This is a genomic window from Bradyrhizobium sp. T-12, from assembly GCF_058314695.1.
On sequence record NZ_CM177756.1, the window covers coordinates 5684878 to 5740795 of the forward strand.

The 55918-nt window shown below is 65.0% G+C and carries 56 protein-coding genes, 1 other RNA gene and 1 pseudogene (2 of these 58 running past the window's edge); 22 read left to right on the forward strand and 36 right to left on the reverse strand.

From position 1 onward, the window contains the following. The 3 genes from AC0WRY_RS27130 to AC0WRY_RS27140 form a co-directional block, all read right to left on the reverse strand. Positions 1-443: the 5' portion of a DUF305 domain-containing protein gene (locus AC0WRY_RS27130; RefSeq protein WP_194403832.1), read on the reverse strand. Its footprint begins 94 nt before the window's first position; 443 of the gene's 537 nt are visible here — the first part of the coding sequence; the start codon lies at positions 441-443; its stop codon lies beyond the left edge, outside the window. A gap of 102 nt (positions 444-545) precedes the next feature. After that, complete coding sequence (locus AC0WRY_RS27135) at positions 546-1331, reverse strand: ABC transporter permease (RefSeq protein WP_194403833.1); 786 nt, start codon at positions 1329-1331, stop codon at positions 546-548. Next, positions 1331-2149 carry an ABC transporter ATP-binding protein gene (locus tag AC0WRY_RS27140; RefSeq protein WP_194403834.1) on the reverse strand — a complete coding sequence of 273 codons (819 nt, stop codon included), beginning with the start codon at positions 2147-2149 and terminating at the stop codon, positions 1331-1333. The genes AC0WRY_RS27135 and AC0WRY_RS27140 overlap by 1 nt, the downstream gene beginning before the upstream one ends. A gap of 123 nt (positions 2150-2272) precedes the next feature. Between AC0WRY_RS27140 and AC0WRY_RS27145 the strand changes: the two genes are divergently transcribed. Together AC0WRY_RS27145 and AC0WRY_RS27150 are read left to right on the forward strand one after the other, a co-directional pair. Further along, positions 2273-3055, forward strand: a complete 783-nt coding sequence (locus AC0WRY_RS27145) for an ATP-binding cassette domain-containing protein (protein WP_194403835.1) — start codon at positions 2273-2275, stop codon at positions 3053-3055. Next, positions 3052-4611 carry a glycine betaine ABC transporter substrate-binding protein gene (locus AC0WRY_RS27150; RefSeq protein WP_194403836.1) on the forward strand — a complete coding sequence of 520 codons (1560 nt, stop codon included), beginning with the start codon at positions 3052-3054 and terminating at the stop codon, positions 4609-4611. The genes AC0WRY_RS27145 and AC0WRY_RS27150 overlap by 4 nt, the downstream gene beginning before the upstream one ends. A gap of 119 nt (positions 4612-4730) precedes the next feature. Here the strand turns inward: AC0WRY_RS27150 and AC0WRY_RS27155 are convergent, their stop codons facing one another. Beyond that, positions 4731-6443, reverse strand: a complete 1713-nt coding sequence (locus tag AC0WRY_RS27155; RefSeq protein ID WP_211416359.1) for a sulfatase-like hydrolase/transferase — start codon at positions 6441-6443, stop codon at positions 4731-4733. A 237-nt stretch (positions 6444-6680) separates the two neighbouring features. Continuing rightward, on the reverse strand, positions 6681-7334 hold the full coding sequence (locus tag AC0WRY_RS27160) for a TetR/AcrR family transcriptional regulator (protein ID WP_246776338.1): 654 nt from the start codon (positions 7332-7334) through the stop codon (positions 6681-6683). 107 nt (positions 7335-7441) lie between these two features. Between AC0WRY_RS27160 and AC0WRY_RS27165 the strand changes: the two genes are divergently transcribed. Then, positions 7442-8062 (forward strand): hypothetical protein, encoded by a 621-nt coding sequence (locus AC0WRY_RS27165; RefSeq protein ID WP_194403838.1) that lies wholly within the window; start codon positions 7442-7444, stop codon positions 8060-8062. A 10-nt stretch (positions 8063-8072) separates the two neighbouring features. On the opposite strand, the gene AC0WRY_RS27170 is transcribed toward AC0WRY_RS27165, so the two are convergent. From AC0WRY_RS27170 to miaA, 10 genes are all read right to left on the reverse strand, one after another. Further along, positions 8073-8921 (reverse strand): SDR family oxidoreductase, encoded by an 849-nt coding sequence (locus AC0WRY_RS27170; protein WP_194403839.1) that lies wholly within the window; start codon positions 8919-8921, stop codon positions 8073-8075. Between the two features lie 79 nt (positions 8922-9000). Next, positions 9001-10092 (reverse strand): DUF2336 domain-containing protein, encoded by a 1092-nt coding sequence (locus AC0WRY_RS27175; protein ID WP_194403840.1) that lies wholly within the window; start codon positions 10090-10092, stop codon positions 9001-9003. Between the two features lie 40 nt (positions 10093-10132). Beyond that, a complete protein-coding gene (locus AC0WRY_RS27180; protein WP_246776339.1) occupies positions 10133-13477 on the reverse strand; it encodes a bifunctional diguanylate cyclase/phosphodiesterase in 3345 nt (1114 codons plus the stop codon). 310 nt (positions 13478-13787) lie between these two features. Next, the gene (gene ilvC, locus AC0WRY_RS27185; protein WP_194403842.1) at positions 13788-14807 is read right to left on the reverse strand and encodes a ketol-acid reductoisomerase; all 1020 of its coding nucleotides are present in this window, start codon (positions 14805-14807) and stop codon (positions 13788-13790) included. A gap of 134 nt (positions 14808-14941) precedes the next feature. Beyond that, positions 14942-15544 carry a LysE family translocator gene (locus AC0WRY_RS27190; RefSeq protein ID WP_194403843.1) on the reverse strand — a complete coding sequence of 201 codons (603 nt, stop codon included), beginning with the start codon at positions 15542-15544 and terminating at the stop codon, positions 14942-14944. Positions 15545-15551: 7 nt separating this feature from the next. Beyond that, the gene (locus AC0WRY_RS27195) at positions 15552-16442 is read right to left on the reverse strand and encodes an EamA family transporter (RefSeq protein WP_194403844.1); all 891 of its coding nucleotides are present in this window, start codon (positions 16440-16442) and stop codon (positions 15552-15554) included. 47 nt (positions 16443-16489) lie between these two features. Continuing rightward, positions 16490-17185, reverse strand: a complete 696-nt coding sequence (locus tag AC0WRY_RS27200; protein WP_194403845.1) for a class I SAM-dependent methyltransferase — start codon at positions 17183-17185, stop codon at positions 16490-16492. Between the two features lie 3 nt (positions 17186-17188). Then, entirely contained in the window at positions 17189-17731 is a 543-nt protein-coding gene (ilvN, locus tag AC0WRY_RS27205) for an acetolactate synthase small subunit (RefSeq protein WP_028145447.1), read from the reverse strand. A 24-nt stretch (positions 17732-17755) separates the two neighbouring features. Further along, positions 17756-19531, reverse strand: coding sequence for an acetolactate synthase 3 large subunit (locus AC0WRY_RS27210; RefSeq protein WP_194403846.1), 1776 nt, complete (start codon positions 19529-19531; stop codon positions 17756-17758). A gap of 328 nt (positions 19532-19859) precedes the next feature. Next, positions 19860-20816, reverse strand: coding sequence for a tRNA (adenosine(37)-N6)-dimethylallyltransferase MiaA (gene miaA / locus AC0WRY_RS27215; RefSeq protein ID WP_194403847.1), 957 nt, complete (start codon positions 20814-20816; stop codon positions 19860-19862). Positions 20817-20827: 11 nt separating this feature from the next. On the opposite strand from miaA, the gene serB reads away from it, so the two are divergent. Beyond that, the gene (serB, locus tag AC0WRY_RS27220) at positions 20828-21733 is read left to right on the forward strand and encodes a phosphoserine phosphatase SerB (RefSeq protein ID WP_491121718.1); all 906 of its coding nucleotides are present in this window, start codon (positions 20828-20830) and stop codon (positions 21731-21733) included. 141 nt (positions 21734-21874) lie between these two features. Here serB and AC0WRY_RS27225 read toward each other — a convergent pair whose 3' ends face one another. The 12 genes and pseudogenes from AC0WRY_RS27225 to AC0WRY_RS27280 form a co-directional block, all read right to left on the reverse strand. Further along, positions 21875-23368, reverse strand: a complete 1494-nt coding sequence (locus AC0WRY_RS27225) for a Do family serine endopeptidase (protein WP_194403849.1) — start codon at positions 23366-23368, stop codon at positions 21875-21877. Between the two features lie 142 nt (positions 23369-23510). After that, a complete protein-coding gene (locus AC0WRY_RS27230; protein ID WP_194403850.1) occupies positions 23511-23717 on the reverse strand; it encodes a DUF2065 domain-containing protein in 207 nt (68 codons plus the stop codon). A gap of 72 nt (positions 23718-23789) precedes the next feature. Then, positions 23790-24686: a protease modulator HflC gene (gene hflC, locus AC0WRY_RS27235; RefSeq protein ID WP_194403851.1), complete on the reverse strand. Its 897-nt coding sequence runs from the start codon at positions 24684-24686 to the stop codon at positions 23790-23792. Beyond that, positions 24683-25819: an FtsH protease activity modulator HflK gene (hflK, locus tag AC0WRY_RS27240; protein ID WP_194403852.1), complete on the reverse strand. Its 1137-nt coding sequence runs from the start codon at positions 25817-25819 to the stop codon at positions 24683-24685. The genes hflC and hflK overlap by 4 nt, the downstream gene beginning before the upstream one ends. Before the next feature lie 153 nt (positions 25820-25972). Continuing rightward, positions 25973-26485: a dihydrofolate reductase gene (locus AC0WRY_RS27245; RefSeq protein WP_194403853.1), complete on the reverse strand. Its 513-nt coding sequence runs from the start codon at positions 26483-26485 to the stop codon at positions 25973-25975. After that, complete coding sequence (locus AC0WRY_RS27250) at positions 26485-26970, reverse strand: GNAT family N-acetyltransferase (protein WP_194403854.1); 486 nt, start codon at positions 26968-26970, stop codon at positions 26485-26487. Before AC0WRY_RS27250 ends, AC0WRY_RS27245 begins: the two co-directional genes overlap by 1 nt. Before the next feature lie 5 nt (positions 26971-26975). Next, positions 26976-27770: a thymidylate synthase gene (locus AC0WRY_RS27255; protein ID WP_194403855.1), complete on the reverse strand. Its 795-nt coding sequence runs from the start codon at positions 27768-27770 to the stop codon at positions 26976-26978. Between the two features lie 171 nt (positions 27771-27941). Beyond that, entirely contained in the window at positions 27942-28925 is a 984-nt protein-coding gene (locus AC0WRY_RS27260; protein ID WP_194403856.1) for a tripartite tricarboxylate transporter substrate binding protein BugD, read from the reverse strand. Between the two features lie 117 nt (positions 28926-29042). Beyond that, the gene (locus AC0WRY_RS27265; RefSeq protein ID WP_246776340.1) at positions 29043-30557 is read right to left on the reverse strand and encodes a tripartite tricarboxylate transporter permease; all 1515 of its coding nucleotides are present in this window, start codon (positions 30555-30557) and stop codon (positions 29043-29045) included. A 7-nt stretch (positions 30558-30564) separates the two neighbouring features. Then, positions 30565-31326 carry a tripartite tricarboxylate transporter TctB family protein gene (locus AC0WRY_RS27270; protein WP_194403858.1) on the reverse strand — a complete coding sequence of 254 codons (762 nt, stop codon included), beginning with the start codon at positions 31324-31326 and terminating at the stop codon, positions 30565-30567. 95 nt (positions 31327-31421) lie between these two features. Next, positions 31422-31952 (reverse strand): annotated as a pseudogene (locus AC0WRY_RS27275) (chromate transporter). After that, the gene (locus AC0WRY_RS27280) at positions 31949-32554 is read right to left on the reverse strand and encodes a chromate transporter (protein ID WP_194403860.1); all 606 of its coding nucleotides are present in this window, start codon (positions 32552-32554) and stop codon (positions 31949-31951) included. Before AC0WRY_RS27280 ends, AC0WRY_RS27275 begins: the two are co-directional and overlap by 4 nt. An 84-nt stretch (positions 32555-32638) precedes the next feature. Between AC0WRY_RS27280 and ssrA the strand changes: the two genes are divergently transcribed. The 8 genes from ssrA (at position 32639) to AC0WRY_RS27320 (ending at position 38942) form a co-directional block, all read left to right on the forward strand. Further along, positions 32639-33004, forward strand: a transfer-messenger RNA (tmRNA) gene (gene ssrA, locus AC0WRY_RS27285). Positions 33005-33129: 125 nt separating this feature from the next. Further along, positions 33130-33648, forward strand: a complete 519-nt coding sequence (locus tag AC0WRY_RS27290; protein WP_194403861.1) for an SspB family protein — start codon at positions 33130-33132, stop codon at positions 33646-33648. Positions 33649-33735: 87 nt separating this feature from the next. Further along, positions 33736-35169, forward strand: coding sequence for a class II fumarate hydratase (fumC, locus tag AC0WRY_RS27295; RefSeq protein ID WP_194403862.1), 1434 nt, complete (start codon positions 33736-33738; stop codon positions 35167-35169). Positions 35170-35449: 280 nt separating this feature from the next. After that, the gene (locus AC0WRY_RS27300) at positions 35450-35638 is read left to right on the forward strand and encodes a DUF4169 family protein (RefSeq protein ID WP_194403863.1); all 189 of its coding nucleotides are present in this window, start codon (positions 35450-35452) and stop codon (positions 35636-35638) included. Further along, on the forward strand, positions 35635-35886 hold the full coding sequence (locus AC0WRY_RS27305; RefSeq protein ID WP_025038043.1) for a ribbon-helix-helix domain-containing protein: 252 nt from the start codon (positions 35635-35637) through the stop codon (positions 35884-35886). Before AC0WRY_RS27300 ends, AC0WRY_RS27305 begins: the two co-directional genes overlap by 4 nt. A gap of 119 nt (positions 35887-36005) precedes the next feature. Beyond that, positions 36006-36284, forward strand: a complete 279-nt coding sequence (locus AC0WRY_RS27310) for a FeoA family protein (RefSeq protein ID WP_194403864.1) — start codon at positions 36006-36008, stop codon at positions 36282-36284. Between the two features lie 73 nt (positions 36285-36357). After that, on the forward strand, positions 36358-38229 hold the full coding sequence (gene feoB, locus AC0WRY_RS27315; protein ID WP_194403865.1) for a ferrous iron transporter B: 1872 nt from the start codon (positions 36358-36360) through the stop codon (positions 38227-38229). Positions 38230-38444: 215 nt separating this feature from the next. Then, positions 38445-38942: a GNAT family N-acetyltransferase gene (locus tag AC0WRY_RS27320; protein ID WP_194403866.1), complete on the forward strand. Its 498-nt coding sequence runs from the start codon at positions 38445-38447 to the stop codon at positions 38940-38942. Positions 38943-38957: 15 nt separating this feature from the next. Here AC0WRY_RS27320 and AC0WRY_RS27325 read toward each other — a convergent pair whose 3' ends face one another. Beyond that, positions 38958-39443 (reverse strand): YkgB family protein, encoded by a 486-nt coding sequence (locus AC0WRY_RS27325; RefSeq protein ID WP_194408424.1) that lies wholly within the window; start codon positions 39441-39443, stop codon positions 38958-38960. A 463-nt stretch (positions 39444-39906) separates the two neighbouring features. On the opposite strand from AC0WRY_RS27325, the gene AC0WRY_RS27330 reads away from it, so the two are divergent. Then, positions 39907-41421, forward strand: coding sequence for an ATPase domain-containing protein (locus AC0WRY_RS27330; protein WP_194403867.1), 1515 nt, complete (start codon positions 39907-39909; stop codon positions 41419-41421). Beyond that, the gene (locus tag AC0WRY_RS27335) at positions 41418-43124 is read left to right on the forward strand and encodes an ATP-binding protein (protein WP_194403868.1); all 1707 of its coding nucleotides are present in this window, start codon (positions 41418-41420) and stop codon (positions 43122-43124) included. Before AC0WRY_RS27330 ends, AC0WRY_RS27335 begins: the two co-directional genes overlap by 4 nt. 42 nt (positions 43125-43166) lie before the next feature. Here the strand turns inward: AC0WRY_RS27335 and AC0WRY_RS27340 are convergent, their stop codons facing one another. From AC0WRY_RS27340 to AC0WRY_RS27355, 4 genes are all read right to left on the reverse strand, one after another. Next, entirely contained in the window at positions 43167-43409 is a 243-nt protein-coding gene (locus tag AC0WRY_RS27340; protein ID WP_194403869.1) for a hypothetical protein, read from the reverse strand. 31 nt (positions 43410-43440) lie between these two features. Beyond that, positions 43441-44559: a DUF2336 domain-containing protein gene (locus tag AC0WRY_RS27345; protein ID WP_194403870.1), complete on the reverse strand. Its 1119-nt coding sequence runs from the start codon at positions 44557-44559 to the stop codon at positions 43441-43443. Between the two features lie 313 nt (positions 44560-44872). Further along, on the reverse strand, positions 44873-48499 hold the full coding sequence (locus tag AC0WRY_RS27350; protein WP_194403871.1) for an AsmA family protein: 3627 nt from the start codon (positions 48497-48499) through the stop codon (positions 44873-44875). A gap of 144 nt (positions 48500-48643) precedes the next feature. Next, positions 48644-49876, reverse strand: a complete 1233-nt coding sequence (locus AC0WRY_RS27355; protein WP_194403872.1) for a cytochrome P450 — start codon at positions 49874-49876, stop codon at positions 48644-48646. A gap of 132 nt (positions 49877-50008) precedes the next feature. On the opposite strand from AC0WRY_RS27355, the gene AC0WRY_RS27360 reads away from it, so the two are divergent. Continuing rightward, positions 50009-50635, forward strand: coding sequence for a TetR/AcrR family transcriptional regulator (locus tag AC0WRY_RS27360; RefSeq protein WP_194403873.1), 627 nt, complete (start codon positions 50009-50011; stop codon positions 50633-50635). Between the two features lie 125 nt (positions 50636-50760). Here AC0WRY_RS27360 and AC0WRY_RS27365 read toward each other — a convergent pair whose 3' ends face one another. After that, positions 50761-51105 (reverse strand): hypothetical protein, encoded by a 345-nt coding sequence (locus AC0WRY_RS27365; RefSeq protein WP_246776341.1) that lies wholly within the window; start codon positions 51103-51105, stop codon positions 50761-50763. Positions 51106-51458: 353 nt separating this feature from the next. Here AC0WRY_RS27365 and AC0WRY_RS27370 point away from each other — a divergent pair, with 353 nt between their 5' ends. The 3 genes from AC0WRY_RS27370 (at position 51459) to AC0WRY_RS27380 (ending at position 52415) form a co-directional block, all read left to right on the forward strand. Next, positions 51459-51725: a hypothetical protein gene (locus AC0WRY_RS27370; RefSeq protein ID WP_194403874.1), complete on the forward strand. Its 267-nt coding sequence runs from the start codon at positions 51459-51461 to the stop codon at positions 51723-51725. Continuing rightward, positions 51718-52014, forward strand: coding sequence for a hypothetical protein (locus AC0WRY_RS27375; protein ID WP_194403875.1), 297 nt, complete (start codon positions 51718-51720; stop codon positions 52012-52014). The genes AC0WRY_RS27370 and AC0WRY_RS27375 overlap by 8 nt, the downstream gene beginning before the upstream one ends. A gap of 122 nt (positions 52015-52136) precedes the next feature. Further along, entirely contained in the window at positions 52137-52415 is a 279-nt protein-coding gene (locus AC0WRY_RS27380; protein ID WP_259217067.1) for a DUF1488 family protein, read from the forward strand. An 88-nt stretch (positions 52416-52503) separates the two neighbouring features. On the opposite strand, the gene rpsU is transcribed toward AC0WRY_RS27380, so the two are convergent. Continuing rightward, positions 52504-52779: a 30S ribosomal protein S21 gene (rpsU, locus tag AC0WRY_RS27385; protein ID WP_194408425.1), complete on the reverse strand. Its 276-nt coding sequence runs from the start codon at positions 52777-52779 to the stop codon at positions 52504-52506. 439 nt (positions 52780-53218) lie between these two features. Between rpsU and AC0WRY_RS27390 the strand changes: the two genes are divergently transcribed. The 3 genes from AC0WRY_RS27390 (at position 53219) to AC0WRY_RS27400 (ending at position 54039) form a co-directional block, all read left to right on the forward strand. Continuing rightward, a complete protein-coding gene (locus AC0WRY_RS27390; protein ID WP_194408426.1) occupies positions 53219-53428 on the forward strand; it encodes a cold-shock protein in 210 nt (69 codons plus the stop codon). Positions 53429-53525: 97 nt separating this feature from the next. After that, on the forward strand, positions 53526-53768 hold the full coding sequence (locus AC0WRY_RS27395) for a transcriptional regulator (protein WP_194403877.1): 243 nt from the start codon (positions 53526-53528) through the stop codon (positions 53766-53768). 49 nt (positions 53769-53817) lie between these two features. After that, entirely contained in the window at positions 53818-54039 is a 222-nt protein-coding gene (locus AC0WRY_RS27400) for a hypothetical protein (RefSeq protein WP_194403878.1), read from the forward strand. 38 nt (positions 54040-54077) lie between these two features. Here AC0WRY_RS27400 and AC0WRY_RS27405 read toward each other — a convergent pair whose 3' ends face one another. Next, positions 54078-54314, reverse strand: coding sequence for a DUF6894 family protein (locus AC0WRY_RS27405; RefSeq protein ID WP_194403879.1), 237 nt, complete (start codon positions 54312-54314; stop codon positions 54078-54080). A 241-nt stretch (positions 54315-54555) separates the two neighbouring features. Between AC0WRY_RS27405 and AC0WRY_RS27410 the strand changes: the two genes are divergently transcribed. Continuing rightward, positions 54556-54834, forward strand: coding sequence for a hypothetical protein (locus AC0WRY_RS27410; RefSeq protein WP_194403880.1), 279 nt, complete (start codon positions 54556-54558; stop codon positions 54832-54834). Positions 54835-55028: 194 nt separating this feature from the next. Here AC0WRY_RS27410 and AC0WRY_RS27415 read toward each other — a convergent pair whose 3' ends face one another. Continuing rightward, positions 55029-55918 carry the final stretch of an EAL domain-containing protein gene (locus AC0WRY_RS27415; RefSeq protein WP_194403881.1) on the reverse strand. The gene runs 1696 nt beyond the window's last position, so 890 of the gene's 2586 nt are visible here — the last part of the coding sequence; the start codon falls outside the window, past its right edge; the stop codon is at positions 55029-55031.

A 55918-nucleotide genomic window follows, 5' to 3' on the forward strand; every position in this document is an offset into this window, starting at 1 on the left:
GGCGTGGTGTCGGTCGCCGGCTCGCCGATGGCGAGCTTCATGGCAGCGATCTCCTGCATCTGGTCGACGATGATTTCCTGAGCGATGCGCCGAAGCTGCTCGTTCTTACCGTACCGCAGCTCGATCACGGCCATGTCGATGGCGCCCTGATGATGCGGGCTCATCATCGCGACAAAGTCGCGATCGATGTCGCCGGTCGGTTTGACCGCCATGTCGTTCATCATCCTGGCCATGGCGGCATCGTTCTCTTGCAGGAAGGCGCTCTCTTCCGTGCTCGGCGCAGCAGGCGGGTTCGGATGGGTCTCGTGCGCGAAGACGATTGGAGGAAGCGCGAAAGCGACGAGAATGCGCGCGGCAAGGAACGCTGTGCCGAGCCCGAGCCTCGGCCATCGACATCTGCCTGCACGCGCCGCTACCGCGGGGCGAAACTGTGAGGGGGGCATCCTGAACTCCCATGCAGGTGGTTGCATGGGGGTTTGACGCGTGGGCGCGCGTTCTATTCCGGCCGGTCGATCACATAAATGTCAGCCGTCGGGGGCGGCGGCCTAGCCGCGCCCGTCCACGGTCGGCCGCCACACCAGCAGGCGCCGCTCGACCAGCGTCACCCCGAAGTCGATCAGGATGACGAAGGCCGACAGCACGAACATGCCGGCGAACACGCCGGCGACGTCGAACACGCCTTCGGCCTGCTGGATGAGATAGCCAAGGCCCGCCGCCGATCCCAGATATTCGCCGACGACCGCGCCGACCACGGCGAAGCCAACCGAGGTGTGCAGCGAGGAGAACATCCAGGACAGCGCCGAGGGCCAATAGACGTGCTGCATCAACTGCCGCTCGCTCATGCCGAGCATGCGGCCGTTGTCGAGCACGGTGCGGCTGACCTCCTTGACGCCCTGATAGACGTTGAAGAACACGATGAAGAACACCAGCGTCACGCCGAGCGCGACCTTGGACCAGATGCCGAGGCCGAGCCACAGCGCGAAGATCGGCGCCAACACGACGCGCGGCAGCGCGTTGACCATCTTGACGTAGGGGTCGAACACCGCGGCCACCAGCGGCTGGCGCGCGAACCAGAAGCCGATCAATACGCCGCCAGCCGATCCGATCACGAAGGCGAGGATCGATTCCGTCAGCGTGATGGCGAGATGCTTCCAGATCACGCCGGAGGCGAACCACTTTACGATCTGGCTGAAGACGTCGAGCGGGTTGGAGAAGAAGAACGGCGGCAGCAGGACCTTGCCGAACACCGGGACGGTCGACAGCACCTGCCACAGCACGATGCAGACGACCGCGACCAGGACCTGCAGCGCGAACAGCGTCGGGCGCGACATCAGACCGCCTCCGCCGCTTGCGTGGATTGCGCGTAGCCCTTCATCACCTCGTCCTTGAGCACGCTCCAGATCTCGCGATGCAGCTCGTGGAACTCCTTGTCCAGCCGCACCTCGAAGATGTCGCGCGGGCGGGCCAAGCCGACGCGCCAGTCGCCGATGATGCGCGAGGACGGACCAGCCGACATGATCACGACGCGGTCGGCGAGCGCGATGGCTTCTTCCAGATCGTGGGTCACGAACAGCACCGCCTTGCGGTCGGCGTTCCACAGATCGAGCAGCAGATTTCCCATCACCTGGCGGGTCTGTGCATCGAGCGGCCCGAACGGCTCGTCCATCAAGAGGATCTTGGGATCGCGGATCAGCACCTGTGCGAGCGCCACGCGCTTGCGCTGGCCGCCAGAGAGCATGTGCGGATAGCGGCCCGCGAAGGCGCCAAGGCCGACGGAGGTCAGCCATTGCTGCGCACGCGGCAGCGCTTCGGCCCGTGGCGTGCCCTTGATCTCGAGCCCGATCGCGACATTGTCGAGCGCGGTCTTCCAGGGGAACAGCGCATCGGCCTGGAACAGGTAACCGGCATCCCGGTTCAGCCCCGCGAGCGGCTGGTCGAAAATCCTGACGCTGCCGGCGGCCGGCTTCAGCAGCCCGGCCGCGACGTTGAGCAGCGTGGATTTGCCGCAGCCCGTGGGGCCGACAATGGCCACGAACTCGCCCTGCGCCACCGTGAGATGGGCCTTTTCCACCGCCGTATAGACCCGCCCGTCCCCGAGCCGGAACGCGACCTTGGCATCTTCCAGCGCCACCGCCGTGGGCGTCGACATATGCTTCCTCCGGATTTCGCTTGATGCCTTAGCCGCTCGCGCGCGCAAGTTCAATCACGCCGCCAAGCGTGCTAGGCATGCCGTGCCCTCCAAGGGAGGGGAAGGAAGAATGAGCTGCGTCGAATGCCTTCCAAGCCGACCATCAGCTACGCCCACGTGACCAAGCGGTTCGGCCCGCTGAGGGCTGTCGACGACGTCTCGCTCGACGTCGCCGAGGGCGAATTTCTGGCCATCGTCGGCGGCTCGGGCTCCGGCAAGACGACGCTGCTGCGGCTCGCCAACCGGCTGATCGAGGCCGAGGGCGGCACCATCACGGTCGGCGGCGAGGACGTGCAAAACGTCGACCCGGTCGCGCTGCGGCGGCGGATCGGCTACGTCTTCCAGAGCGGCGGGCTGTTTCCGCATTTGAGCGTCGCCGACAATATCGGGATCACGCCAAAGCTGCTGGGCGAGCCGGCTTCGGCGGTCGCCGCGCGGGTCGACGAGCTGCTGGAGCTGGTGCAGCTCGAGCGCGATGCGCATCGCGACCGCCTGCCGGAGGCGCTCTCCGGCGGCCAGCGCCAGCGCGTCGGGGTCGCGCGGGCGCTTGCGGCGAGGCCCCGCATCATGCTGATGGACGAGCCGTTCGGCGCGCTCGATCCCCTCACCCGCGACGCGCTCGGCGACGATTATCGCTCGCTGCATCGCAAGCTCGGCCTGACCACGGTGATGATCACCCACGACATGACGGAGGCGATCCTGCTCGCCGACCGCATCGCGGTGATGCGAGAGGGGAAGCTGCTCGCCCAGGGCACTCCCGCCGAACTGTCGCGGAGCAGCGACGCTTACGTGCTGGAGCTGTTGCGCACGCCGCGCCGCCAGGTCGAGCGGCTGAACGCGCTGCTGCCGCAGGGCGGCGCGGCATGAGCTTGCTTGCCGATCCACGCTGGGGCGAGGCGCTGGGGCATCTGCCCGATTATCTCGGCAACCATGTGCGGGTCAGTCTCGCCGCGCTCGCTCTTGGACTCGCCGTCAGCCTGCCGCTGGCCATCCTGACGCGCAACCGCCCGGCGCCGCGCGCCATCCTGCTCGCAATCGCCAGCATCGTGCAGACCGTGCCGGGCCTGGCGCTGCTCGCGCTGTTCTATCCGCTGCTGCTGCTGGCGGCATCCGTGACGCTGGCCTGGTTCGGCGTGTCCTTTTCGGCGTTCGGCTTCCTACCCGCGATGCTGGCGCTGGCGCTCTATTCGATGCTCCCGGTGCTGCGCAACGGCATCACCGGGCTCAACGGCATCGATCCCGCGCTGATCGAGGCCGCCAAGGGCGTCGGCATGACCGCGCGGCAGTCGCTGATCATGGTCGAGCTGCCGCTGGCCCTGCCGGTGATGATGGCGGGCATCCGCACCGCCGCGGTGTGGGTGATCGGCACGGCGACGCTGTCGACGCCGATCGGGCAGACCAGTCTCGGTAATTACATCTTTGCGGGATTGCAGACCCAGAACTGGGTGCTCGTGCTGTTCGGCTGCTTTGCCTCCGCCCTGCTCGCGCTCGCCGTCGATCAGTTGCTCGGCCTGATCGAGGTCGGCCTGCGCCAGCGAAGCCGCGCTCGCACCGTGCTCGGCGCCTCCGGTATCGCGGCGCTGGTTGCGGCAACGCTGGTGCCGACCATGGGCCGCTCGCCGCAAGGCTACGTCGTCGGTGCAAAAACCTTCGCCGAGCAATATGTGCTGTCGGCGTTGATGCGGGATCGGCTGCAGGCGGCGGGCCTCTCGGCCACGGCGCGCTCGGGCCTCGGCTCCAGCGTGATCTTTGGGGCATTGAAGGCCGGCGACATCGATCTCTGTGTCGATTATTCCGGCACGCTGTGGGCCAACCAGCTGCATCGCACCGACATCAAGCCGCGCGCCGAGCTGATCGCGGAGCTGAAGACGGCGCTGGCAAAGGACAACATCACGCTGCTCGGCGAGCTCGGCTTCGAGAATGCCTATGCGCTGGTGATGCCGAAGAAGCGCGCCGAGGCGCTCGGCGTCCGCACCGTCGCCGATCTCGCGGCCCATGCGCCGACGCTGTCGATCGCCGGCGATTACGAATTCTTCTCGCGCCCCGAATGGGCGGCACTGCAGAAAGCCTATGGCCTTTCGTTCCGCGCCCAGCGCCAGATGCAGCCGGACTTCATGTATGCGGCGGTGGCCAGCGGCGAGGTCGACGTCATCGCCGGCTACACCAGCGACGGCCTGATCGCGAAATACGACCTCGTCGCGCTCGACGACCCCAAGCGCGCGATCCCGCCCTACGATGCGATCCTGCTGCTCGCGCCGAAGCGCGCGGGGGATGAGCGGCTCAAGGCGGCGCTGCAACCGCTGCTCGGCAAGATCGATATCGCCACCATGCGCGAAGCAAACCTGCGCGCCAGCGGCAACGACGCGAACTCGTCGCCGGATGCGGTGGCGAAGTGGTTGTGGGAGAAAGTAGGCCGGCGATAGGGTGGGGGTTTGTAGGGCGGGCAAAGGCGCGTAAGCACCGTGCCCGCGTCTTTGGATAACGCGCGACAGGTAGTGGGCACGCTTCCGCTTTGCCCACCCTACGCACGTAGCTATCGGCGCTACAGCCCCCGGATCATTCCCGCGTCGATCAAGAGGCGGTTCAGCCGCCGCGCTTCGGCGCCGTCCCTGCAGGCGTAGAAGACGCCCTTGCAGCGGAGCATGATCTCCTTCTGCTCGGCAAAGGACGGGTCGAGCGGGATGCCCGCGGCCTCCTGGATGACCAGCGGCAGATAGGGGCCGTCGATCGTGTCCATCACGGCATCACTTTTCACCGGCTCGAAATTGACGGCATCGATCGCGTAATAGGTCGCATAGAGGCGCGGATCGTAGGCGTCGAGCCTCTTGCCGATGGCGCCCTCGTCGAGCCCGGGCTCGAGGATCCCGGGCGCGAACTCCGGCTGATGATCGCCGTATCGCACGATCAGGAAGGGCTCGCCGGGGAATGTCTTCTTCAGCCCCGCGACGAACGCCTTGTACTGCTCGGCGCTCATCGCCTGCCGGCGCAGATATTCGTCAATGGACGCTACGTTGCCCGGCGCGCGCCAGTTCGGCAGCAGGTCGGGACGGAAGCGCGTCTCCCAGGGGAAATGATTGGCGCCGAGATAGATGAAGGTGAACAGCGGCTTGTTCGGCGGCTGCTGGCCCATCAGCTGGAGCGCCTTGCCGTAGAAGAAGCTGTCGGGCTCGACATCCTTGGCGCCGAGATCCTTGGAGTCGAGGAAGCGTTCGACGCCGGTCGTCATCTGGAAACTGCGCGCCGCCATGAAGCCGCCATAGGCAGGATAGAGCGACATCGTGTCGTAGCCGCAGCGGCGCAGCGCCAGCGGCAGGCCGCGCTCGACGCGGTTTGAAGCGATGCGTGTCACGAAATAAGCGAAGCGGCCGAACGAACGCGAGGAGAGTCCCGCGAGCACGTTGTATTCGGTGAACCAGCTCGGCCCGCCATTGCTTTCGGCGAGGAACGTGCGCTGCTTGCCGTCCCAGGATTTGAAGTGGCTGCCATAGCCCTGCGGCACCTTGATGCCGGCGGCGGCGCGGATGTCGAAGCTCGATTCATCATGGATCATGATGATGTTCGGCCGGCGGCCCGCGGGATGGCAGGAATCGACCAGCGGCATGTTGAGCCGCTCATTGCTCGCGGCGGCCGATTCCATGAAGCCGTATTGCACGAAATCGGAGACCGAGCTGACGCCGGAGCGGAAGAACTTCGACAGATAGCCGTCGTCGTAATAGCCGCGCCAGGCCTCGTCAGGATGATAGAGCGAATAACCGACCAGTGCGGCGAGACAGGCCAGCTTGCAGGCGAGCGCGGGCAGGCGGCGGATGCGGAACGGATCGAGCCACCACAGCGCATACATCAGCGGCAGCGTGACGAAGCCGGCCAGGATCACCGACCAGCGCAAATTCGGGAAGATCGTGAACAGGAAGGCGACGGTGTCGCGGTCGATCATCATCAGGTCGATGAAGTTGACCGTCATCTGCACGACGTCGTGCTTCAGCCGCGACAGCAGCACCAGCACGACCACCATGGTCAGCGACAGCGCGCCCGAGAGCGCCGGCCGGCGCAGCAATGCGATCCAGAAGAAGTTGAGGATGCCCCAGGCCAGCGCGAAGGAGAGGCGCGAGCCGAAATCGGTCTCGGTCTGGTACATCAGCGCGAGCGCGGCCAGATGCGGCGCGGCAACGGCGAGCAGCCGCCAGATGCCGAGCGCGGCGACGCTCGCCAGCACGGCGGTGGTGGCAGAAGGACCTGGATTGGGCGCGGACGCCATCGAGGACACGCAAACTCTGGTCCGGTGCGGTGATGCCAAGCCGTCTGGCCGGCCCGAAACGACCAGGGCCTCCGGCGCAGCCGGAAGCCTGCACCATGTCATAAAACTGTAACGGAACGGTCAAGGACAGGCAACGCGTGTCGTGATCCGACCGGCGCTTAATCCTGGTGGGCGACGAGGCGTCAGCGCTGCCCGACCCGCATGGTGAGGAGAGACCGGCGGCGGTTGCCCGCGGCGTCAGGATTTCGCGATGCCGGCGATGAACAGATCCAGCACGCCCTCCGCCATCCGCTCGATCTCACCGGCCTCGACGCCCCAGCGCGGAAAGTGGCCGTCGAGATTCATCCTGGCAAAACCGTAAACCAGGGCGCGGCCGGCGACCTGAATGCGCTTGAGGTCCGCCGAGCGCAGCAGGCCCTGCTCCGCCGCGTCAGCCAGGATCCCCTCGGTCAGCGCGATCAGCTCGGCATTGTCACGCGTCAGTTCCGCGGAGCTGCCATGGACGAAGTAACGTCCAGTGGAGATGATCTCGAAATGGGCGGGATTGCGCATGGCCCAGTGCAGGTAGGCAAGGCCGAAGGCGTGGAAACGGGCGAGCGGCGCGGCCGCCGGGGCCGCGCTCAGGGCCGCGTCGATCTCCGCACGAAAACGCCGCTGCGCCTCCTCGGCCACGGCCGCCATCAGGGCGTCGCGATTCGGAAAGTGCCGGAACGGCGCACCCGGCGACACCGCGGCCCGGCGGGCGGCCTCGCGGACCGAGACCTCCGCTCCTTCGGCCGCAAGCTGCAGCGCAGCATCAATCAGGACGCGGCGGAGGTCGCCATGGTGATACGGCCGGGCCTGGCCTCTGGGGCGGCGGGCAGGCGGCTTGGACGGTTGACGGGCGGGCATGGGCACTTCCTAGCATCACCCGAACGTGAATGTAAGCAGCGATTACACCGTTGACCAATGCGCAGCATCGAAATGTAATCAGTGATTACATAACGGAGGGATGTCACATGTCGCAACGTCAAGATTGGCTCGAAGGCTGGCGGCTGCTGGCCGCCCTCGCCCTCAGCCTGGTGGTCCTCAGCGTGTGGATCGCCTCGATGCGGCAGTTCGAGGTCGAGGGCGTGCGGATGGTGATCCGTTTCACGGCGCGCAGCTCGCTGCTGCTGTTCTGCCTCGCCTTCAGCGCCGCAGCGCTGGCGCGGCTGTGGCCCAATGGCTGGACGCGCTGGCAGCGCCGCAACCGCCGCTATCTCGGCCTGAGCTTTGCCGCTTCCCACGCGATCCATGCGGCCGCTATCATCCTCTTCGCCAACCTGGACCCGGTCGACTTCGCGGCGGCCACCTCGCCCGTCTCCTACATCTTTGGCGGCATCGGCTATGCCGTGATCATTGCCATGAGCGCGACCTCATTCGACCGCACCGCCGCGCTGATCGGGCCGCGCGCCTGGCGGACACTGCATCTTGCCGGCGGTTATTATCTCTGGCTCCAGTTCATGGTCTCGTTCGGCAAGCGCGTGCCGGCGATGCCGCTCTATGCCGCATTCCTCATTCCGCTCCTGATCGTGATGGCGCTGCGCATGATCGCGATGGCCGGCCATCCGCGCGGGAAGACCGTCGCGGCGGGCTGAAGCGCCCATCTTACTGCGGCAGGAATCCGAGCCGCTTGGCGATGATGCGATCGAGCGTCCGCTTCGGCAGCACGCTCGCGATCAGATGCCGCATCGGGTCAGGGGTGATCTGATAGCGCACCTTCGGGCTCGCCGCGGTGAGCGCCTCGAACACGATCTCGGCGATCCGCTCGGCCGGCAGGCCCTTGGCGCCAAGGTCCATCATGAAGGCCATGACCTTGTTCAGCGCCGGCAGATAGGGCGAGTTCTGGTAGACGGAGAGATCGATCTCCTCGGCCTTGCTCCAGATCGGCGTCTTCACCGCGCCAGGGGCGACGATGATGACGTCGATGCCGAACAGCATCAATTCGCGGCGCAGACTTTCGGAAAGGCCTTCGATGGCATGCTTGGAGGTGCAATAAGGCGCCGACAGCGGATTGCCGTTCTTGCCCGCGACCGAGCTGATCATCACGATCCGCCCTTTCGGCCCCTTCAGCGAGGGGTCGGCGCCGAGCAGCGGCCCGAACGCCTGCGTCGCGATGACGGGACCGATCACGTTGATGTCCATCTGGCGGCGAAAATCGTCGGCCGACAATTCGAGCACGGGGCCGGCGACCGCGACACCGGCATTGTTGACCAGGCCAGCCAACGTCTCGCCGCCCAGCGCCTCGCGGACCGTCCGCGCGGCAGCAAGGACGGCGGCTTCGTCGGTGACGTCGAACAACAGAGGTGAGAAATTGGTGCCGAACTCGGCCGTCAGCCGATCGGCATCGACCTGCTTGCGGACGCTGCCGAAGACGCGATAGCCGCGCCCGATCAGGAATTTTGCAGTAGCCCAGCCGATGCCGGTGGACGCGCCGGTGACGACGACAGATCGCATGGTCCCCTCCCTCAGGTTCCCGCGATCATGTAGGAGGAAGGCGCCGGTGCGCAATGCCTGTCCGCGCTTCCGCGCGGACCTAGGAAAGGCCTTGCTTGGCCCGCTCGCGAAGCCGGTAGAACTGGAGCGCGGCCTTCGCGGTGCTCGGCTTCAGCCGCACGAAGCTCGCAAAGCACGCATCCGACCGCTCGCGCGTGACGTCATCGGGGCCGCCCTGAAATCTCAGCATCGCCTTGGTGGTTTCCCAGGATAGCCCAACGGCTCGCGCGAGAATGAGAAGCTGTTCAGGCTCGCCGCCGGCCAGCGCACGCTCGATCACCCCGATGGGCAGATCACACATCAGCGACAGCGCGACCGCGGTTCTGTCGAAGGAGCGTTCCTCGACGAAACCCAGCAAGCGCGCCTCGTCGAGCATTCCCCGCGAATGCATCGCGCGAACATCGGCCAGCGCCTCGGCATGCTCGCCGGACCCCGCCCGCGCCGTCGTCTGAAGCTCATCGGAGGCCTGCAAGACTGCGCCACGGATCTGCGCAGCCCGGCGAGGATCGGCCGTCTCGAGCTTGCGCCTCACCAGCTCGGAGGCCTGTCCGAACAATTTCAGCAGGGTCTCGCGCGGGATATCCGGACGAGACCAGATGCACATCGCGAGCGCGCCGTCGTCCCGCGCCCTCCTGACGAGCGTGGACATTCCCTCGGTCGAGAATCTTGCGCCGCTGTTGCCGGCGGTCCGCGCGGCGACCTCGTCGTTGCCCCGTTCGAGCAGAACGTCGGTCACGGGCTCGCTCAACCGGCTGCGTCCGGCGATGGCCAGCAGGTGATCCTGGCTTTTGGTCCGTGCGTTCTCCGCCAAGACCGCCTCGTCGAGGCGCGGCGAGTGCTCCAGGACCGCCGCGGCGACGTCGATGGCGTCGTCGAACGCGAGCAGGCGGATCGTCCTGCTGGGGGCATCGGGCAGCCTGGCCAGCCTGCTCCCGAAGGCGGCGCGAGCGGAGCTCTCGATCGTCTCGACGAGCTTGCTCATGACCTCGTCGAACAGGTCGATCTGCTCGCCCGTGAACTTGCCCGAGCCGAACACGAAGAGGTCGGTGACGTGTCGCAGGACTTCGGCGCGCTTGGACAGCTCCTTGCTGGCCAGAGCGCCTTCGAGCTGATCGATCAGACTGTCCTGCATGTCCGCCTGCCTTCATCCCGAATGCTTCGAGGCCGCCTGTTCAGGCGACGTGCCGCTTCGCTGGAATCGTCATGTCGAAATCGACGTCGGAACAGGGCACGGGACGCCCGAACAGATAGCCCTGAACGAAATCCACGCCCGTCGCGAGCAGGCTTTCGAACTGCTCCCAGCTCTCGACCCCCTTGGCGACCGTTGCGATGTCGAGACCGTCGGCCAGGGCGATCGCTGAGGCGACCGCGGCCGCACAATCCCTTCGGGTTGTGCATCCGTGCACGATCGACCGATCGATCTTGATCTTGTCGAACGGAAATCCCTGAAGAAAGCTGGCCGCCGAATACCCCATGCCGCAATCGTCAAGCACGATCGAGACCCCGAGATTCTTCAACTGCCGCATCGTGAGGAGCTGTGCCGCCGGATTCCCGCCGAGCACCGCGCCCGAGGGGACCTCGAGCTCGAGCCGCTCGGGCGACAGCCCGGTCTCGACCAGGGCGCACAGCACCACGTCGAAAAAGTCGCCCTTGAGCAACTGAGCGGCGCTGACGTTGACGGCGATCCTGACATGCGACGGCCAGGCGGCGGCATCCAGACACGCCTGCCGCAGAATCCATTCTCCAAGAGGCAACACCAGCCCCGCCGACGCGGCCGTCCCGAGGAACTGTTCGGGCGCCAGCACGCCCTTCGACGGATGATGCCAGCGCACGAAGGCTTCCACTCCGCTCATCGCGCGGGTCCTCGCATCGACCACCGGCTGATAGTGCAACTCGAATTCGTCGCGCGCCATCGCCTCGCGCAGCTCGGCTTCCATCGACTTCTTCGTATCGGCGGATTCGGTCATGTCGCTCTGGAAGATGCGGTAGTCGTTGCGACCGGCCGACTTGGTCGCGTAGAGCGCGACGTCGGCCTTCTTGAGCAGGGCTTCGGCATCCGAGCCATGCTCCGGCGCGAACGCAATTCCGACGCTGGTCCCGACGCTGACCCTGTTACCGCCGAGATCGAAGGGCTGCTCGATCAGGCCGATGATCCGTAGCGCGAGGCCAATCGCACCTTCGCTCTGGTTTTTCTCGTTCTCCTGGATGATTGCGAATTCGTCCCCGCCAAGGCGCGCCAGCACGTCGGTATCCCGAAGCGACGACTGCAATCGCTTTGCCACTTCGACCAGAAGCTGGTCGCCCGCGGCGTGACCGAGCGTATCGTTGACGGCCTTGAACCTGTCGAGGTCGAGCATCAGGACGGTGAATGTCGAGCCGTGCCGCTCGAGCCTCCGCGCCGCCTCGTCGAGCTTCTCGGAGAACACGGCGCGGTTCGCCAGTCCCGTAAGCAGGTCGTGCTGCGCCAGGAATGCGATCCGCTTCTCGTTTTTCGCGCGGTCCGTGATGTCCTCGTGGGTCGTGAGCCAGCCGCCGCCGGGCATCATGTGCCGCGCGATCGCGACCACCCGTCCGTCGGTGAGCTCGCGAATTTCGCTCGGCAGCTTCACGTTCTGCTTGCGATAGACATCCGGTGCGACGTCGGCGAAATGGGTGCCCTGCTCGCGGCGATAGTCGAGGATCTGCGCCAGCGAGGTGCCCGGCCTGATCTGGTCGCTGCCGAGATGATAGATCTCCCCGTAGCGGGCGTTCGAGACCACGATCCTCTGATCGGCGTCGAACAGGCAAAGCCCCTGGGACATGTTGTTGAGGGCGGCATCGAAGCGGAGGTTGATGACCTCCAGTTCGGCGGCCTTCTCGGCCAGCATTTGCTCGCCGCGCCTCTGCTCGGTGACGTCCTCATGCGTCGCGACCCAACCGCCGTCCGGCAGCGGCTTGCGCTGGATCAGGATCTGGCGACTGTTTTTCAGTTGATAGTCCTGCTGGCGCTGGTTCGGCATCCTCTGGAGGTGCTGATTCACCGTCAGGTTCTGGTCGGCTTCGCCGCGATCCGCATAGTGCTGCAATATCCGTTGCAGTGGCGTGCCGGGCCTGACGAGTTCGTCAGGCAGATCATACATCTGCTGATATCGGCCGTTCGATATCACGAGATTCTTGTCCGCATCGAACAGGCACAGACCCTGCGACATGTTGCTGATGGCGACGTCGAAGCGCGTATTGATGAGCTTCAGCTCGGCGGCGTGTTCGGCCAGCAGCGTCTCGTCCCGCCGCTTCTCGGTGATGTCCTGATGCGTCGCGACCCAGCCGCCGTTCTGCATCGGCGTACGCAGGATCGAGATGATGCGACCATCGGCGAGCGTGATGATCCGGGGCGCTCGCTGCTTTGCACCCTCCAGGAATTCATCGAGATCCAGAACGCCTTCTGCCGTGTTGTAGTCGCGGACGATGTTGCGGAGCGGGGTGCCTCGCTGCACCTGCGCTTCCGTGAGCCCATACATCTCGCGGTAGCGGCTGTTGGCGATCAGGAGCTTCTCGTCCGCGTCGAACATGCTGAGCCCATGGGGCATGTTGCTCAACGCGGCGTTGAAACGCGTATTCGTCTCCGCAAGCGCGGAGGTCTGTCGTTGCAGCAGCGATGTGCCAACCAGGATGACGACGACGATCGCGGCGGCCAGCGGGCCGAACAGGTAGAGATGCCGGTACCATGGCTGCAACACGTGGCTGCGGGCGTAGGTCACGACCATGACGAGCGGCAGGCCACTGACTGCCTTGTAACCGGCGACGCGGGCGATGCCGTCGACCGGGCTCGTCAATTCATAGGAGCCAGCGTCCGACTCTGGCAGATACCGGGTAAACAGCGGGCCGCCCGCAACCGACATACCGAGGACGTCCTTCTGCTCCGGCACCCGCGCCAGAATTCGCCCATTGCGGTGGAGCAGAACGACGGAGCCGTCACCGCCGAGATCGAGCGTGCGATAGATTTTCAGAAGGTACGATTGATCCAGCGGTGCGGTCACGATTCCCGCAAAGCTTCCGTCGGGATTGTTGAGCCGGCGCGAGGCCGCGCTGAACCATTTGTTGTTGACGGCAGAACGATAGGGAGGCGCAACAAACAGCCCGCTGGCAACGTTGTCGCGGTGAGCGATGAAGTGCGACATCTCGGAAATGTTGCTGCGGGCCGGCGCGTGATCGTAGGAATGCGCGATGACCTCTCCCGAAGCATCCGTCCAGCCGACCGCGACGAGAATGGAAGAGCGCCTGGCAAGTTGACGCAACGCCGCGTTGGCCGCACCCGGCCCGGCATATTTTCCGGAGAGACTTTCCTTGCGGATCGCCTCGGCCTCCAGCAGCACGCGATCGATGTCTTCAAAGGTCAGAGCGGCGTGCTCGGCCAAAATGGCGGCGAGGTTGGCCGCGTCGGTTTGTGCCGATGCGATGGCTTCCCGATAGCGGGTACCGAAATCAACGAGCAGCAACGCAACGATGAGTGCCGAAAACAGCAGACCCAGGATCGTCACGGACGATCCCGGCGATCGAGCCAATTTTCGCCAAGCTTCGAGCATTGCTCATTTTCGTTGGAGCGGACGGTCCACCGTCGCTCCGCAATGCTAAGATTCCGTTGATCGCCGAATTCCGACCAACCACCGTAGATTCTCGGGCTTTATGCAATAAAGCCGCGAATTGTAGGCACTTGGATACCGACCCGCAGGCTTCTGAAACGAAAGAGGCGCACCGCGTTGGCGGTGCGCCTCTTGGTAGGACCGGCTCGCTGCCGGATCAGTAACGCGTTAGCGGGCGCGCCGGATGCTGCTGCATCCGGACGCAGCCTTAGTTCTTGCTCTTGTCGACCAGAGCGCCCTTCTTGATCCAGGGCATCATGTCGCGCAGCTTCGCGCCGACTTCCTCGATCGGGTGCTGAGCGAGCTTGGCGCGGGTAGCCTTGAACGAGGTCTGATTGACCTTGTTCTCGAGCATCCAGTCGCGGGCAAACTTGCCGCCCTGGATGTCGGCGAGAACGCGCTTCATCTCGGCCTTGGTCTCGGCGGTGACGATGCGCGGACCGGTGACGTACTCGCCGTATTCGGCGGTGTTGGAGATCGAGTAGTTCATGTTGGCGATGCCGCCTTCATAGATCAGGTCGACGATCAGCTTCACTTCGTGCAGGCACTCGAAATAGGCCATCTCCGGCGCGTAGCCGGCTTCGACCAGGGTCTCGTAGCCGCCCTTGATCAGCTCGACCAGGCCGCCGCAGAGCACGACCTGCTCGCCGAACAGGTCGGTCTCGCACTCTTCCTTGAAGGTGGTCTCGATGATGCCGGCGCGGCCACCGCCGACGGCCGACGCGTAGGACAGGCCGAGGTCATGGGCGTTGCCCGAGACGTCCTTGGCGATCGCGATCAGGCAGGGCACGCCGCCGCCGCGCTGATATTCCGAGCGCACGGTGTGGCCGGGACCCTTCGGCGCGATCATGAGCACGTCGAGGTCGGCGCGCGGGTCGAGCAGGTTGAAATGGACGTTGAGGCCGTGCGCGAACACCAGCGCCGCGCCCTTCTTCATGTTGTCGTGCAGGTGATCGCGATAGATGTCGCCCTGGAGCTCGTCCGGGGTCAGCATCATGACGAGGTCGGCCCATTTGGCAGCTTCGGCGACTTCCATCACCTTGAAGCCGGCGGCTTCCGCCTTCTTCACCGAGCCCGAATCCTTGCGCAGCGCGATGGCGACTTCCTTGACGCCGGAATCCTTCAGATTGAGCGCATGGGCATGGCCCTGGCTGCCATAGCCGACGATGGCGACCTTCTTGCCCTTGATCAGGTTCAGGTCGGCGTCGCGATCGTAATAAACACGCATAGGTCGTTTCCTCGTTCAGGGCCGAAAATCGGCCAATGGTCAGTGTCCGAAGGGTGAAATTTGCGGATTTCGGGGGCTGTCTAGAGCATTTCGGCCCCAGAGGGAAACCCGTTTCTGCATGGAAATCCGCGACATCATGCATCCATGAAAACGGGGTAGAGGGAAGCCAGCAGCAGGATCGCCATCAGGATATTGAAGGCGCGGACCAGCCGCTCCGAGGTCAGGACCGGCCGTAATGCGGAGCCGAACAAGGCCCAGACCACGGTCGAGACGGTGCCGACGATCAGGCTGATCAGGGTCTGGATCGCGATATTGAGCGGGAATTGGGCGATCGCCGCATAGGCGGTGATGGTGCCGATCACGATCACCCAGCCCTTGGCATTGATCCATTGGAACATCGCCGCGCCCCAGAAGGTCATCGGGCCTCGGCCATCTCCCTCCCCCGGTCTGGTCGGACCGGACATGGCGATCGCGGCGGCAAGATAGATCAGGTAGGCGGCGCCGGCATATTTCAGGATGGTCTGCAGGATCGGATAGGCCAGGAACACCGAGCCGAGCCCGAGGCCGACCGCGGCGACCATGAAGGCAAAGCCGAGGACGATGCCGACGATGTGCGGGATGGTGCGCCGGAAGCCGTAGGTGAGGCCCGACGACAACAGCATGATGTTGTTCGGCCCCGGCGTGAAATACATCACGACCATGAAGATGAGGAAGGCATAGAACAGCGACTGGGACATGCTCACCTCACGCCGTCTTCGGCGACGGTTCTTCGGGTAACGCGTTGGGCCGCTTCGCCAGCACCATGACCGCGATACCGGCGATCACGGTCAGCATGCCGGCAAGCCGCAGGGGCCCGAACCGCTCGCCGAACACGATGCTCGAGGCCGCCGAGCCGACGAACGGCACCAGCAGTGCGAACGGCACCACCTGCGCGGCGGGATAGTCGCGCAGCAATCGGCCCCACAGCCAATAGGCGATGCTGGTGGAGATCGCGCCGATCACGAGCAGGCAGATGAGGCCGGTGAGCGACATGTGGATCAGCGACTGGAGGGTCGGCGCCGGCCCGTTGACGACCAGCGCAAGCGCGAAGAGCGGCACCGCGGCCGTGAGGCAGAGCCAGGCAAACAGATCGAACATCGGCGCGCCGCGCGCCCCGCGCAGCAGAAGATTGCCGATCGCAAAGCAGACCGGAGCGATCATCAGCACCGCAAAGGCCGCGACGCTGAAATCGTAGCCGACCGTGCCGCAGATCATCAGGAGGCCGATTGCGGCGATGCCGATGCCGAGCGTCTGCACCGGCGTCGGCCGCTCGCCGAATGCGATCGCAGCGAAGCCGATCGTGAAAAGTGCCTGGCTCTGCACCACGACGCTGGTCAGCCCGACCGGCACGCCATGGGCGATGCCGTAGGCTTGGGACAGGAACTGGCCGAGGAACAGCGTGAAGCTGATCGCGATCAGGAGCGACCAAGCGACCTTGGGCTTCGGAATGAACAGGCACGGCGCCGCCGCAATGGCGAAGCGCATCGCCGTCATCAGCTCCGGCGAGAACTCGTCGAGTGCGATCCGGCTCGCCACGAAGGCAAGCCCCCAGATGATCGCCACCAGGAGGGCGATGAGGATATCGGCCGGCTTCATTGTTGTTCTCGGCTCTGCCCTGTCGTGCAGTCCTGTTGTTGTTCGTTTTAGCCTTGCTCGCCGGCTCTTGGTTTGCGCAGCAGATAGGTGCCGTGCATCGGTGCGTGGTAATCGGCCGAGACCAGCGTGAAGCCGACGTCGGTCAGCATCCGCTCCATCACCCAGCCGAAGGTGGAATATTCGTCCCGCATGTGCGTGACGACGCCATCGCGCGAAAAATCGTGGTTCTTGATCTGGAAATCGGCCCATTGCTCGACGTCGCGCTCGACCGCGTCCGGCATCGATGCGTAGACGATGTCGCGCAGATAGAACGTCGCGCCCGGCTTGAGCGCGCGAAAGATCCGCGACATCGCCACCGCCTTCCAGAAATCCGGCAAATGATGCAGCGTGAATTCGCTGACGATCAAATCGTAGGATTCCGGCCGATAGGCGAAGCTGAGCAGGCCTGCGGACTGGGTGCGCACGGGCGCCTTGCGATCGCGCGCGTAGATCTCGGCAAGCGCCAGCATCGCCGGCGAAATGTCGATGGCGTCGACCTCGGCGCCCATCAGCGCCGCTTCGGTCGCCAGCACGCCGTTGCCGCAGCCGATATCGGCGATGCGCCAGCCGCGCTGGACTCCCAGCATTTTCAGCGCGGCGCGCGCCCGCAGATCGGCATCGTCGTGGGCGTCGTAGATCGAGGCCACAGCGGGCTCGATCCCCATCCGGTTCCGCTCGTTATAGTACCAGTCGCGCGCCAGCATGGTTCACATCCCTTCAGGCCCGCGGCCGATCGCGGCAACGCCGGTGCGCGACACCTCGACGAGGCCGAGCGGGCGCATCAGGTCGATATATTGATTGATCTTGTCGGTATTGCCTGTGATCTCGAACACAAAGCTCTCGGTGGTGGCGTCGATCACCCGGGCGCGGAACGCATCCGCCAGCCTCAGTGCCTCGACGCGATGCTCGCCCTGGCCGCGCACCTTGACCATGGCGAGCTCGCGCTCGATCGAACGCCGGGTCTGGGTCATGTCGACGACTTGGTAGACCGGGATCATGCGGTCGAGCTGGTTCTTGATCTGCGCGATCACCATCGGCGTGCCCGTCGTGACGATGGTGATGCGCGATAGATGCTTCTGGGCCTCGGTCTCGGAGACCGTGAGGCTTTCGATGTTGTAGCCACGGCCCGAGAACAGGCCGATGACGCGCGCGAGCACGCCGGGCTCGTTCTGCACGAGCACAGCGAGCGTGTGGGTCTCGTTCGGATCGTGGCGCTCTTCGATGAAGTAGGCGGATGCGGGCTGGTTCATTGTCGTCCCCTCAAATCTCTCTCGTCACACCAGCGCCTTGCCGCCGGCGAACGCCTTCGCGGTCGCCTCGTCATTCGCCTGCTCCGGCAAAAGCATCTCGTTGTGCGCCTTGCCGGAGGGAATCATCGGGAAGCAGTTTTCGAGCGCCGCGACGCGGCAGTCGAACAGCACCGGGCGTTTGACCGAGATCATCTCCTGGATGGCGCCGTCGAGATCGCCGGGCTTGTGCACCTGGATGCCGACGCCGCCATAGGCCTCGGCGAGCTTGACGAAGTCCGGCAGCGCCTCCGAATAGGAATGCGACAGACGGTTGCCGTGCAGCAGCTGCTGCCACTGCCGCACCATGCCCATGTACTGGTTGTTCAGGATGAAGATCTTGATCGGCAGCTCGTACTGCACCGCCGTCGACATCTCCTGCATCGTCATCTGCACCGAGGCATCGCCTGCGATGTCGATGACGAGGCTGTCGGGATGGGCCACCTGCACGCCGACCGCGGCCGGCAGGCCGTAGCCCATGGTGCCGAGACCGCCCGACGTCATCCAGCGATGCGGCTCCTCGAAGCCGTAGAACTGCGCCGCCCACATCTGGTGCTGGCCGACTTCGGTCGTGATGTAGGTGTCCCTGCCGCGCGTCGCCTCGAACAGGCTCTGGATCGCGTGCTGCGGCAGGATGACGTCGTTGCTCTTCTTGTAATAGAGCGAGTTGCGGGCGCGCCATTGCGCGATCTGCTGCCACCACGACTTGATGTCAGGCCTCTTCGCCTCCGCCTTGAACACCTGCAGGATGTCGCCGAGGATGTTGCCGCAATCGCCGATGATCGGCACGTCGACGCGGATGTTCTTGTTGATCGAGGACGGGTCGATGTCGATGTGGATCTTCTTCGAGCCCGGGGAGAACGCATCGACGCGACCGGTGATGCGGTCGTCGAAGCGCGCGCCGACGCACAGCATGACGTCGCAATCATGCATCGTCATGTTGGCCTCGTAGGTGCCGTGCATGCCGAGCATGCCCAGCCAGTTCTTGCCCGACGCGGGGTATGCGCCGAGGCCCATCAGCGTGGAGGTGATCGGGAAGCCGGTGACCTCGACCAGTTCGCGCAACAGCCTGGTCGCTTCGGGGCCGGAATTGATGACGCCGCCGCCGCTGTAGATCACGGGGCGCTTGGCGTTCGCGAGCAGCGAGACGGCCTTGCGGATCTGCGTCGCATCGCCCTTCACGCGCGGCGCGTAGGAGCGGTGCACGTCGGACTTGCGCGGCGGATGATAGGTGCCGGTCGCGAACTGCACGTCCTTGGGCACGTCGACCAGCACCGGGCCGGGACGGCCGGAGGTCGCGACGTAGAAGGCTTCGTGCAGCACTTTTGCGAGATCGTTGACGTCCCGCACCAGCCAATTGTGCTTGGTGCAGGGCCGCGTGATGCCGACCGTGTCGCATTCCTGGAAAGCATCATTGCCGATCAGATGCGTCGGCACCTGGCCGGAGATGCAGACCAGCGGGATCGAGTCCATCAGCGCGTCGGTCAGCGGCGTCACCATGTTGGTGGCGCCGGGACCGCTCGTCACCAGCGCGACGCCCGGCTTGCCGGTCGAGCGCGCATAGCCCTCGGCGGCGTGGCCCGCGCCCTGCTCGTGACGCACCAGGATGTGCTGGACCTCGCTCTGCTGGAAGATCTCGTCATAGATCGGAAGCACCGCGCCGCCGGGATAGCCGAAAATGTCAGTCACGCCGTGATCGATGAGCGCGCGAACGATCATCGCGGCGCCGGTCATCTGGTTCGGATCGTGGCTCTTGTCGCTCATTGGCTTGCTCCGGATGCGCTGTTGTCAGCGGCTTCGTTCGTGTCGGGTTTGGGAAATAAAAAAGGCCCCGAAGAGGGCCCATGCACACCGCCTGTCATGTGGATGGCAGCTAGCCATCCCCGGCGGTGTGCCTGGGTACGACGGCGATAAGGAGTTTGGTAATAATGTTACGCATGGCAGGTGCCCGGCTTCCCAAAGGTTGCGCGAAACATAGCGGCCAAAGCCCGGATGTCAAGGCAATGCGGCCGTTCCCGCGCGATTTTGGCAGTGTAGCGGTGTTCCCCGGGTTCGGCGAGAGGTAAATTGGGGAACCCGAAGGGAAAGTGTGTCAGCCGCCGTCCCGCGCCGCCCTCCCGACGGCCGCAAGCCACTCCCTCGCCTCCTCCGGCTTGACCCATTCGAAGTCAGGCAATTGGTGCCGGAACCAGGTGAATTGCCGCTTGGCGTAGTGGCGGGTGTCGGCGCGCCCGATGGTGGCGGCCTGCTCAAGGCTGAGCTCGCCGCGCAGATGCCGGATCAGGGCCGGCACGCCATGGGCCTTCATCGCCGGCAGCAGCGGATCGAGCTGCCTCGCGGCGAGCCGCTCGACCTCCTCCAGCGCGCCGGCACCCAGCATGGCATCGAAGCGGGCATCGATCCGGGCATAGAGCTCGTCGCGCCCGGGCGCGAGGAAGACGGCGCGAAAGCTGCCCTTGGGCAGCAGCGGCGGCTGGCCCTCCCGGTGCCAGTCGAGCAGCGACCGGCCGGTCGCCTCGATCACTTCGAGTGCGCGCGCGATGCGGGTGCGGTCTCGCAGGTTCAATCGCTCCGCGGCGCGCGGATCGCGGGCAGCGAGTTCCGCATGCAGCGCCTCCGCCCCGTTCCGCTCCAGCCGCGCGCGGACGTCCTCGCGCACCTCGGCAGGAATGGGCGGTACCACCGAGAGTCCCGCCGTCAGCGCCTTGAAATAGAGCCCGGTGCCGCCGATGAAGATCGGCAGGCGGCCTTCGGCGCGCGCCTCGTCGAGCGTCTTGGCCGCATCAGTCACCCAGGCGCCGGCCGAGAAATTCAAGGCGGCATCGACATGGCCGTAGAGACGGTGCGGAGCGCGCGCTTCCTCGTCACGGGTCGGCCGTGCCGTGATGATGCGCAGGTCGCGGTAGACCTGCATGGAATCGGCATTGATGACGATACCGCCGGTGGCGAGCGCGAGCTCCAGAGCCAGCGCCGACTTGCCGCTGGCGGTCGGTCCTGCGATAAGCACGGCCTCGCCAACGGGCCTTCTGCCGACTTGCTCCTCGCTCACGAAAACCTCAAATGTCCCTCGTCGCCACGCTGATCTGCAACCCCGACAATCCCGCGCTCGACTCCACCATCGTCGACGGGGCCCGCGCCGTGCTGCCGCAGGCATCGCCAGCACACTGGCTGTTCGACGGCGTCGCGGTTGATATCCCCTTCGGTGCCGACTGTAACCTCGAAGCCGACCGCCACGCCATCGAGCAGCGGCTGCGCGAGCTGCGCGGCAACCTGCCCATCGACATCGTGGTGCAGCCTGTCGGCTTCAGGCGCAAGAAGCTTTTTCTCGCCGACATGGATTCCACCATGATCGGCCAGGAATGCATCGACGAGCTCGCCGATCTCGTCGGGGTGAAGGCGCATGTCGCCGCCATCACCGAACGCGCCATGCGCGGCGAGATCGAGTTCGAGCCGGCGCTGCGCGAGCGCGTCGCACTGCTGAAGGACCTGCCCGCCAGCGCGGTCGACGAAGTGCTGGAAGAGCGCATCACGCTGACCCCGGGCGGCCGCGCGCTGGTCGCGACCATGCGGGCCAACGGCGCCTATACCTGCCTCGTCTCCGGCGGCTTCACGCTGTTCACGACCGCGGTCGCGGCCAAGATCGGCTTCCAGGAGAACCGCGCCAACGAGCTCGTCGTGCGCGACGGCAAGTTCACCGGCGAGGTGAAGGAGCCGATTCTGGGCCGCGCGGCGAAGCTCGCGACGCTGGTCGACCTGATGGAATCGTTCGATCTCGACGACATCGACTCGGTCGTGGTCGGCGACGGCGCCAACGATCTCGCGATGATCCAGGCGGCCGGGCTCGGCGTTGCCTATCACGCCAAGCCGGCGGTTGCGGCGGCGGCGGCCGCGCGGATCGATCATGGCGATCTCACCGCGCTGCTCTATGCGCAGGGGTACAAGCGCGAGGAGTTCGTGGAGGGGTAGCCACCTCCCCTCCGCCGTCATCACCCGCGAAGGCGGGTGATGCAGTGTTCCAGAGACAGAGCGGGATACGGGGAGACCGCGGCGTACTGGATGCCCCGCCTTCGCGGGGCATGACAGCGAGTGTGGAGCGAAAAGCCTGCCTTACTGCACGCTCAGCGCCACGAAGCGCAGCTCGCCGTCGGCATTGGAGACCAGCAGCAGCACCGATTTCTTGCCGTCCTTCTTGAGCTGATCGACCCGCTTCTGGATGTCGGCACCGCTCGAGACCGCTTCCTGCGCAACCTCGACGATGACGTCTCCGGCCGAGAGGCGCTTCTCCGCGGCGTCGGAATTGGCGTCAACATTGGTGACGACCACGCCCTTGACGCTGTCCTTGATCTTGTAGCGCGTGCGCAGATCCTTGTTCAGCGCGGCGAGATCGAGGCCGAGCGCCTTCTGCGTCACCGGCTTTTCCGGCGCCGGCTCGTCGGTCTTCACCGCGGCCTGCACCTTCTCGGGATCCTGGAGGCGGCCGAGGGTGACTTTCTTGGTCTGCTCCTGGCCCTTGCGGATGATGACGACGTCGACCTCCTTGCCGACCGCCGTGTCGGCGACGACGCGAGAGAGGTCCTTCGGATCCTTGACGTCCTTGCCGTCAAACTTGACGACGACGTCGCCCGGCTCGATGCCGGCCGGCTTGGCCGGGCCCTTGTCGTCGACGCCCGCAACCAGCGCGCCGCGCGCGGGCTTGATGTTGAGGCTCTCGGCGATCTCGTCGGTGACGCTCTGGATGCGCACCCCGAGCCAGCCGCGGCGCAGCTCGCCGAACTGGCGCAGCTGATCGACGACGCCCACGACCGTCTTCGACGGCACGGCGAAGCCGATGCCGATCGAGCCGCCCGAGGGCGAGATGATCAGCGTGTTGACGCCGATGACGTCGCCGTCGAGGTTGAACAGCGGACCGCCGGAATTGCCGCGATTGATCGACGCGTCGGTCTGGATGTAGCTGTCGTAAGGCCCCGAGGAGATGTCGCGGTTCTTGGCGGAGACGATGCCGGCGGTCACCGTGCCTCCCAGGCTGAAGGGATTGCCGATCGCGACCACCCAGTCCCCGAGGCGCAGCTTGTCGCTGTCGCCGAACTTCACCGCGACCAGCGGCTTCGGCGGCTTGATCTTGAGCACGGCGAGGTCGGTCTTCTTGTCGACGCCGACCAGTTCGGCCTTGATCTTGGTGCCGTCGTTGAGGATGACGTGGATCTCGTCGGCATCCGCGATGACGTGGTTGTTGGTGACGACGACACCCGCGGTGTCGATGATGAAGCCGGACCCGAGCGAGTTGGTCTTCTTCGGGGCGCTGCCGTTGTCGCCGCCCTTGCTGCCGCCGGGGCCCCTGCGGTTCTTGAAGAAGTCGTCGAAGAACTCTTCGAAGGGCGAGCCGGGCGGCAATTGCGGCATGGTGTTGCTGCCGCCGCCCTTGGCTTCGACGGTCTGCGAGGTCGAGATGTTGACGACCGCGTCGATCACCTTCTCGGCGACGTCGGCAATGCCATCCGGTCCGCGCGCCTCTGCCGGCGTGCCGAACGCACTGAAAGCACTGACGACGAGCGCGGCCAGCCCTAAACGCAAGCGGGTCGGGGCAATGGTGGCAGCGGGCATTGGTATCTCCAGAGAAAAGGATTCGGGTCCAGACTGCGCTCGAACGGGGGGACGGCGCAAGCACGGAGCTTAACGGCCTCAAGACCCCGATAATACGGCGAAAACCCGCCTTTCGGCTTCACTTTGGCGTTGGTGCGAGGGTCTAGACCGGACGCCGCATCACCCAGATCAGGATCAGGCCGGCGACCGCCGAACCGATCCCGACCACCCGCAGGATATTGTCCGGCGTGGCGATGGCGCTCTTCATGGCCTTGCGCATCCAGTTCGGACTGGCAGCAAACATCAGGCCTTCCAGCACGAACAGGATGCCCAAGCCGATGAGGAAATCGGAGAACGCAATGGACCTCATCGGATTGGAACCTCTCGTGACGCTGTTTTCGTTTGGACGAAGGGCGGCGAGATTCGCCGCCCTCTATCTAGCTTACGGCTTCGCCGGCGTCTCGGTGGCCATCTTGCCGGACGGGTTGCTGAAGTACCGGAAGAAATCCGAATCCGGCCGCAGCAGGAAGCGGGTATCGTTCGACTTCAGGCCGTTCTCATAGGCGGTCATCGACCGGTAGAAGGCGAAGAAGTCGGCGTCCTTGCTGTAGGCTTCCGCAAACAGGCGGTTGCGCTCGGCATCGCCTGCACCGCGGGTCTGCTCGGCCTGCGAGTTGGCCTCCGCGATGATCACGGTCGCCTCACGGTCGGCCTTGGAGCGGATCTCCTGGGCCTTCTGGCCGCCCTGCGCGCGGAACTCGGCCGCTTCGCGCTCGCGCTCGGTCTTCATGCGCTGATAGACCGCCTGGCTGTTCTGCTCCGGCAGGTCGGCACGGCGGATCCGGACGTCGACGACCTCGATGCCGTAGCCGTCGGCCTCGTGATCGAGCTGATCGCGGATGCGCTGCATCAGCTTCTCGCGGTCGTCGCGCACCACGTTGATGAAGGTGACTTCGCCGAGCACGCGGCGCAGCGCCGCGTTGAGGAGCGTGGTGAGCTGGATGTTCGCAGCCTGGATCGAGCCGACGCTCTGATAGAAGCGCAGCGCGTCCTTGATGCGGTAGCGCGCGAAGGCATCGACCACGAGCCGCTTCTGGTCGGACGCGATCGCTTCCTGCGACGGGTTCTCCAGGTCGAGAATCCGCTTGTCGATGTTGATCACCGAATTCCACGGCGCCTTGAAGTGCAGGCCGGGGGCGGTGACGACGTCGACGGGCCGGCCGAACTGCAGCACGATGGTCTGCTCGGTCTGCTGCACCGTGAACAGCGACATGTAGCCGACGACCACGACGAACAGGAGCGCGATCAGCGTGACGAAACCTGTGACCGGAGACCTCATCGGTTGCCTCCGCTCGACTGCGGACCGGTGCTAGGCGGCCGCTTGGTGGTCAATTCGCCCAGCGGCAGATAGGGCACGATGCCCTGGCCTGAAGAGCCGCCGTCATAGACGAGCTTGTCCGCGCCGCCGAGCACGCGCTCCATCGTCTCCAGATAGATTCGTTCACGCGTCACGTCGGGCGCCTTCTTGTATTCGTCGTACACCTTCAGGAAGCGCGCGCTCTGGCCCTTGGCCTCGGCGACCGCCTGCTCCTTGTAGCCTTCGGCGGCCTGCTGAATCTGCGCCGCCCGTCCGCGCGCCTGCGGCACGACCTGGTTGGCGTAGGTCTGCGCTTCGTTCTGCAGCTGCTCGAGATTGGCGCGCGCCGCCTGGACGTCGCGGAAGGCATCGATGACCTGCGCGGGCGGGTCGACCTTCTGCATCTGCACCTGGCTGATCTGGATGCCGGCGCCGTAGCTGTCCAGCGTCTTCTGGATCAGCTCCTGGACGCCCTGCTCGGTAACGTTGCGCGCACCGGTCAGGATCGGCTGGATCTGCGATCGGCCGATCACCTCACGCATCGCGCTTTCGGCGACCGCCTTCACGGTGCCTTCGGGGTTCTGAATGTTGAACAGGAAATTGCCGACACCGTTGGGCTTGATGCGCCACAGCACGGTGAAATCGACGTCGACGATGTTCTCGTCGCCCGTCAGCATCAGGCTCTCTTCCGGCACGTCACGGATGGAGCGGCCGCGCCGTGCGGGATCGTCGATCAGCGTCATGCCGATCGAGATGGTGTTGACACGCAGCGCCTTGGGCAGCAGCACGGTCTCGATCGGATAGGGCAGATGATAGTTCAGGCCCGGGTCCACGGTGCGGACGTGCTTGCCGAAGCGCAGCACGACGCCCTGTTCTTCGGACTGCACGCGGAAGAAGCCCGACAGCAGCCAGAACGCGATGATGAGCAGGATGATCAGCGTGATGCCGATGCCGGAGAAATAGCCGCCCGGCATGATCTGCTGGAGGCGATCCTGGCCGCGGCGCAGAAGGTCTTCCAGATCCGGCGGCCTCGGCCCGACCGGTTGCGGGCCTGAGCCCCATGGTCCCTTTGGACCCGAGCCCCATGGGCCACCGCCCTGATTCTTCCACGGCATTCGACGCTCTCCTCGGCAGGGTGGAATTGCCCCCGCCCGCTTTGTCCGGTCCGGCTTTATAGGGGACAGGCAGGTCCCTTACAACGCAGCCCTGACCGTCTTCCGAGCTATGCTCGGGCACGAAAAAGTCAATGTAAACATTGACGAAAGCGGTTAATGGCCGCGCCGCCGACGATATGTCACATAGGAGTAGTCGGCGCTGTCGTCGGGTCCGGCAGGATGGCGGACGCGTCCAACCTCGTCCCATTCCGCCTTGTCGATGTCGAAATGCGTGTCGCCTTCGGGTCGAGCATGCACTTCGGTGATCTCGAGGCGATCGGCGCGGTCGAGCCATTGCCGGAAGATCTCGGCGCCGCCGATCACGGCGATCTCGGTGACCGAACGCCGCAGGGCATCGCCAAGCGCAACCGCGCCGGCATCCGTGGCGGATGTCGTGACGACGGCCCCATTGGCGCGATAAGCCGTATCGCGCGTGATCACGATATTGGTCCGGCCCGGCAGGGGACGGCGGGGCAGCGATTCGAAAGTCTTGCGGCCCATGATCACGGGCTTGCCGATGGTCAGCGCCTTGAAGCGCGCCATGTCGGACTTCAATCGCCACGGCATCGCATTGCCCGCGCCGATGACGCCATTCTCCGCGATCGCGACGACGAAGACGATCTCCATCAGGCAGAGCTCCCGGCAAGCCGTGTCAGCGCCGGCCCAGTGACGCGGCACAGCGTCCAGTCGTCCATCATGACGGCGCCGAGCGATTTGTAGAACGCGATCGACGGCGCATTCCAGTCGAGCACCGCCCATTGCAGGCGCGACCAGCCGTTGTCGACACATTCCTTCGCGAGATAGACCAGCAGCGCCTTGCCGAGGCCTTTGCCCCGATGCGACGGCCGCACGTAGAGATCCTCGAGATAGATGCCGTGGCGGCCGCTGAAGGTGGAGAAGTTCGAAAACCAGACCGCAAAGCCGACGGCTTCACCGTTCCACTCGGCAATCGCGCAGTAGAGCTGCGGCCTGTCCCCGAACAATGCCTCGGCGATGTCGGCTTCTGTTGCCTCCACCTCATGCGAGAGCTTCTCGTACTCGGCGAGCTCGCGGATGAAATCGAGGACGAGCCCGGCTTCACCCGGGCGCACGCGGCGGATGTTGAGCGACATCCGGGTCAGACCGCGACTTCCGCCTTGATGTGCGGATGCGGGTCGTAGCCGACGAGTTCGAAATCCTCAAAGCGGAAGGACGAAATGTCCTTCACATCAGGGTTGATCCGCATCACCGGCAACGGACGCGGCGTCCGCGTCAGTTGCAGCCGCGCCTGCTCCAGGTGATTCGAATAAAGATGGGCGTCGCCGAGCGAGTGCACGAAGTCGCCGGGCTTCAAGCCCGTGACCTGCGCGACCATCATGGTGAGCAGCGCGTAGGAGGCGATATTGAAGGGCACGCCGAGGAAGACGTCGGCCGAGCGCTGATAGAGCTGGCACGACAGCTTGCCGTTCGCGACATAGAACTGGAACAGCAGGTGGCAGGGCGGCAGCGCCATCTTCTCGACGTCGGCGGGATTCCAGGCGGTGACGATCAGCCGGCGGGAGTCCGGGGTGCGCTTGATCATGTCGACGACGTTGGCGATCTGGTCGATGCTGCGGCCGTCGGCCGTGGGCCAGGAGCGCCATTGGTGGCCGTAGACCGGGCCGAGATCGCCATTGGCATCCGCCCACTCGTCCCAGATGGTGACGCCGTTGTCGCGCAGATATTTGATGTTGGTGTCGCCCTTCAGGAACCACAGCAACTCGTGCACGATCGCCTTCAGCGGCAGCCGCTTGGTGGTCAGCATCGGGAAGCCCGCGGACAGATTGAAGCGCATCTGGTGGCCGAACACCGAGAGCGTGCCCGTGCCGGTGCGATCGGTCTTCTCCGCGCCGTCTGAAAGAATCCGCTCGAGCAGGTCCTGATACTGGTGCATGTGCGACTGTGCCTTTGGGGAGGCGGCGAACTTAGCGGCCGCCCCCGCGCTGCAACAGCGGCGATTCGCTGTCCGCACCGATTATACCCGGAAAAATGAGTGGTCTCGGCGCAAACGACAAGGGGCGGAACTCGGCGTCCCGCCCCTCGCCTATCAGCTTGAAAGTACAGATTAAGTGGCCGGCTTCAGCACCGGGGTCCACTTCGCGATCTCGTTCTTGACGAGGGTGGCCAGCGCTTCCGGCGTGCGCTCCGCAGGGGTCGGGATGACGCTGCCGAGCTCGAGCAGGCGCTTCTTCACGGTCTCGTCGTCGAGCGCCTTGCTGGCCGCGGCGGTCAGGGTGGCCACGATCGCGGCCGAAGTTCCCTTGGGCGCGAACATCGCATTCCAGGCCTGGGCCTGGAATTTCGGCAGGCCGGCTTCCGCCGTCGTCGGCACGTTCGGCAGCGACGGATTACGCTCCGGCGTTGCGATCGCGTAGGCCTTGATGGTGCCGGCGTTGATCTGCGGCACAGCGTTGACGATCTGGTCGCACATGTAGTCGACCTGGCCCGCCACCAGCGCGTTCATCGCAGGTCCCGTGCCGTTGAAGGGCACGCCGACCGGCTTGATGTCGAGGATCGAGTGCAGGAGCTCGCACGAGACGTGCGAGACCGAGCCCACGCCGGCATGCGCGGCGTTGACCTTCTCGGCATTGGCCTTCACGTAGGTCACGAACTCCTTCAGGTCCTTCGGCGGAAAGTCCTTGCGCGCCAGGATCAGGATCGGCGTGCCCGCGAGCAGCGCGATCGGCTCGAAATCCTTTTCGGGATGATAGGCGAGCTTGGGATAGAGCGGCACGGAGGCGGCATGCGTGCCCATGTGCCCGGTGATCAGCGTGTAGCCGTCATTGGCCGCACGCGCGGCGCGCGTGGTCGCGGTGGTGCCGCCGGCGCCGACCACATTCTCGATGATGATGCTCTGTCCGAGCGTCTGCGCCATGTGCGCGGTGACGATGCGCGCGACGACGTCGGTCGGGCCGCCGGCCGCGAACGGCACGACCATGGTGATGCTGCGCGTCGGGTAGGTCTGAGCCTTCGCCGGTGTGACAAAGGCGCACAGCGATGCAAGCGCTGCGGCACATGCGCTCGAAGCGAGCGCGCGAATAAAGGTCATGTCGATCCCCTTTGGACACAAAAATGCCGGCCCAAGGGCCGGCATTTCCATTTCACAAAGCCGTAACACAAGTCGATTGGACTTCCGAATGCGGCGTGCCGACGCAGGAGCGCGACCTCAGTTCTCGGATTCGGTGAACACCTCGTCGCGCTTCGATCGGAGCGCTGGCAGCACGGTGAGGACGAGAAGGGCAGCAGCGACCGCCAGCAGCACCGCCGACAACGGACGCGTCAGGAACACGCTCCAGTCGCCGCGCGAGATCAGCAGCGCACGGCGCAGGTTCTCCTCCATCAACGGTCCCAGCACCATGCCGAGCAGCAGAGGTGCCGGCTCGAAATCGTGCTTGATCAGCCAGTAGCCGACGAGACCGAACACGCCGGCAAGGATGACGTCGACTGGCGCGTTGTTCACCGAATAGATGCCGATCGCGCAGAAGATAACGATCGAGGGGAACATCAACCGGTACGGCACGCGCAGCAGTCTCACCCAGATTCCGACCAGCGGCAGGTTGATGATGATCAGCATCAGATTGCCGATCCACATCGAGGCGATCATGCCCCAGACGAGGTCCGGCTGCTTCTGCATCACTTGCGGGCCCGGCACGATGCCGTGAATGGTCATCGCGCCCACCATCAGCGCCATCACCGCGTTCGGCGGGATGCCGAGCGTGAGCAGCGGGATGAAGGAGGTCTGCGCCGCGGCATTGTTGGCGCTCTCCGGCCCCGCCACGCCCTCGATCGCGCCGCGGCCGAACCGCGACGGGTTCTTGGCGAGCTTCTTCTCGAGCGTATAGGCGCCGAACGACGCAATCGTCGCGCCGCCGCCGGGAAGGATGCCGAGGATCGAGCCGAGCACGGTGCCGCGCAGGATCGCGGGCGCCGAATCGATCAGATCCTTTCTGGTCGGCATCAGGCCGGTGATCTTCTGTTGCACGAGATCGCGGCTCATCTCGGCGCCGGCGTCGAGATTGCGGATGATCTCGGCAAAGCCGAACACGCCCATCGCCACCGTCGCAAAGCCGAGACCGTCGGCGAGCTCCGGAATGTTGAAGGCCATGCGGGAGGCGCCGGTCTCGATGTCCGAGCCGACCATGGACAGCAACAGGCCGAACACGATCATCGCGATCGCCTTCAGCACCGAGCCCTTGGCAAGCACGACCGCAAAGATCAGGCCGAGCACCATCAGCGAGAAATACTCCGCCGGACCGAACGCCAGCGCGAGCTTGGTCAGGGGCGCGCCGAGCACGGCGATGAGCACGGTCGCGACGCAGCCGGCGAAGAACGAGCCGATCGCGGCGATCGCCAGCGCCGGGCCGGCGCGGCCTTGCCTCGCCATCTGGTGGCCGTCGATGGCCGTGACGACCGACGTCGCCTCACCGGGTATGTTGACCAGGATCGACGTGGTCGAGCCGCCATACTGGGCGCCGTAATAGATGCCGGCGAGCATGATCAAGGCGCCGACCGGCGGCAGTCCGAAGGTGATCGGCAGCAGCATCGCGACGGTCGCGATGGTGCCGATGCCCGGGAGAACGCCGACCAGCGTGCCGACGAGAGCGCCGATCAGGCACATCAGCAGGTTGATCGGCGAGAGCGCGACGACGAAGCCGTGAGCGAGGTTGGCAAAAAGGTCCATCACGCCCTCACTGATTCAGGAAACGCGGAAACATCGGCATCGGCAGCCCGAGCACGTATGGAAAAAGGATCGCACAACCTACCGTCAGGCAGGCGCCGACGATCGCCGCTTCACGCCAGCGCGTCTCCTCCGAGCCCATCGCGGCGATCATGAAGCTGACAAAGGCCGTGACCACGACGCCGAGCGGCCGGATCGCCAAAGCGAAGAACAGGATCGCGGCCACCACGAACAATGGTCCTCGCCAGGCATAGTGGGCCATCGCCGGCCCATCGGTCAGAAGACCCGTCAGGGCGATGCCGGCGGACAAGGCAACCAGCAATCCGCCGAACATGCGCGGCGCGGTGCCTGCGCCGAAGGAGAAGCCCCGCATGCCCTGCAAATCGCTCCCGGCCCACAGCGCGAACAGGGCAACCGCCATGAGGACGACGCCTCCGACATAATCCTGCGCCGACCGGACCGTCATGAACAGCGTGAGAATAGCCACCACGAACAGTGGGTAGGAATAGATCAGCGCGAGCAGCACATCCGATGACGCCTTCTTGGTGTCACCGCTGGCCGCACCGATCAACGCTCCCGGCGCGCCGGCGAGCAACGCCGTGGCGTGGCCGATCACCACGGCGGCCGGGCCGCGGCCGGTACCCCATCCGAAGATCGTCCCGATCGACCAGATCAATTCGAAGATCTGCGGCGCAATCGCCAGCAGACAAAAGCCGACCGCCAACCGGGTGTTTCGGGTGGCCGTCGCTGAGTGGCCCATCGTGTCGGCCATGCATGTCTCCTCCGCGACCCGTAAGTCACGAGCACTGTTGTTCTAAATCGGCTGGAACTGGATCCCCCGCCCGGATCACTGCCTAGCGATTTTCATTACACAATGCCAGCAAAACCCAACAGGCCCCCGGCAAGCAGTAGCCAAAGTGGATTGAGGCGCGAGACCGATGCGATGACCGCAGCCATTGCGGTCAGAAGCAGTGCAACAATTGTGCGATCGGTCGACTGGGCCAGGATGAGGGCACTCGCCGCCATCAATCCGATCGAGAGAGGAACCAGTGCAGCCTGAATCAGGCCGGGCCAGCGCGATCGGCTCGGCCGATTCATGAGCCGGCTGACCTAATAGGCAAGCAGCGCCGTCGGCAGGCACATCGCCAGCGTCGCAGCCAGAGCGCCGGGGATGCCGGCGACGGCATAGCCGATTAACGTCACGATAAGCACGTTCGGACCTGGCGAGAGTTGCGCGATCGCATAGGCATCGCTGAACTGCTTCTCGGTCATCCAGTGATGGACCTCGACCGCGATGCGGTGCATCTCGGGCACCGCCGCCGCAGCGCCGCCGACCGCGAACAGCGACATCAGTCCAAAGGTGGCGATCAGCGCCCAGATCGGGTTTTCGGCGTTCATGCTGCTACTTTCCGTCGCAGGAAATAAGTGGTGCCGACACTCACGGGGATGGCAGCCAGCAGCACCGCCGGAAGCGGCAGGCGGAGCACGCCGATGGCGAGGAACACACCGAGCATCAGGATCAGCGCGAGGGGGTTCGTCCGCTTCAGCAGCGGCGTCATCATGCGGAAGACCACCGCGATCAAAAGGCCGACCGCCGCACAGGAGACGCCTGCGAGGATGCGCCGCAGCACCTCCACATCGCCAAACCGGGCATAGATGATCGCAAGCACCGTCATGATCAGCGTCGGCGGCAGCAGAAGCCCGGCGAAGGCGGCAACGCCACCGGCAATCCCGCGCAGCCGCGCGCCGAACACCATCGACAGATTGACGATGTTGGGCCCTGGCAGGAAATGGCAGAGCGCAAAAGTCTCGTTGAACTCGTCCGCATTCATCCAGCGGTGCTGCTCGACGATGGCCCGCCGGGCAAACACCAAGACCCCGCCGAAGCCCGCCAGCGACATCCGGGCGAAAGCCAGGAACAGGTCGAGCAGCCCGGGCGGCACGGCGGCAGCGGCTGGATGGTCCGGCTCTTGTGGGGCCGGTGCAGAATCCTCGGACATGTCAGAAGCTTAGAACGGCGACCGTGACGCGGCCAAGCCCAGCGGGAACCTGCCCTGAGGGAACCTCGGGATGGCCCCTCGAAACACCTGTCATTTGAAACCTTTGCCCCCTATATTGGGGGTGCCGGTTCGCCGGCTATGGAAATAAACGGTCGTCGTAATAAACCATTCGGACCCGGGGGCGGTACCCGGCGCCTCCACCAAAGCCCACCAACGGACACTCCGGAAGCGGGCTTTGGCGGGGGCGAAATAGGATCGACGAGGGCGTAAAGGGCGTGCTTTTTCCCGGTATTGTTCCGCCGTTATCGGGCTACTGCAATAGTTGCCAACGACAACTTTGCTCCGGTTGCTCAGGCTGCGTAACGCAGTTTGAAAGACCATCTTAAAGTCCTAACGGGTTAAGCTCCGTTAGGCGGGGTTCGGAGGCACCTGGCAACAGAAGCCTCCACTTACCTTATTCCTACCCCGGCGATTTCCTGCCCGGCGGGACTCCTGCTGACCCGTCAGGCGCGGTACTATCGCGGCTTGGCGAGTCGGGCCGGCAGGGCCCACTCCTGCAATGCAACAGGACGACCATGGCGACCGATCATATCCGATACGATGTGCTGGCCCGCGACGCGCTGCGCGGCGTGCTGCGGAAGGTGCTGACCGATGCCGCGTCCCATGGACTGCCCGGTGAGCACCATTTCTTCATCACCTTCGTGTCGAAGGCCGAGGGCGTGAAGCTGTCGTCGCGGCTGCTGGCGCAATATCCGGAAGAGATGACGATCATCCTGCAGCACCAGTTCTGGGATCTGACCGTGCTCGAGGACCGCTTCGAGGTCGGCCTGTCCTTCGGCGGCATTCCGGAGCGCCTGATCGTGCCGTTCAGCGCCATCAAGAGCTTCCTCGATCCGTCCGTGAAATTCGGCCTTCAGTTCGACACCTCCGACGTCGCCGAGGTCGCGCCCGAGACGCTGCCCGCCGCTCCCGCCCCGTCCGCGGTCGCGGTGCCGGCGCCTGCCGCTGAAGCGGCGGACAGCACGGAAGAGCCGGCGGCCCCGAGCCAAGGCGGCGCCGAAGTCGTGCGGCTCGATCGTTTCCGCAAGAAATGATCTAGATTGGGCCGGAGCCCGTCGCGCCCGGCCAAACTCCCTATATAGAGCTACATGAAGAGGCCGTGCGGCGTTTCGCGCGGCGGAATGGATGCGCTCATGGCCAAATCTGCTCGCCCCAAGACTGCTCGCCCCGCGACCCGCCCCGAGACCGACAGTTTCGGCCCCATCGAGGTCCCCGCCGATCGCTATTGGGGCGCACAGACCGAACGTTCGCGCCAGAACTTTCGCATCGGAACGGATCGCATGCCGATCGCGCTCGTGCACGCGCTCGGCATCGTCAAGCTCGCCGCCGCGCAGTCCAATCTCGAACTCGGCCTGCTCGACCAGCGCCGCGCGGGTGCCATCATCCGCGCCGCGCGCGAGGTGATCGAGGGCAAGCTCGACGATCATTTTCCTCTTGTCGTGTGGCAGACCGGCTCCGGCACCCAGACCAACATGAACCTCAACGAGGTGATCGCCAACCGCGCCAATGAGCTGCTCGGCGGCGAGCTCGGCGCCAAGAAGCCGGTGCATCCCAACGACCACGTCAACATGAGCCAATCGTCGAACGATTCGTTTCCCACCGCGATGCACATCGCGGCCGCAAGCCGCATCAACGCCGACCTCGTCCCTGCGCTCAACGAGTTGCTCCGCGCGCTGCGCAAGAAGGAGAAGGCGTTCGCGAAAATCGTCAAGATCGGCCGCACCCACACCCAGGATGCAACGCCTCTGACGCTCGGCCAGGAGTTTTCCGGCTATGCCGCTCAGGTCGAAAGCGGCATCGCGCGGCTCAAGGTCGCGGTGAAGGACCTCCATCCGTTGGCGCAGGGCGGCACCGCCGTCGGCACCGGCCTCAACTCGAAGCCGCGCTTTGCAAAACTGTTCGCAAAGCATGTCGCCGGCATCACGAAACTCCCCTTCACCAGCGCCGCCAACAAATTCGAGGCGCTGGCCTCGAACGATGCCTATGTACTGGTGCACGGCGCCATCAATTCGGTGGCGACGGGCCTGTTCAAGATCGCCAACGACATCCGCCTGCTCGGATCCGGCCCACGTTCGGGGTTGGGCGAGCTGATCCTGCCGGAGAACGAGCCGGGCTCGTCGATCATGCCGGGCAAGGTCAACCCGACGCAATGCGAGGCGATGACCATGGTGTGCTGCCAGGTGTTCGGCAATCACACCGCGATCACGGTGGCCGGCAGCCAGGGCCATTTCGAGCTCAACGTCTACAAGCCCGTGCTCGCCTACAACATGCTGCACTCGATCCGCCTGATGGCCGATGCCGCGCGATCCTTCACCGAACATTGCGTCAGCGGCATCCGTGCCGACGAGAAGCGCATCGACGAGCTGATGCAGCGCTCCCTGATGCTGGTGACGGCGCTCGCCCCGAAGATCGGCTACGACAACGCCGCCAAGGTGGCCAAGACGGCCCATGCCAACGGCACCACGTTGAAGGAGGAGGCGCTGCGGCTCGGCCTGGTCTCGGCCGACGAGTTCGATCGCCTGGTGCGCCCCGAGAAGATGACCAGCCCGGGATAAAATTCCGAATTCCGATTGCCATCCGTAATGATACGGACCCTAACGCCTTAGAAATGTGCGGCTTTGGGGGCGGGATTTGATTACCGTCAATGTTCTGGCGGGACGGCGTGCTACGCAGCCCTTCTGCCCCCTCGACGGGGCCAATTTCATCCTTTGATGGCCCAAGGGGCCGATTGACGAGGACGAGCGAATGGCGATCAAGTCATGTGGGGCGCAACGCGGCACCCTGTTTCGGAATGTTTCATCCAGCCTGAAGAGGATCGGATGATGGAGACGCGACATGGGGAACGTCATCAACCTGAATCGTTTCAGGAAGCGCGCCGAGCGGCAAGCCTCGGCGAAGCAGGCGGAGGCCAACCGGACGAAGTTCGGGCGCACGAAGGCGGACCGGTCGGCGGAGCAGACGCGCGCGGACAAGGCGAAGGCGCACCTGGATCAGCATCAGATCGATCGCGAGGAGCAGCCATGAAGTCGCCCGTCGTGAAACGGTCGATCGTCGTCGCCGGGCACAAGACCAGCGTCAGCCTGGAAGAGGCGTTCTGGAACGGCATGAAGGAGATCTCCGGCCTGCGCAACATGACGTTGTCCGAGCTGGTCGGCGAGATCGACAACAACCGCCAGCAGGGCAATCTGTCGTCGGCGATCCGTCTGTTCGTCCTGGACTACTTCAAGAGCCGCGCCATGGCCGCCCAGCCGGACAAGGTCCCGGCCCAATAGCCAGCCGTCGGGGGCGCCTTCGAGGGCGCCCCGCCGCCCGCACTTTAAAATCACTCTAAGGTGCGGTTTCAACGAGCGCATTCGCTTGACCTCAATGCCTTGCGTTGAAAATACAGGGCATGACCGACACCAATAATGACACGCGCCCGCACATGCCGCTGGGTCTGGCCCAGCGCGGCTATACGGGCGTCATCCAGCACCTGTCCGCGCGCGAGGCGGGCTCAGCGCTCTCCGACATCGAGCTCGAGAGCCGCCTGATCGAGCTCGGCTTCGTCGAGGGCGCCCGGGTCGAGGTCCTGCACGAGGGGCTGGTCGGGCGCGATCCGATCGCCGTGCGGGTCGACAGCATCACGATCGCGGTCCGACGCCGCGAGGCCATGGCCGTCATCGTCGCCTAGACGGCGACCGGACGCCTCATCCCAGGCTTTTCGACAAGCCTTTCGCCAAGCCGTTTGCCAGGCCTTTGATCACATGGAATTACCCCTGCTGCATCTCGCCCTGGTCGGCACGCCCAACAGCGGCAAGACGTCGCTGTTCAACGCCCTGACCGGCAGCCGGCAGAAGGTCGCGAACTATCCCGGCGTCACGGTCGAGCGCAAGGAAGGCTTCTTCGTCACCCCCCTGGGACGCCAGGTGTCGGTGGTCGACCTGCCCGGCACCTACTCGCTGCGCGGCCGCAGCCCGGACGAGGAGATCACCCGCGACTTCGTGCTCGGCAAGGCCTCCGGCGAGACCGTGCCCGATCTCGTGCTGTGCGTGGCCGATTCCACCAATCTGCGGCTGACCATCCGCCTGCTGCTCGAGCTCAAGCGCACCGGACGGCCGATGGTGCTCGTGCTCAACATGTTCGACATCGCCGCCCGCCGCGGCATCACCGTCGACGTCGAGCGGCTCGCCAAGGAGCTTGGCCTGCCCGTGGTCACCTCGATCGCGGTGCGCAAGGGCGGCACGGCCGACCTCCTGAAGCTGACCGACGAGATCTCGGCCAAGCTCGCCGCCGAGGCGGAGGCCAACAGCTGGCGCGCGCTCAGCGTCTCCGAACTCCGCGCGACCCAGCGCGAGGCCGACCGCATCATCGCCGACTGCGTCAGCCTGCCTACGAGGCCCGACACCTGGACCGCGCGGATCGACGCGGTCGTACTGCATCCCGTCGGCGGTCTCATCGTGCTGATGCTGATCCTGTTCGTGATGTTCCAGGCGGTGTTCGCCTGGGCGCAGCCGGCCATGGACCTGCTCAAGTCCGGCTTCGACTCGCTCGGGGAGCTGGTGCAGGCTACCCTGCCCGACGGCCTGTTGCAGAGCTTCCTGCAGAACGGCGTGATCTCCGGCGTCGGCAGCGTCATCGTGTTCCTGCCGCAGATCATCCTGATCTTCCTGTTCATCCTGCTGCTGGAAGATTTCGGCTACATGGCGCGCGCCGCGTTCCTGATGGACCGCATCATGGGCGGCGCGGGGCTGCATGGCCGCGCCTTCATTCCGCTCTTGTCGAGCTTTGCCTGCGCCATTCCCGGCATCATGGCGACGCGCGTGATCGACAACAAGCGCGACCGGCTGACCACGATCCTGATCGCGCCGCTGATGACCTGCTCGGCGCGCATTCCGGTCTACACGCTGATCATCTCCGCCTTCATTCCGGCGAAGGACATCTGGGGCTTCATCAACCTCCAGGGTCTCGTAATGTTCGGCCTCTATGCCTGTGGCATCATCAGCGCGCTGGCCGTTTCGTTCCTGATCAAGTTCTTCATGCTGCGCGACTATGCGCCGGCGCCGTTCATGCTGGAGCTGCCCGACTACAAGATGCCGCGGCTGAAATCGATCGTGATCGGCATCTACACCCGCGCCAAGATGTTCCTGGTGCGCGCGGGCACCACGATCTTCTCGATGATGGTGCTGATCTGGTTCCTGGCCTCGTTCCCGCAGCCGCCGGCAGGCGCGACCGATCCAGCGATCGACTTCAGCCTTGCGGCGATGATCGGCAAGGCGCTCGAGCCGCTGCTCGCGCCGGTCGGCTTCAACTGGCAGATCGCGGTCGCGCTGATCCCGGGCATGGCGGCGCGCGAGGTCGCGGTCGCAGCCCTCGGCACCGTCTACGCGATCGAAGGCGGCAAGGAAGCGGCCGAGCAGATCGGCCAGGTGCTGGCGACGAAATGGTCGCTCGCCACCGCCCTGTCGATGCTGGCCTGGTACATCTTCGCCCCGCAATGCGCCTCGACGCTGGCCGTCATCCGGCGCGAGACCGGCAGCTGGACCTGGATGGCGGTGACCTTCACTTACATGCTGGTGCTGGCCTATGCCGCGAGCCTTTTGACGTACAACGTCGCGGTGGCGCTCGGGGCTGGATAGGTCCTCCAAAACAAAAAAGTACGAAAACAACCCCATGCACAGTAGACGGGGATTGTGAAATCAATGGCTTACGCATGCGCGAAAAATCATCCGGCCGTCGATGACGCGCCGGTTGACCCGTCGGGCAAAACACGGGCACGCTGCCATGGTCGACTTCAGCGGCATTCAACCGGCGGGCCGGCCGGCAACGCGTTCTTGGTGACGACCTCGCAGTCATGGATCACTTCAGCACCAAGCGGCTCACCGCCGAGCGGCTGAACGAAAGTCACCTCCCCGATCTCGTCGCGCTGCATCTCGATGCCGAGGTCTCCCGCTATCTCGGTGGGGTGCGGACGCTAGATGTCACGAAGACCTATCTCGCCACCAACATGGCCCATTGGGACCAGCATGGCTTCGGCCTCTGGGTGATGCGAACGCAGGACGGAGCGTTCGTGGGACGCGGAGGCATCCGGCACATTCTCGTCGACGACGTCGACGAGATCGAGATCCTCTATGCGTACAAGCGCGAATTCTGGGGTCAGGGATTTGCAAGCGAGATCGCGGCCGCGATGACGGACATCGGACTGTTGCATTTCAGGCTGCCGTTCCTCATCGGCATCGTGAATGTCGAGAACGTCGCATCGCGCCGGGTGCTGGAAAAAGCGAACTACGTCCTCGAGCGCGGCGCCAACCGCCACGGCGAGGACGTCGAGATCTATCGCATCCGGCGCTGAGGGACGGCTCGGCGCTCAGCCGGCACGCAGCCGAACCAGTGATCGCGGCAGTGATGCGAGGAACAGCACGGCGCAAACACACAGCAGGACGATGTCCTTGAACAGGAACTCGCCCGCCAGATTCCACGCCATCGGATCCGATGACAGGCTCCATTTCACGACTCCGGGCGTCGTGAAGAAAAACGACCAGGTGATCGCGAATGTCACCATGCCCATGAGCGAGCCCAAGGCCGAGAGGATCGGGCTGAACGCACCGCCCGCGAGCAACGCCGCAATCACGAATTCGACAACACCGAGAACGTACGCCTCTCCCCTCAATCCAAACACCGAGAGCCAGGAGACGAATGGACTGTTGGTGATGAACTGCGCGATGCCCTGCGCCGATTGCGGGGTGAATTTCTGCATCCCGAACGACACGAAAATGACCACCATGACCCAGCGGAGAATGGCGAGCGGACGATAAGACCCGCCGCCATTCTCGGCGACATTGAAACCTTGCATGTGGCGATTGCTCCCCGGGTGCGCATTGAACGGCTGGCGACACGTCGTCGCCAACACGCTGTACGAAGAGGCCGTCGCGTCGTTACAGCGCGTCGCCGGCCCGGACGATCACAGCTGCGTGCGGGGATGTGTTCGACCGTAAGCGATCCCTCGCCCCAACCGAGAGTCGACCGGTCGTCTTCTCAGTCACGCGACGCCGGCGACGGCAGCGGTCCGGTATCAGGATGACTGTGTTAAGTTGTGAACCGACGCCGCGAGTTTCCGGGCGCAGTCTGCTGACCGCAAAACCTTCTTTCGCCTGCCGGACAGACGTCCGCCGACACCAGAGACGGCGCATAGGTGGTCAAACGGAACTCAATGCTTCCCCGCGAGTTCCTCAGATGAAACATTTCCGCTCCTGAGGCTGGCTGTTCTTTCATGAGCCGCGCAGAATGAGGGATTCCACCAAGTCGCGAGGGGGACAATGACCGGTCCGTCGAAGGCTGCATCGAGCAGCGGGTTCAAAGATTTGCCAAGAGTTTCGACCGGCAGCGACGGTTTGGATGACATTCTGGGCGGTGGCTTGGACGCCAACAGGATGTACCTCTATGAGGGGCGGCCGGGGACCGGCAAGACCACGATCGCGCTGCAATTCCTTCTCCGGGGTGTGCGCGACGGTGAGCGTGTGCTCTATATCTCGCTGTCAGAGACACGGCGGGAGCTCGAGCTCGTCGCGCATCGGCACGGCTGGTCTCTGCAAGGCGTCGATATTTTCGAGCTGGTCCCGCCCGAGACGACGCTCGATCCCGACCGGGAGCTCACAGTCTTCCATCCCGCGGAGATGGAGCTCAGCGAAACGACCGGCCTGATCTTCAAAGAGGTCGAGCGGATCAATCCCACCCGCGTCGTGCTCGACAGCCTGTCCGAGCTGCGCCTGCTGGCCCAGAACCCGCTGCGCTACCGGCGCCAAGTGCTGGCCTTGAAGCACTTCTTCACCAACCGCAACTGCACTGTCGTGCTGCTCGACGATCTATCCTCCTCCCAGGACGATCTGCAGCTGCATTCGATCGCACACGGTGTCGTCATGCTTGAGCAAATGGCTATCGATTACGGCGCGGAGCGGCGCCGGCTTCGCGTGATCAAGATGCGCGGCATTCGATTTCGCGGCGGGTACCACGATTTTACGATCTCGCAAGGCGGCTTGCGGATCTTCCCACGGCTTGTCGCGGCCGAGCATCACAAGGCGTTCCACGGCGAGTTCGTGTCCAGCGGTAACGCCGAGCTTGATCAACTGCTGGGCGGCGGGCTCGAGCGCGGCACCAACGCGCTTCTCCTCGGCTCTGCCGGTGTCGGCAAGTCCTCCCTCGCGCTGGCCTATGCCATCGCGGCGGCGGAACGCGGCGAGCACGCCGTGTTCTTCGCCTTCGATGAAGGCCGTGGGACGATCGAAGCACGTGCTCGGACACTGGGCCTGCCTCTGCAGGAACATCTGGATTCCGGGAAAATCCGCTTCCAACAAGTCGATCCCGCCGAATTGTCGCCCGGAGAGTTCGCGGCGACGCTGCGCCGGAGCGTCGAGATCGACAACGCCAGGGTTGTCATCATCGACAGCCTGAACGGCTATTTGAACGCGATGCCGGACGAGCGCTTCCTCATCCTGCAAATGCACGAACTCCTCAGCTATTTGGCCCAGCAAGGCGTGCTGACGATTCTGATCCTCGCCCAGCATGGGCTCGTCGGCCCGATGGATACGCCGCTCGATATCAGCTATCTGAGCGATGCAGTGGTGATGCTGCGCTATTTCGAGTTTGGCGGAACGGTGCGGCGCGCGCTCTCCGTCGTCAAGAAGCGCAGCGGCAACCACGAGCACAGCATCCGCGAGTTCCGGCTCGGCGGCACGGGGATCAGGCTCGGTCCGCCTCTGCAGGAGTTCAGCGGCATTTTTTCCGGCAATCCCCGCTATACCGGCACGGTGCTGCCGGAAGGACCGGCTGAATGAGCGCCGACCGGGACAAGCGTGTTCTGATATTCGCCCCGATCGGCCGCGACGGACCGGCATCGGCGGAGCTTTTTCGCGGCGCGAGCCTGGAAGCGGTCAATTGCCGAAGTCTGCCCGAACTCGTTGCCGAGATGAAGGGTGGCGTTGGAGCGGTTTTCTTGGCCGAAGAGGGATTGTTCGGCAATGACACGGCGCCGCTCGCACAATGGATCGCGAACCAGCCGCCATGGTCCGACCTGCCTTTTGTCGTCCTCACCAGCCACCGGGAGCAACCGGCTGTCGTTGCGTGGCGACGCAGCATCGTCGACCTCCTGCGCAACGTTTCGCTGCTCGAACGTCCAGTGCAGCCGATCACGCTGACCAGCGCGGTTCAATCCGCGATGAGGGCGCGGCGGCGACAATATGAAATCCGGGCCTTGCTCCAGGCCCGTGAGCAGACCGCTCAGGAGCTCGAGAAGCTGGTGGTCGAGCGGACGCGAGAGCTGGAAGAGGCCAACGAACAGCTTCGCCTCGAAATGAACGAACGCACGCGCGTCGAGGAGACCCTTCGCCAGGCTCAGAAGATCGAAGCCATCGGCCAGCTCACCGGCGGCGTCGCGCACGACTTCAACAACCTGCTGATGGTGATCTCGGGCGGCCTCGACATGCTCGACCGCCAGACCGATCCGAACCGGCGCCGGCGCCTGATGGACGGCATGACCCAGGCCGCTCAGCGTGGCGCCAGCCTGACGAGGCAGCTCCTCGCATTCTCGCGCCGACAGAAGCTTCGGCCGGAGCCCGTCGACGTTGCCGCGCAGATCGGCGGCATGCGGGAACTGCTCGATCGCAGCCTGAGGGGGGACGTCCACGTCGAGTTCGATTTCCCGGACTCGCTATGGCCGGTCGAGGTCGATCCCGGGGAGCTCGAGCTGGTCGTCCTCAACCTCGCCGTCAACGCCCGCGACGCCATGCCCAACGGCGGGACGATCGTCGTGCGCGGGGAAAATTTGCCCGGCCTGAAAGACGGTCCGATTTCGGGTGATTATGTTCGTCTCTCCGTCGTCGACACTGGCATCGGCATGGCTCCGGATATCCTTTCGCGCGTATTCGAGCCGTTCTTCACGACCAAGGACGTCGGCAAGGGATCGGGGCTCGGGCTCGCGCAGGTCCATGGATTTGCCACGCAGTCACGGGGCACTGTCCGGATCCAGTCGGAGGTCGGCCGCGGCACCAGCATCGAGCTGTACCTGCCGCGATCATTCGACGTTCCTTCGAAGGAGCGACATCTCATCGACCTCACGCGCATACGGCCGAAGAAGAGCAATCATGGCCGAATCCTCCTGGTCGAAGACGACGACGAGGTTGCCGCCCTCGTGGGCGAGATGCTCGGCCAGCTCGGTTACGAAGTCACGCGTGCCGCCAGCGCCGCCGCGGCGCTCGGCGCCTTGGCTGATGGCCGCACCGTCGATCTGATCTTTTCCGATATCATGATGCCGGGCGGCATGAACGGGGTCGAGCTCGCGCGGGAGATCAAGAAAAGGCGAAGCGACATCCCGGTGCTGCTGACGAGCGGATACGCCGAAGCTTCGGTCCATGAGGCGCAGCGGGCCGGCATCCAGATCCTGGCGAAACCTTACCACATCGACGAGCTGGCGGCCGCGTTGAGCACAGCAAAGTCGAACCTTCAGCTCGATCCAGAAACGCAGCGCTCGAGTTCCTGTTGATCTCGGCCCTGACGGGACGGCCTTTCCGAAGGGCTGGGAGCCTCAACGGAAATATCCCAGCACGAGATCGACATCCGCGCTGCGGGCCGCCGTGCCGGTCAGCTCGGCGTCGATGACGCGGCGACAGGCGTCGATTGCGGCATGGTCGCCGAGATCATTGGCGGCTTCCAGCACGAGCCAGGCCGCGTCGACCGACGCCTTGTCCGGCGCTCCGCCGCCGATATCGGCGGGGGCGACGCTGGTGAGGTTCTTCTTGCGAACGGCAGTGCCGAATTGAGGCAACATTGCAGATACTCCCCTGTCCTCAGTGTACCTGTCAGTGAACTTGGAGCTCGGGCTGACGGCCCGTGTCGTTACCGGTGCCGGTCTTGCGCGACTGGTAGAACTTCAAGATGCTGCGCGAAGTCTCGATCTTGAGGCGACCGTATTCGCGCTCGTTGTCCTGCAGCTCGCGCGCCGTGATCAGGTGATCCTTGGCGCCGAGGAACAGCAGCGACATCGTGGTATCCCAGGAGAAGTCGAGCGCCTTGCACAGGACCAGGATCATCTCGCGGTTGCGGTCCATCAGCGCGCGCTCGATCACGTCGACCGGGAGCGAGGAGAGCAGCGACAGGCCGATCTGCACCTCGTCGAAGCGGTGCTGGCGTGCATAATTCGAGATCGAGTCCTGATTGAGGTTGCCCTGGCGGTACTGCGTCGTCACCACGCGCTTGGCGACGAAATAGCTGCGCGAGGACGGACCGAATTTGGACTGGAGATCGCCGGTGACCTCGGTCACCGAGCTCTGGATCTGCGCCATCATCTCGGGTCGCTCGGTCTCGAGGCGGCGGCGGACGTCTTCGGAGGCCTTCGAGATCAGCTGCTGGAAGACGTGGCGCGGCACGTCCTTGCGCAGGCCGAGCTGCTCGGCAAGGATCGAATCGCCCTCGGCGCGGCGGACCATGTGCAGGAGGCCCGAGCCGGAGAAGCGCGCGCCCTCGTTCTTCGCAACCGACGTCACGACCTCCTGGTTGCCGCGCTTGACGAGCACGTCGGTCACAGCCTCGCCGATCGACTTGCGCTGCGCGATCGCCAGCAGATGCGACTGGCTTTTGGTCAGGGCGCTCTCGATCAGCATCTTCTCGTCGATGCGGTTGGAGTCGCGCAGCACGGGACCGGCAACCTCGATCTCGTCGTCGAGCGCGAGCTTCTCGATGACGTTGAAGGGAGCGTGATCGCAAGCCGACATCAGCTCCGACAGCTGCGCCCGCGCGGCGACCTCGATCTCCTCGGCGAGCCGGCCGATCACGTCGCCAAACGTGCTGATCTCGTCGTCGCTGTAGCGGCCCGTGATCAGTATGTCGGTCGCATGCCACAACGCCTTCGCCCGGCTCTCGTCGGTGCCGCGCGCGATCGCGTCGTCCAGATCCTGCAGAAGCGATTTCGCCCCGTTCATCTCGATCACCCCAGTTCTTGGCCGTTCTTTTGCGAACCGTTGCGTCTCAACGACGCGACGCCGAATTCCTCTGAAGCGACGTTAGAGTTGAAACGCGAGAATTCGGTAAAATCGGCAAATCAGTTTTGCCGGGCAAAATTCATTCAAATGTGAGGGAATGGGTTTACCGCTTCGACAGGCTTGCCGGGTGCCGAGAAGCTAGCAGCACCAAAGCCTTCCCGGCGTAATGGCCGGGCTTGTCCCGGCCATCGACGCCTTGCGTGCGACGCGAAGAACGTGGATGCCCGGGACAAGCCCGGGGATGAGGGGAACCTCATGGATTTTGCGGCGTCAGCACCAGCGGCGGCTTCGGCCTCGGCTTTGCGGGCGGCGGACCCGGGGCAGGCCTGACGTCGATGGCCGGCGGCAGCGGCGCGAGCTGCTGGCTGGCGAGCGGCGGGCTCGGCGCAGCGGGAGCGGCCTGTGGGGCCTTCGGCGTCGGCGCGGCCTTTGGCTTCAACGGCGCGCGGCGCGGATCCTGGCCCGGCAGCGGCACATTGGCGGGCGCCTGCTCAGGGGCCGGATCAGGAGACACCAGCGTCGGCAGCGCCGCCGTCGCCGGCGGTGGCTCGCCACGCTCGATGGCATCCAGCCGGCGCGTCTCGCGGTCGATCGTGCGCACTGCAAGCCAGGACGACAACGGCGCGAGATCGATCGTGCGATTGAGCTTGTCGGGAGGCCCCGCCGCGAACAGCTGAATCTCCGGCGGAGCGCCGGAGAGGCCGGTCATGATCGGCGTCAGGCTGGCGCGGATGTCGGCCTGGTCGGCGGGAATGTCGTAGCCGCCGGAAACGATGGCGCGGGCGTTCTTGGCTTCCAGCGGCGTCGCGCCGACCCGCAAGCGGCCATCGCGGATCGTGAACGGAATCTGCGCGGAGGCCACCGCGATCGGCGCGGCGGCAAGCGCGGGCTCGACCAGCTGCCGCAAGCGGTTGTCGTCTGAGACCTGGCCGCCGTCGCTGGCGCGGATCGCGATCTCGAAGGCGCGCGGATTGAGGCCGCTGATTTCCGCGGAGTCCAGCGTCACCGTGCCGTTGCCGGCGAGCGCGCCGGTGAGCGCCGCGACGCTGCGGCCCTGGCTGGTCAACGCCATCTGCACCGAGGCGCGCCCCTTCGGCAGCGCCAGATCGCGGTAGCGCAGCGCCGCCGCATCGACATTGCCGAGCTCGATGCGCGCGTTCAGAGCAAGGCCATTGGCACCGTTGCGCGCGTCAAAGCTCGCCGACATCTCGCCGCCGCCAACGCCGCCCTTCAGCGCATCGAGCGCGAGCGACTGGCCGTCGCTGCGGATCGTGCCGCCGAACGGGCGCAGCTCGATGCCGCCGGGCAACGTGCCGCGCAACGCCTGGAAGGCGATCCGGCCGCGCCAGCCGGTGATGAGCCCTGCACCCAGGGGTTCGCTCGCATCGTGCCCGGCTGCGCCGATCGCCATCGCGAGCGCCGGCGCCAGATCGAGCGTATCGAGACCGACTTCGCCGTCGACACTCTTGTCGGAATCCAGCATCACCGCCAGATGGCCGCGCAGATGCGAGCCGGCCGCATTGCCGTCGAGATCGTCGAAGGTCAGGCGATTGCCTGAAAGCCCGACGCGCGAGGACAGGCTGACGTTCTGCGCCGATTTGTCGGTCCGGCTGACGCCGAGCAGCGGCGCCAGATTGACGTTGCGCACACGTAAGTTCACGCTGCCCTTCGGCTCCGACAATTCGACGCTGCCTTGCGCGTCGGCATCCAGCCCGCCGCCGCTGAGCTTTGCACTCACTTGCAACGGCCGCCGCCAGGCACCGGTCAGCTTGCCCTCGAACTGCGAGGCGCCCTCGCCTGCGGCCACCACGCGATCGAGCCCAAGCAGCGCCAGCAGCGCGCCGGCCTGCGGCGTCGACACCTTCGAGTCCAGCGTGAAGTCGCTGCTCTGCAGGCGGTTGAGATCGATGCCGCCGATGGCGGCTGCCGGCATCTGCGCGGCCAGCGTCGCGGTCGCCTTGAGCTGCGGCGCGTCGAGATCGAGCACGGCGCGGGCATTGCTGCGATCGGCATGCTCGGCATTCTTGTCGAGGCTGAGATCGAGCTTGAGGCGCGTCGCGCCGGCCAGCGGCGGAAGAGCATCGAAGCGCGCACGGACCGAAGGCGCGAACGGCTCGATCAGCGCGGTGAGCTCGCGCAGCGAATTGGCTGAGGATTTCAGCGCGAGCTTGCCGGTGGCCTTGGCACGGTCGAAGCTGCCGCTCGCCTCGGTGGTGACGCCGCCGGCCTGACCGAAACGCAGCTGCTCCAGCGACAGCGATGCGGGGCCGTAGGCAAGCTTGGCCGCGAACGGCCGCAGCTCCTGGCCGGCGGAGATCGCGCGGCCGATGTCGAGCGAAAGTTTTGCTTCTTCCGGCCACTCGCCTTGCGGTCCCGCGAGCGCGCGCACGAAGCTTGCGGCGGCGTCGAGGTCGAGACGGTCGGCCTTGAGGTCGGCGTCGACCCGCGAGCCCTTGCTCGCGCCTGACTGCACGAAGGCGATGCGGCCTTCGACGGTGCCGCCTTCGATGTCGGCCTTGAGCTTGTCGACGGCGAGATGATTGGCGGCGACGGTGACGTCGCCGGCAAGGCGCAGCGGCCGCGTGCTGCGGCGGTTGATCTCGCTGCGGCCCTGCAGCCAGGCCACCAGCGTATCGGGATCGGAGGATTCGACGGAAAGACGGCCGCTGAAACTGTCGGCGCCTGGTGTCGCGCCATTGAGCGAGAGCTGCGTCATGCCGGGCGCGCGCAGCTCGAGCCGCTGGAAGGTCCAGGACCGTCCGTCGGTCTGGAGCTCGGCCGTGATGTTCTGCAGCGGACGGCCGCCGAGCATGATCTGGTCGGAGTTGAACTCGATCTGGGTCGGGATCGGCGCCTGCGGAATCGCGGCGAGGCCTGCGCGCAGCGCCGGCAGGATGCGCAGCGGCTCGGCATCGTCCTTGTCCGTATTCTTGGCTGCGAGCTTGTCGGCATCGACCTGCCGCGCCGACAGCACCGCGCGCAGCAGCGGCGAGGCGCCGAATTTGAGGTCGCCGACGCCGCCGAGCTTCAGCGCGCTGTCTTCCGGGCCGAAGTTCGCATCGATCTGCTCGAACTTGGCACCGGCCGGCTCCGCCTTCAGCTTGGTCGTGAGCTTCCACGGCGTCGGCCCCGCCTCGCCGGCCTTCTTCGCAGCGGGCACGGCCAGCGTCAGCGCGCCCTCGAATTTCGGCAAGCGATTGTCGAAGGCGAGCACGCCTTCGAGATCGGCGAGGATGGCGCGCTCGCCGGGATCGATGTTGAGGTGGAGACGGGTGGCACTGCCGTCGGGGCTCGGACCGGACGAGACGCGGAACGGATAGCGCACCCCGTTGGCGGTGAAGCGGCCGTCGCCGCGCACCGAGCCCGCCAGCGAGCGAACGTCGCCGGAGAAGGCGATGTCGTTCAGCTCCAGCGTCGAGCGGCTGGCGGCATCGTGCAGGGCGATGCGGCCGGTGAGATTGAGCCGCTCGATGGCCAGCGAGGCCAGATTGAAGGTGCCGCTCGCGGTGGAGGGCAGATCGACCCGCCCCCGCGCATCGAGGCCGAGATCGACCGCCATGCCGCCCACCGAAAGCTCGGTGGCGCGCCATTCCCCCCGCATCAGGGAGCTGAGGCTGAACTCGACGTCGAGCTTGTCGGCACGCAGCCGGCCGAGATCGTTGTTGCCGCCGAAGGTGACCTGGCGCAGCCGCAGCGTCGGCGCCGGCAACAGCCGCGCGTCAAGCTCCCCCGCGACCCGCACCGGCACGCCGATGATCTTGCCAGCCTCCGCCTCGAACTGGGGCCTGAACTGGTTCCAGTCGACGTAGTAAGGCCCGATCAGCGCGGCCAGCAGCGCAATGATGAAGGCAATCGCCAATCCGAGCAGCGTCGTCTGCACGGGTCTCCCCTCGGCCAAACCGGCAACCGGACCAAACCCTGGCCTTAGCGGACTTCAGGCGTGCCGGAACAGCCCCTTATATAGGGGGAAGTGTGGCGAAGTCACAGCGACTGTTGCGCGCGGAGGTTAATGCCCGGGGGTGCCTCACCAGCTCGCCGGCAGCCGCTTGAGGCCGCGCAGCACGAAGGTCGGCCGCCATTCCGGGTTTTCGACGTCGTCGATACGCAAGTCCGGCAGCCGCCGCAGCAGCGTCGCGATGGCGATCTCGGCCTCGATGCGCGCCAATTGGGCCCCCAGGCAGAAATGGATGCCGCCGCCGAACGACAGCGGCTTCACGTTCGCCCGGGTGACATCGAGCCGGTCCGGCCTGTCAGGGTAGACCGCCGGATCGCGGTTGGCCGAGCCGAGCAGGCACAGCACGGTCTCCCCCCTGGGGATCCGCTTGCCGCCGAGATCCTCGATATCCTCCAGCGCGACGCGGCCGGTCATCTGCACCGAGGAATCGTAGCGCAGAAACTCCTCGATCGCGCCCTCCATCAGCTCGGGCCGCGCCTTGAGCAGCGCGAGCTGGTCCGGATTGCGGTGAAGCGCGAGCAGGCCGTTGCCGATCAAATTGACCGTGGTCTCGTGGCCGGCGCCGAACAACAGGATGATGTTGGCGGTCAGCTCCTCATTGGTAAGCTTGTTGCCGTCTTCCTCGGCCTGCACCAGCTGGGTGGTGAGGTCGTCTCCGGGATTCTTGCGGCGCAGCTCGAACAGCTGCTGGAAATACATCTGCGCCATCAGGTTGCCCGCGTTGCCCTTCTGGATCTCCTCGGGCGTGAGGGGCACGGGGTCGAGCAGCCGCCCGCCGTCGCCCGAGTTCTTGTAGAAGACCTCGCGATGGTCCTCGGGGATGCCGAGCATGTCGCAGATGATGGTGACGGGCAGGCGGAAGGCGAAATCCTCGATCAGGTCCATGTGGCCGCGGTCGATCACGGCATCGATCGCCTGGTCGACGACCTGCTGGATGCGGGGCCGCATGTCCTCGACGCGGCGCGCGGTGAAGGCCTTCACGACGAGGCCGCGCAGGCGGGTGTGATCGGGCGGATCGGCCTGCAGCATCCAGTGGCTCATGCTGCGGAACACCGGCTCGTCCATGATCTTGTCGCTGTAGCGGCGCTTGGAGCGCTCGACGAAGTCCTTGCCGAAGCGCTTGTCGCGCATCACCAGGCTGACGTCGGCATGGCGGCTGGTAACGAACTGGCCGAACGGCGTCACATGGACCGGATCGATCCTGCGCAGCCGGTCGTAATGCGGATAGGGATCGCGGATGAAATCCGGCGAGAGCGGGTTGAACAGCGGCGCGCCGCCGGCGCCTTGCACGTGCTCGTTCATGGTGACCTCAAATCGGTTGCCGCATGACACGAATACGCCGAGCGCAGCCGCACTGCCCGGCGTAACCATCCCTCGAAATTATAAACTCGATACATTGTTGTATCGAGTTGCATTCTGCCCTACCCTCGTCCGATGTCAAGGGTGAGAACCAGGCCGACCAGGGACGATACGCGCGACAAATTGTTCGAAGCGGCCGCGCGCGTGTTCGAGGAGGACGGCATCGGCGGCGCCAGCATCGAGGCGATCGCGGCGGCGGCAGGCTTCACCCGCGGCGCGTTCTATTCGAACTTCAAAAGCAAGGACGAGCTGATCATCGCCATGCTCGAGAACCATGTCGAGCAGTCGATCCGGCGCAACATGGACATCCTCGCCGAGCACGACAATCTCGACGATTTCATCGACGCGTTGAAGACGATGGACCGCAGCAAGCAGGATCCGCTCGGCCGTTCGCCGCTGCTGCACATCGAGATGATCCTGTTCGTCGCGCGCGCCGAGAAGCGCCGGCCAGAACTTGCCAAACGTCTGCGCGCGCGGCGCAAGCTGATCGCCGACATCGTCGAGGCCACGTTGAGAAGCAACGGACGCAACACCAATCTGAACCCGCCCTGGATGGCGTCGGTGGTGCTGGCGCTGGAAGACGGCTTTCGCCTGCACCGGCTGATCGATCCCGAGACGACGCCGGCCGACAGTTTTCTGCGTGCGATCACCGATCTCAGGCGCAGGACGGGGTTGGCGTCGAGCCAGGGCGAAGCGTCGTAAGGCGCGAGCCGGCGTTGTCCTGCATGCGGCGGACCGGGCGGTGAGTGCGGCCTTCCAGTCGCTGCGAGCACGAGCCTTGTCGTTAGCAGCGCGCGGCCGGATCCCGATTCCGCGCCAGCTCGTTCCTATTTCTTCTTTGCAGGTCCGAAATCCGGCTGCCAGGCGGCTTCCTTGCGGCTCGGAGCCGCGGCGATGACCTTGGACTTTTCCTTCTTCGGCTTCTTGGCTTCGCGATTGTTGCGTTGCTGACCCTTTGCCATGCCACTCTCCTCTGTAGGTTCAAGTTCGTCGAATTCATCCGGCTGAAGCACCCGTCCGCGCGGGGTGCAGACCCTGACGTCCATGTAGCCTTCGCGCAGCAGCTTTCGGGCAAGGCGTAGCGCAACCGTCGCATTGCCGCGGCCGAGATTGGAACTACCGTATTCGTTGGTCCCGCTGACCAGATACGGCACGCGGGTCGGCCTAGCCATTTAGAAGGGCCGCGGCGCACACCAGAAGCAGAAGAAACAACGGAACGATCACCGGCGGCACGATCCATTCCGAGATCTGAACACGCGACATCGAACGCTCCTGCGAAGCCTTCGGCGGGAGCACACGTGACCCTCAGTCACCGGTCGAAGCCGTTGAGACGTGCGGTGATGGCCGCGACCTTACGCCCGCACTGACGCGATAGCGAGCGCTAAATGCCTCGCGGGCGTCTATCGCGCCGTGACACTGTCGTTCTCGGCGCGGTGACGATAGTGCTGGCTATTGCCGCGCCAGGAGCGCATGCTCGCGGGCAGCCGGCACCGGTTGGGGCTTCACTTGCGAAAGGCAGGCGTGCATGACCATCCGCTCGCGGCGAGAAACCGTTACGTTCAGGCATCCGTTCCGCATGCGCGGCATCGACCGCGTCTTGCCGGCCGGCGCCTATGAGGTCGTCACTGACGAGGAGGCGATCGAGGGCCTGACCTTTGCCGCCTATCGCCGCGTCGCCACGATGATCACCGTGCCCGCCGAAGGCGCGGGCGGCATCATGGAGATGCTGCCGATCGGCTCGATCGATCTTGCGAACGCGCAAGCCGCAGACGCGAGCATCGCCAATGACTGATCATACCGTGGATCTCGACAAGCACCGCGGCATGGCCGCACAGAAGGCCACCGACCTGCGCCGCGCGCTGGCGGAGGTCGAAGCCAACACCAGAGAGCTGCGCGAGCGCGAGGCCGATCTCGAGCACCGCATGATGACGGTGCCCGCCGCGTCCTGGTCGGAGGCCGCGGTGAAGGCGCGCCATTTGCTCAACCTCTACGCCGCGAGCCTGCCCACCGAGGACACGCGCCACCGCGCGCTGGTGACGGCGCTGCTCGATGATTTCGCCCGGCTGTCGGGGGAGAGCTGAGGCGAACGACCGCCGCCTGCATTCCCAACGCGCGCCATGCGCGGCGGGAACGCAGGCGGCCGGTCACTCGCGGTGATTTGAGGGGCGCGATCGTGCCTGGCGATCACGCAACGGAGCAAACCATGACGTTGACGAGCGGCCGCTTCATCAGCCACGAATACGACCGGATGGTCGTCCGGTTCTCGATGCATGACGGCACCAGGGAGGTTCCCTGCGCCATCTCGACCTCCGCGATGGATGATCTCGAGCGTGGGCCGCAGGTCAGGCCCGAGCAGCGAGAGGCTCAGTTCACCCGCCTGCGGGATCGCATCGAAGCACGCGCGGCGAGCAAATATCGCGCGACGGAGTTCGAAGGCACCCCGCCGGGCATCGTGCTGCGTGGCATCGATTTCAGGACATAGGGGACGGCGCAACGGCGCAACGGCGGATGTGCGGCGGAAGGACCGATGTCGTCGCGGTCCCATGATCGCAGCCAACCCGAGGTCGTCTCTACTCGGCCTTTGCCTTGATCGCCGGCAAGGGCGGCTTGCGTTCAAAGGGTTTCTTTTTCGGCGGCGCGGGCAGCAATCCCTCTCTGATCGCCTGCTTGCGGGCAAGCTTGCGGGCGCGACGAATGGCTTCGGATTTCTCGCGAGTCTTTTTCTCCGACGGCTTTTCATAGGAACGCCGCTGCTTCATTTCGCGGAAGACGCCCTCGCGCTGCATCTTCTTTTTGAGCACACGGAGCGCTTGGTCAACATTGTTGTCTCTGACGAGTACTTGCAATTGGTTCTCCCTGCTGGGGGGCTGCATATGCGACACGTCCTGCAGGGCAGCCCATTGCGCAGGAGTCTCATTGCGATTTTGGAGGACGGTAGCGGCGACACTCGTCGCGGCCTCGGATGAGCTGATCTGCTTGTCACAGCGATGCAGCTTCGTGGCGTGAACGTGACCACTGTCGTACAGCGCTGTCAATCGCTAAGGTCCCTGCTTGCGAGGTCGACGGACGCAAAGCGCCGCGATCGGAGCCGACGACATGCCTCGCAGGAAAACAAATCGGCCCCACTCCTTGCAAAATCGTGAAAACCATATATATTGGCCTGGTTCGATTAGCCGCTGTGCCTTGTTGAATGCGCCCGCGGGCTCCTTTTCCAGAGACATCGACGAAGTTGAAGATAACGCGCGATTGTTGCGCGGAATGCGCTTGCGCGCTTTGGAGAAGAAAATGGCAACAGGTACTGTCAAGTGGTTCAACGGCCAAAAGGGCTTCGGTTTCATTCAGCCAAGCGACGGCAGCAATGATGTGTTCGTTCACATCAGCGCAGTCGAGAGAGCTGGCCTTGCCGGTCTCGCAGAAGGCCAAAAGGTCAACTTCGAGGCCAAGACCGACAAGATGCGAGGCAAAGTCAGCGCCGAGAACCTCTCGCTGGCTTGATATCGTGGCGCCGTTTCACGGATGTACTGAAACGGCCGCCCTACCCGCTCAATCCCAGGATTGAGCGGGTTTAGTCGTTTACGGAGCCGGGTGAACGATGGGCACAAAGAAGACGGCAGAACCATCAGCCGAAAGCGTTGCGCGATCCGATCGGCGGCGTTTGGCCGCTGAAGAGGGCGTGCGGGCCATGGCTGACGCCGAAAGGCAGGCCATCGACGTTCGCAAGAACATGGCGCGGCTCCGAGCTGCGCGCGAGGCCAAGGAGGCGGCTGACGAAGCTGTTCGGCTCGCTTTGCCCCCACCGGCGCTCAAGAAGCGTTCGAAGAAGCCGACGCGGTAATCGTCTTCAAGACGCCGCCGAATTGAGGGGGCCGATCCCATGCCGGAGAGTGCAGATCGTGCCTAGAATCAAATCTGACCACGGAACCATCACCTTCTTTCTCGCGTCCGGTGCAACTCGGCAGATGTGCCAGCTCGCCACGACGTTCAACACGCAGAAGCAGGCCTTCAGCTATTTGCAGAGGAATCGAACCGAGTTCGAGCGTATTGCTCGGGCACGGCTTGCTTCAGGAGAGCTCGAAGACGGGATCGTCGTGCTTTCGATGCTTTAGCCAAAGCGCTCGGGCTGTATGGCCGGCTCGCCGCGATCTCAATTGATCGACTGAACTTTTTCGCAAACGAATATCGCTCTCAACACCGGTCCGCTCGCATCCCGAACATTGACGGCCAAACCGTCGCTGCTGGCGAGTGGCTCAAGCTGTCTGGCGATGTCGGCCAGAGACATCGCGGCCTCGACCTCCGCGGCGCGTTGGCCGGCCAGATCCAGGCCTTCTTCGTCAACGACGAGCGCTTCACCATCCCAGATGTCGAAGTAGAAGAGCGACATCTAACGCGTCCTGTCGGACGGGCTTGGTCGGTCGGCTTCCCTCGCCAACCGTTCAGCCTTCAATCGTTCCCGGTTATCCTTGAAAGCCTGTTCCGCTTTCTCGTAGTCGGTCGCCGGCTTTGCCGCGGCCTGCTTGAAGTGGCTGTTCGCCTCATCCTCTGCACGCGATTGGGAATGCCGTTTCATCTTACGTCCTCTATCTCTCCGGCGGCCCGAAGTCCTCCGGTATGGGGGCTTCCAGGTGGTCGCCTCATTCCTGGATCGGCTTGCCGCGTTTGGCACGATCAATTCGCACGCGTCCGAACTCCTTGGGTCCATCGAGCAGATCCTGCTTGCGGATTGCCCGATCGTCCGCTGTCGTCGTCGCGTCGCCTATGCGATCAATCGTATCGCCGGCCATTTCGCGGGCGCGCAGCTTCTGTCGATCCTGGTCGGCGTGCGTAAGCCCCAGCTCCACCAAGCGAGCTATTGCCTGGGACAGACTGGGCGTTTTCTTCCTGAAACGCCATCCATGCCGTGATGGCTCCGAGCAGCGGTTGCGACGGTCGAAAACCTGCCGATCGAACCAAGGGAATGGCGTCTTCCGGTCTCTTCGTCGGGCCCATGCATCCTCCAAACTGGATACGGCGTGGCGCCCCTCCGCAGGTATCATAGATCAAACCGCCGGCGTTCCGATACGTTCCTATTGGCCGAGGAAGATCGCCGGTTCGGCAATTATGCCGACCGCTTCACCCCGGCCATGCCAGCCGGTCCAACCCCGAGCCGCGCCAGCATCGTCTTCGCCTGCTCGGCGCAATGCTCGATCAGCCAGCGCTCGAAGGCGACGGGGGGAAGCGCGGGGGCGTAGAGGAAACCCTGCACGACGTCGCAGCCGAGCTCGGCCAGCGTCTTGCGCTGGCCGTCGGTCTCGACGCCTTCGGCGACGACGGTCATGCCGAGGCCCTGGCCGACGCGCACCACGGCGGTGGCGATGGCGAGGGCGCCTGCATCCTTCTCGATATCGCGCATGAAACTGCGGTCGATCTTGAGTTCGCGGATCGGCAGATGCGCGAGGCGGCTGAGGCTGGAATAGCCGGTGCCGAAATCGTCCACCGAGAGGCCGACGCCGAGCTCGCGGATCGCGTTCATCGTCTCGAGGGCGGCAACGCTGTCCTGCATGAACGCGCCTTCGGTGATCTCCAGCATCAAGGCTTCCGCCGGCAGATCGTATTCGGCGAGGATGTCCTTGAGCCGCGCGGCCAACGTGACGTTGCGGAAATTGATCGGCGACAGGTTCACCGACACGCAGGGGATGTCGAGACCGGCGCGGCGCCAGCTCGCCATCTGCCGGCAGGCCTCGCGCACCGACCACAGGCCGATCTGCTCGATCAGGCCGCACTCCTCGGCGAGCGGAATGAACTTCGCCGGCGAGACGTTGCCGAGCTCGGCGTCATGCCAGCGTGACAGCGCCTCGACGCCGTGGATCGCGCCGTCGGAGCTGCGGATCTGCGGCTGGTAACTCAGGCTGAGCGCTCCTTCCGCGACGGCGCGACGGAGCGCTGCGATCAGCGCCAGACGTTGCTCGGTGAGCGCGTTCATCTCGGCGCTGAAGATGCGATGGGTCG

Coding starts and splice junctions, on each gene's coding strand:
- AC0WRY_RS27135 (WP_194403833.1), bottom strand. CDS start 1,331: ATGTCGCGCCCGACGCTGTTCGCGCTGCAGGTCCTGGTCGCGGTCGTC.
- AC0WRY_RS27140 (WP_194403834.1), bottom strand. CDS start 2,149: ATGTCGACGCCCACGGCGGTGGCGCTGGAAGATGCCAAGGTCGCGTTC.
- AC0WRY_RS27145 (WP_194403835.1), top strand. CDS start 2,273: ATGCCTTCCAAGCCGACCATCAGCTACGCCCACGTGACCAAGCGGTTC.
- AC0WRY_RS27150 (WP_194403836.1), top strand. CDS start 3,052: ATGAGCTTGCTTGCCGATCCACGCTGGGGCGAGGCGCTGGGGCATCTG.
- AC0WRY_RS27155 (WP_211416359.1), bottom strand. CDS start 6,443: ATGGCGTCCGCGCCCAATCCAGGTCCTTCTGCCACCACCGCCGTGCTG.
- AC0WRY_RS27160 (WP_246776338.1), bottom strand. CDS start 7,334: ATGCCCGCCCGTCAACCGTCCAAGCCGCCTGCCCGCCGCCCCAGAGGC.
- AC0WRY_RS27165 (WP_194403838.1), top strand. CDS start 7,442: ATGTCGCAACGTCAAGATTGGCTCGAAGGCTGGCGGCTGCTGGCCGCC.
- AC0WRY_RS27170 (WP_194403839.1), bottom strand. CDS start 8,921: ATGCGATCTGTCGTCGTCACCGGCGCGTCCACCGGCATCGGCTGGGCT.
- AC0WRY_RS27175 (WP_194403840.1), bottom strand. CDS start 10,092: ATGCAGGACAGTCTGATCGATCAGCTCGAAGGCGCTCTGGCCAGCAAG.
- ilvC (WP_194403842.1), bottom strand. CDS start 14,807: ATGCGTGTTTATTACGATCGCGACGCCGACCTGAACCTGATCAAGGGC.
- AC0WRY_RS27190 (WP_194403843.1), bottom strand. CDS start 15,544: ATGTCCCAGTCGCTGTTCTATGCCTTCCTCATCTTCATGGTCGTGATG.
- AC0WRY_RS27195 (WP_194403844.1), bottom strand. CDS start 16,442: ATGAAGCCGGCCGATATCCTCATCGCCCTCCTGGTGGCGATCATCTGG.
- AC0WRY_RS27200 (WP_194403845.1), bottom strand. CDS start 17,185: ATGCTGGCGCGCGACTGGTACTATAACGAGCGGAACCGGATGGGGATC.
- ilvN (WP_028145447.1), bottom strand. CDS start 17,731: ATGAACCAGCCCGCATCCGCCTACTTCATCGAAGAGCGCCACGATCCG.
- AC0WRY_RS27210 (WP_194403846.1), bottom strand. CDS start 19,531: ATGAGCGACAAGAGCCACGATCCGAACCAGATGACCGGCGCCGCGATG.
- serB (WP_491121718.1), top strand. CDS start 20,828: ATGTCCCTCGTCGCCACGCTGATCTGCAACCCCGACAATCCCGCGCTC.
- AC0WRY_RS27225 (WP_194403849.1), bottom strand. CDS start 23,368: ATGCCCGCTGCCACCATTGCCCCGACCCGCTTGCGTTTAGGGCTGGCC.
- AC0WRY_RS27230 (WP_194403850.1), bottom strand. CDS start 23,717: ATGAGGTCCATTGCGTTCTCCGATTTCCTCATCGGCTTGGGCATCCTG.
- hflC (WP_194403851.1), bottom strand. CDS start 24,686: ATGAGGTCTCCGGTCACAGGTTTCGTCACGCTGATCGCGCTCCTGTTC.
- hflK (WP_194403852.1), bottom strand. CDS start 25,819: ATGCCGTGGAAGAATCAGGGCGGTGGCCCATGGGGCTCGGGTCCAAAG.
- AC0WRY_RS27245 (WP_194403853.1), bottom strand. CDS start 26,485: ATGGAGATCGTCTTCGTCGTCGCGATCGCGGAGAATGGCGTCATCGGC.
- AC0WRY_RS27250 (WP_194403854.1), bottom strand. CDS start 26,970: ATGTCGCTCAACATCCGCCGCGTGCGCCCGGGTGAAGCCGGGCTCGTC.
- AC0WRY_RS27255 (WP_194403855.1), bottom strand. CDS start 27,770: ATGCACCAGTATCAGGACCTGCTCGAGCGGATTCTTTCAGACGGCGCG.
- AC0WRY_RS27260 (WP_194403856.1), bottom strand. CDS start 28,925: ATGACCTTTATTCGCGCGCTCGCTTCGAGCGCATGTGCCGCAGCGCTT.
- AC0WRY_RS27265 (WP_246776340.1), bottom strand. CDS start 30,557: ATGGACCTTTTTGCCAACCTCGCTCACGGCTTCGTCGTCGCGCTCTCG.
- AC0WRY_RS27270 (WP_194403858.1), bottom strand. CDS start 31,326: ATGGCCGACACGATGGGCCACTCAGCGACGGCCACCCGAAACACCCGG.
- AC0WRY_RS27280 (WP_194403860.1), bottom strand. CDS start 32,554: ATGTCCGAGGATTCTGCACCGGCCCCACAAGAGCCGGACCATCCAGCC.
- AC0WRY_RS27290 (WP_194403861.1), top strand. CDS start 33,130: ATGGCGACCGATCATATCCGATACGATGTGCTGGCCCGCGACGCGCTG.
- fumC (WP_194403862.1), top strand. CDS start 33,736: ATGGATGCGCTCATGGCCAAATCTGCTCGCCCCAAGACTGCTCGCCCC.
- AC0WRY_RS27300 (WP_194403863.1), top strand. CDS start 35,450: ATGGGGAACGTCATCAACCTGAATCGTTTCAGGAAGCGCGCCGAGCGG.
- AC0WRY_RS27305 (WP_025038043.1), top strand. CDS start 35,635: ATGAAGTCGCCCGTCGTGAAACGGTCGATCGTCGTCGCCGGGCACAAG.
- AC0WRY_RS27310 (WP_194403864.1), top strand. CDS start 36,006: ATGACCGACACCAATAATGACACGCGCCCGCACATGCCGCTGGGTCTG.
- feoB (WP_194403865.1), top strand. CDS start 36,358: ATGGAATTACCCCTGCTGCATCTCGCCCTGGTCGGCACGCCCAACAGC.
- AC0WRY_RS27320 (WP_194403866.1), top strand. CDS start 38,445: ATGGATCACTTCAGCACCAAGCGGCTCACCGCCGAGCGGCTGAACGAA.
- AC0WRY_RS27325 (WP_194408424.1), bottom strand. CDS start 39,443: ATGCAAGGTTTCAATGTCGCCGAGAATGGCGGCGGGTCTTATCGTCCG.
- AC0WRY_RS27330 (WP_194403867.1), top strand. CDS start 39,907: ATGACCGGTCCGTCGAAGGCTGCATCGAGCAGCGGGTTCAAAGATTTG.
- AC0WRY_RS27335 (WP_194403868.1), top strand. CDS start 41,418: ATGAGCGCCGACCGGGACAAGCGTGTTCTGATATTCGCCCCGATCGGC.
- AC0WRY_RS27340 (WP_194403869.1), bottom strand. CDS start 43,409: ATGTTGCCTCAATTCGGCACTGCCGTTCGCAAGAAGAACCTCACCAGC.
- AC0WRY_RS27345 (WP_194403870.1), bottom strand. CDS start 44,559: ATGAACGGGGCGAAATCGCTTCTGCAGGATCTGGACGACGCGATCGCG.
- AC0WRY_RS27355 (WP_194403872.1), bottom strand. CDS start 49,876: ATGAACGAGCACGTGCAAGGCGCCGGCGGCGCGCCGCTGTTCAACCCG.
- AC0WRY_RS27360 (WP_194403873.1), top strand. CDS start 50,009: ATGTCAAGGGTGAGAACCAGGCCGACCAGGGACGATACGCGCGACAAA.
- AC0WRY_RS27365 (WP_246776341.1), bottom strand. CDS start 51,105: ATGGCTAGGCCGACCCGCGTGCCGTATCTGGTCAGCGGGACCAACGAA.
- AC0WRY_RS27370 (WP_194403874.1), top strand. CDS start 51,459: ATGACCATCCGCTCGCGGCGAGAAACCGTTACGTTCAGGCATCCGTTC.
- AC0WRY_RS27375 (WP_194403875.1), top strand. CDS start 51,718: ATGACTGATCATACCGTGGATCTCGACAAGCACCGCGGCATGGCCGCA.
- AC0WRY_RS27380 (WP_259217067.1), top strand. CDS start 52,137: ATGACGTTGACGAGCGGCCGCTTCATCAGCCACGAATACGACCGGATG.
- AC0WRY_RS27390 (WP_194408426.1), top strand. CDS start 53,219: ATGGCAACAGGTACTGTCAAGTGGTTCAACGGCCAAAAGGGCTTCGGT.
- AC0WRY_RS27395 (WP_194403877.1), top strand. CDS start 53,526: ATGGGCACAAAGAAGACGGCAGAACCATCAGCCGAAAGCGTTGCGCGA.
- AC0WRY_RS27405 (WP_194403879.1), bottom strand. CDS start 54,314: ATGTCGCTCTTCTACTTCGACATCTGGGATGGTGAAGCGCTCGTCGTT.